Below are 49,058 nucleotides of genomic sequence, written 5' to 3'. Positions count from 1 at the left end.
CTACAAGATAAAATTACTGAGATGGTAAACCAACTAACTCCTGAACTTATAAAATCTATCACCAGTTATCAATTATACACTAAAACATTTTTTGAGTATTTTTAAATCAGAAATGGTATTATTGGATAGTTCCGTCCAAAATTCTATATATATTGAAGATTGTGAAGTCTGTTGCCGACCCATTGAAGTTCAAATAAGCTTTGATAACGAACAAAATTTAGAAAGTTTTTCAGCTGCGGATATTGAGCAATAATTAATTATCGCTCTTATACGTTTTTAAATAGTTGCCCCTAACAATTTTAGCGGTATTGTGTTCACCTGCATGATGCCATCCAGGAGGCATAAATATATACAACAACTTATTTTTTAGCCCCGGTGCTTTATAAACATCTTTCCACAACGCAATAATTTCACCGAAGTAAACATCAAAGAAGTTTCCCGAGTCCATCTGCCTTGTAATCCCATATTCTATATCTATATTTTTGTCTTCATTTTGGAAAGTGCCAAAAACTTTATCCCATATATTCAATAAATTACAGAAATTGGTATCCATATACAATGGATTCCTGGCATGATGTACTCTATGATGCGAGGGCGTTAATATAATCTTATTTAAAAAACCAAGTCTTCCGTCCTTTAATAAATTTTCACCAACATGAATAAAAGCTCCATAAGTACCATCAACAAACATTATTAAAAATAAAAGTTCTGGTTGTATTCCTAATAAAATGCAAATAGTTGTCCGAATAGTATCTGCATAAGGAGCTTCTAAGAAAAAGTGAGCGTGTGTAACAGAAAGGTTCATATTTTCAGGAGCGTGATGCGTTGAATGCAAACACCAAAAAAGCCGAATCTTATGCCCCAGATAATGATAAATAAAATGGGCGAATTCCCAAATAATATAACTATACACAAACCAATACCAAGTCAATTTGGTCTGAAAAGGAGCATATTTTTGAAAAAGACCAATACATAAAGTTACCATTGCAATGGCAATAAACCTACCCACAAAACGATTGAAGATGTAAATTAAAAAATTGACCTTATATACTTTAGTATGAGGTTTTTTATAAATAAGACTCAAGATTAACTCTAAAATAAGCAGTAAAGGTATTATTGGGTAAATTAGGGAAACAATTCCGTCATAGGTTTTAAAAGCACTATAATCTCCAGTTTGCAAAATGTCCCAAGCTTGGCTGATACCTAAAAAGCCAATAATCTCTTCATATACTATTTGAAGAACTTCCATAAATCATTTTTTTTTTTGAAAGTTATAAATCTAGTAAAAATTTATTTTTCATCCAATAATTCTAAAACCACCAAATACGCACAATGATCTGAAGCAATAGTATCTTGTATTATTTTGGTTTCTAACACTCTCCATCTGCTTTTTGGATAAAACATCACATAATCTATCTTTTTGGTTGGATTATCTGAAGGATAAGTATATTCCATATTATTTTTATCATAAGAGACTGTCCAAATTTCTTCGAGAATATTTATGGGGGTACTATTGGGTTCAGCGTTTAAATCTCCTGCCAAAATAGTTGGATGTTTATTCTTAGAAAACACTTTGTTTATTTTTTTAGCTTGCACTACCCTATCCTTTTCATCATTTAAATGATCTAAATGAGTTCCTATAAAAGAAATAGTATCTTTTAAATTTATAGTTGTTGTAACTTCCAACGCTGCTCTAGGTTCGTGGTCATCGTAATAAGGTAACGCTACATTTCTAGAACTTAAAAAAGAAGTTTTTGATAAAACACCCTCACCATATTCACCCCCGTCATACTCCATGGCTTTTCCAAATATTGGATTTAGTTTTGTTCGCCAACCCAATTCCGTTACCAAATCATATTTTTTTGCCCTGTTGGATTTTATTATCCACTTCTTGCAATGCCACAAAATCAGGATTTGCATCTTTAATAACCTTGGCAATTACCTCTAAATTAAAATCACCTTTGGTGGTTGCCCCATGTAGAATATTAAAGGTTAGTACACGCACTATTTTGGTGCTATCTATTTTGGTCTGGGACCAACTTAATGTAATTGTAAATAAAGCAATTAATAAGATTTTTAATTTCAGTTTCATGATTAATTTTTAGAGTGCCTGATTTATATCCTCAATAATATCTTTTACATCTTCAATACCCACAGAAAAACGCAATAAATTATCAGAAACACCTATAGCTTTTCGTTGTTCCACAGTTAATAAAGAGTGCGATGTTAACGATGGTAATAATATGGTGGACTCCACCCCTGCCAAACTCATGCTAGGTTTAATCAACTTCAGTTTATTTTGAAAAGAAACCGCATCGTAATTTGATTTTAATTCAAAAGACAGCATCCCACCAAAACCGTGCATTTGTTTTTTTGCAATATCATGATTTGGATGACTCTTTAGCCCAGGGTAAAATACTTTTTCAATGGCTTTATGGTTATCTAAATATTCAGCAATAGCTTGGGCATTTGCGTTATGTCTATCGACGCGAACCCCTAATGTTTTAATACTTCTTTCTAATAGATAAGCAATAAAATCGCTTAAATGTCCGCCCAAATTTTTGGCCTTATTCCAAATAATATCGATATTTTTTTGTGTTGTGGCCACTGCCCCAGCACTAATATCACTATGACCACCTAAATATTTTGTAGCGGAGTGTATAGAAATATCAATTCCTAATTCTAAAGGTGTTTGGTTAATGGGCGAAGCAAAAGTATTGTCAATCATGGTTAAAATACCATGCTTTTTTGCCAACGTTACCACAGCTTCAATATCCGTAATACTCAATAGTGGATTTGAAGGTGTTTCTATATAAATTACCTTGGTATTTGGTTTAATTTTATCTTCAAAATGGTTAGTTTCTATTCCATTGGTAAAAGAATATTCTATTCCCATTTTATCAAACTCTTCAACAATCAAATTAAATGTACCACCGTAAATCTCATTTTGCAATACCACATGATCTCCCTGTTTTGAAAACGAAAACAAAGTTGTGCTAATAGCCGCCATGCCCGAACCGAAAATCAATCCTGCTTCGGCATTTTCCAAGGCGGCAATTTTTTGGGCAACCGCTTGTTGGTTAGGCGTATTAAAATACCTGGGATATCGTTTTGAATCTACATCCATAAAAGGGTATGAAGTTGCCATATAAACAGGGGAAATTGCTCCGCCAAATTGAGTGTCCTTAACTCCACCTGTATGTGTGCAAATGGTATTTACGCCATGTTTTTTTGTTTTCATTTCCGTACATTTAAAGAAGTGTAATTTACAAAAGAAATTTTATAAAAAATGAGTTGAACTAATGTCGTTAAATTCTTTCATTTTTTCCATTGATGAAAAAACGAAACAATCCCGAGTACTCGGGACTAGTCTGTTCAAGGAAATTGCTTCGAAACATTCGCTCACGAAACTTCATGCTTAAAGCTATCGCTTTTGCAATTCCGTTTCTTCACTCTTTATTTCTTGCGAACAGACCTTCCTAACCAAAATTATTCTTACAAAAATTCAATATCACTTTACCTACAAGGAAATCCTGCGGTTTTTAAAACCTTGTAGGATACAGGAATCAAACAACCGTATTTTTCCATTTTCCTTTTTTAAATAGAATAATTCCAATTATTGCAATTAATGCTTCTGCTAAAACTATGGCCAAAAATACACCCATAGGTCCAAAATCTAAGGTAATTGCCATTAAGTACGCAAATGGTAATTGAAAAAGCCAAAAACAGACAAAATTGATATAGGTTGGTGTTGTGGTGTCTCCTGCACCATTAAAAGATTGAATCACCACCATACCATAGGCATAAAAAACATATCCGGCCGCAACTACCTGTAAACACAGAGCTCCATATTTTATAACTTCTGGTTCATCACTGAACCATCTTAAAATTTCGGGAGCAAATGCCAAATAAACAATGGATACGATTACCATTAAAATGGCATTGTATTTTCCTGTTTTCCATACGGATTTTTCAGCCCTATCTGGTTTTCTCGCTCCTAAATTTTGACCAACCAAAGTCGCCGCTGCATTGCTCATTCCCCATGACGGCATAAAAGTAAACATCATAACACGGATGGCTATCGTATATCCGGCAAGGACTTCGCTACCAAACTCGGATATGATTCGTACTAAAAATACCCAACTGGAAGTACCAATTAAAAATTGACCGATCCCACCCAATGAAACCCGCATAAGGTTTAACATTATGGCCCATCGCAAAACGATATCTTTAACCTTAATTTTGAGTTTTCCCCATCCATAAAATAGAATAAATAATTGAAATACAACTGCAGTACCTCTACCAATAGTAGTTGCAATGGCAGCCCCCTCTACTCCGTATGCAGGAACAGGTCCAAAACCAAATATGAAAATAGGATCGAGAATTATGTTTAATCCGTTGGACAAAACCAATGTCCACATGGCAATAGAAGCATTACCAGCACCTCTAAAAATGGCGTTAATCAGAAACAGTAACATGATGGTGATGTTACCACCCATTAAAATTTGGGTATAACCGTAACCCTCTTCAATTAAATCGGGCTCGGCACCCATTAATGCCAAAATTTCTTTAGGATAAACGATTCCAATAATTCCAATTATAATGGCCACGAGTATTCCAAGAATGATAACTTGGACGGCGGCTTGGTTTGCTCCAACCACATCCTTCTCACCTATCCTTCGTGCTACAATCGCCGTTGCGGCCATACTAAGACCAATGGCAACCGCATAGACCAATGTGATTACCGATTCCGTTAAACCGATGGTAGCTACCGCATTAACGCTTACCTGAGATACAAAGATAATATCGACCAAGGCAAAGATAGATTCCATGAGCATTTCAAGAATCATGGGGATAGAAAGCATAAAAATCGCTTTTCTAATACTGCCAGTAGTAAAATCGTGCTCTTTGCTAGAAAGAGATTCCTTAAAATAAAAAATAAGTTTTTTGAACGATGGTATTGTTGATAATGACATGACAATTTGTATAAATAGAAAATAACATGATTAGAAGAAGTCTAACCAATCTTTGGGGTCGATAAGCTTAAACCGACAAGTCCGAAAATGCTATTTATACAATCATAAGACTGCAAATGTGCAAAAAAAAATTTAATTATTTAAATATTGGAGTTTAAAATTTATGTTGAAAGTACTAGAACAGCCCGAATTTTAAATCCCTCCGTCTTCCGCTTTAGCGGAATCCACCTCCCTTTATCTAAAGGGAAGAACCAGTAAACAATATTATTTTTAAAATAGAAATAAAACACAAAAAGAAATAGTACTAACTCCTTTCTTCGAAAGGTAAAATAATTCCTTTTTCCAGATAATCTTTTAACCCTTTGAGTAACATTGCCCAACAAAATGAAGATACCCGATAATGTGAATTGCGTTCTGGCCATCCCGTATGAAAAAAATGAAGCAATACATTATCACTTTGTTCTTCCAAATCGAATCCAAAAGTGGTCGAGTCCCAATCTAAATCGGATTTTGTCATTTTTATGTGAAAACTTTGATTAGGAATTAAGCCACTTACTTTTCCGTACCAATCATATTCTGGGGTAAAATAGAAATTGTATTCACTTCCTAATATTGGTTTTCCTTCACATTTTAATGGCCACCAGTTGATTAAATGCTTAGGGTCGGAAACTGCTTCAAAAACTTTTTCAATTGGAGCATTAATGGTCAAGTCATGGTAAATACCAAAACTTTTGTTTGAGCCTTGATTTGTTATAGTTTTATTCATTATATCCCTAGTTAATAATAACCACCTCGCCCTTTGGGCATACTGAATCCAGTTCAGCACAGGCTCCCTCCTTGAAAAGGAGGGGAATTTTTTCCCTCATATAATTACCCTTTAATCCAATTTACAATTACATCATCCGTTGGTAATGTTTTTGGAGAAATTACCTTGACCACATGACCGTTTTCATCAATCAAATATTTCTGGAAATTCCATGCTACTTCTGAATCTTCCAATCCGTTTTTCTTTTTTTGCGTTAAAAATTGATAAACCGGGTGCATATCATCTCCCTTTACCGAAATTTTAGACATCATTGGGAAAGACACCCCATAGTTCTGTTGACAAAACTCAGCTATTTCAGTATTTGAACCTGGTTCTTGTTGTCCAAAATTATTGGCAGGGAAACCTACAACTACAAAATTATCATCTTTATAAGTATCGTATAATTTTTGTAGATGCTCATATTGAGGTGTCAACCCACATTTTGAAGCAGTATTTACAACCAGTATCTTCTTTCCTTTTAACGAAGAAAAATCAAAATCGTCTTCAGTTAAGGTTTTTACTTTAAATTGATAAATATCTTCCATAGTTTCTTGATTATGAACCATAGCAGTTTGATTTGTTATGGTATCATTTGCAGAATTATTTTCTTCTGTGTCCTTTTTTGTTTCTTTACAGCTTATGAGTATTAAAACTGATAACGCTATTATTACATTTTTTTTCATCATTTTTTATTTTAAGCCCCATTGTCCTTCGGACATTTCCCCTCGGGGAAAACTTATCGGAACACATTAATTATTTTTTGCCTTATCCCTCGATGAAGGTTTTTTGTAGTGTTTTTTAAATTTGATATAGGCTAAGATACTAATTACAACCGAGACTATCAACCAGCCCCATATTTCCATAGGAATAGGTGCTGCCTCACCAGCAGCATAAGAGTGTAATCCTGATAATAAATGATTCACCCCTAAAAAAGTCATTAATATACTAGCATAAGCAAAAATAGAAACCATATTGAAAGTAAATCGACTTCTTAAGCCTGGTATCAAACGCATATGTAGGACAAACGCATACACCATAATACTTACCAATGCCCAAGTTTCTTTAGGATCCCAACCCCAATATCGGCCCCAACTTTCATTCGCCCACATACCGCCTAAAAAGTTACCAATAGTTAACATGATTAAACCAATAGTTAAAGACATTTCATTGATTACGGTGATTTCTTTAATGGCCAAATCTAATTTAGGTTTGTTCTTTTTAGTTGTTACGGTAAATAATATTAATGCCAGTAAGCCCAGAACCATACCAATAGTGAGTGGACCATAACTCCCTACAATGATGGCAACATGAATCATTAACCAATAAGAATCCAATACTGGAACCAATGTACCAATAGTTGGATCCAGCCAATTCCAATGGGCAACCATCAAAATCATAAAAGTAACAAATGTAGTTGCCGCGACGGTCAAAGCCGATTTTTTACCGAATAACAGCCCAAAAAGCATGGTCGCCCAAGCTACATAAATCATAGCCTCATAACCATTGCTCCAAGGGGCATGTTCAGAAATATACCAACGAATACCTAACCCAATGGTATGGTAAATAAACAAGGCTGCAATTATAAAAATCCCTGCCTTTACCAATTTATCTATAAGACTTGAACTGTTAAAAATTTGAATAATCACTACAATAAATAAAAACAAAGATGCATACATATAATACATGAAGAGGCTTTTAAATATATCGTATTTATTATAAAAAAGTTCTAAAGCTATTTGTCTGTCGGTAGGCATAACTTCGCCACCAAACTTGTGTTGGTATTTATGGATGCTTTCTAAAAACTCATCAGCTTTAGAGTAATCACCTTCGGTTGTAGCTAACTTTAACCCGTTGGCATATAATGGAATAACATTAGCCACGTATAATGAGTCTGTTCCTTTAAAGCCTGCCAATTTATGCTCTACATAAGAGAACCATTTATTGTTTTCATCTCCTTGTAACGGGAAAAACTTGAAGATACTGCCTTTAATAATGGCTTGGTACAATAAAGTAACCCTTCCATCTATATTTAATATGCTTTCTTCGTATTTGTTTTTGATTTTCTTTTTGTAAGCCTTTTCAACTTCTTGGCTCAATTTGTATTCACCTTTATTAGTAAACATGTCCGATAACCGCAAATAGTCCTGATCTTCTGGCACTCCCAATAATTCGCGAACTTTAGTATTGGTAGATGTTACATAAATAAACGGAACGGACATCCAAATTCTAGGATTGGTAACCATTGAAACAGCTACCTGATTGGCATCCAACCCAATATAGTTGTCTTTTTTACTTACTTTTCGAAGCAATTCAGAGGTGAAAGTATTTACAGGTTTCATCCTACCGTTCTCATCTTGAATGACCAAACTACCAAAACTCTCAGCATGTGCTGCAGTTACTTTTTGAGCGGTTAAAATGGAGTCTATTTTTTCTTTGGAAAGTGTATGATTATTATGATCGCTTTGAGCAAAAGTAATACCACTGAAAAGCAATACCAATAAAGACAACGCCGCCTTTTTCTTTTTAATTTTATTCAACATTCTACGTAAATCCGCAAAACGTGTGGTTTTTGAAAATAAAATCATAATCAAACCCGTATATAATAAGGAGTAGCCTAAATAGGTAACAAAAGTACCAACGGAATCATGATTTACAGATAAATGCGTTTCTTCATACTCATCCGTAATCCTGTAACTGGATTGGAAAAATTTGAATCCTTTATGAATTAAAATATTATTCATAAAAATTCTGAAATCAAAATTATCACCATTGTCCATTACCGTAACTTCACTAGCATACGATTTTGGGCTGTTAGATCCTGGATATCTATCCAATTGAAAATCGTTTAGTTTTATGGAAAAAGGTAATTGCAATTGTTTCGCACCGTAAGAAAGTCTAAAGTTTAATCCATCCATTGAAAACATTTCTGGTGGAGTGGCGGCAAACTTATAACCGTATAAATCGACGATTTTTTTATCGTTTTCAGTTACTACCTCAATCGTTAACTTATCGGCAGGATGCTCTTCTTTATCATCAGAAGAAACCTCAACCAACCTGCCTTTTGTACCTTTTGTTGGAACAACAAATTGCAAATTTCCGATGTTATGTAATGCCCTTAAATTAAAAACCTGAACCGAATCTTTTACAATTTTGCCCTTGGCTTGCGTGGCCATGACCATAAAATCCCCTTCAAATGGAGATTGAATTCTTAAGGTATCATTTTCGGTAAAAATGTTTACAGCACCTTCTGTTCTGTTTTCAAAAGCAACTAAGGCATTATGGATATTGGCAACTTCTCCTTTTCTAATATAGTGATCGTGCCTTCCTCCACCACCCGACTCCACAAAGTGCAGAAATTCTTCTCCAGAAGCATCTTCTTCAAATTTTTCATAGGCATTTGGCAAATAACTTACATAATTTATGGTTACAGGTTTATCTCTAAAATCAGCGTTTATGGAAAAATCGTTGCCACCCCTTAAAAAATTGAAAAATTTTGAAACTAATGGTATAAAACGTGTTTCCGAACCAATCTCGGGGGCAAAATAATACAGCTTGTTTAATTCCCTAGCCTCTTTACCATCATCCACATGTATATTAAGCGTGGTTTTTTCAGACAGCATTAAATTAGTGGTTTCCCCTTCTTGGATTGGCATTATGGCCTCATAACTTATATATCTTGTAATTCCCGCTCCAATAATTATGACGATAAAAGCCAAGTGGAACATCAATACCGAGATTTTTTCTTTACGGATCAATCTATACCTAAAAATATTTCCAATAAAATTACCTACAAAAACGAGCATAATCAGCTCAAACCACCACGTATTGTAAACCAATGCTTTGGAGGCTTGTGTTCCGTAATCGTTTTCAATGAAAGTAGCAATGCCCATTGCAGCGGCAAAAACAATAAATAAAACAGCGGTAAGTCGGGTAGAGAAGAGAATATTGTATAATTTTTTCATACTGATCTTAGATACAAATAAAGTGGTGCAAAGGTACTTATTTTTGTGCTTAAATCATTACTTTTAACGTTTAAATGTAAAGGTAAAAACATCAAAATCACAAAATGATTTCAGTAATAGTTTTGGGAACAGGAAATGTAGCAAATCATTTAATTGATGCTTTTTTAAAAGCGGATAGCATTAATTTAATTCAGGTTTATGGCAGAAGCAAATCGGCACTAAGTAAATTTGAAAACAGTGTTGAGACCACATCAAAATTCAAGTCTTTAAAAGATGCTGAAGTTTATATAATTACTATTTCTGATGATGCTATTCCAGAATTTTCATCACATTTAAGTTTAAAAGATAAATTAGTGGTTCACACATCGGGAAGCGTTGCCATGGAAGCACTCAAAACTACTGGGAATAAAGGTGTGTTTTATCCTTTACAGACATTTTCTAAAGATAACCCAGTTAATTTTGCAGCAATTCCAATTTGTTTAGAAACAGAAAGAAAAGAAGATTATAAAATGTTGGAAAAATTAGCATCTTCAATTTCAGATAAAGTCTACAACATTGATTCAAACCAAAGAAAATATATTCATCTCGCCGCCGTTTTTACAAATAATTTTGTGAATTATATGTACAAAATCGGGAAAGATATTTGTTTAGAAAACGATATCCCTTTTGATATTTTACACCCATTAATATTGGAGTCGGCAAAAAAAATTGAAAACGCTGATCCTGTTTCCATACAAACTGGGCCGGCAAAAAGAAACGATAAAAAAACCATTGAAAAACATCTTAAATTGTTAAAAGGTCAAAAAAAGGAAATTTACAAACTATTAACCCAATCTATTAAAGAAACTTATGGAAAAAAGCTATAAAGAATTGATGCCAAACATAACCACCTTTATTTTTGATGTAGATGGTGTATTGACCGATGGAAAGGTGACAATATTCCCTGACGGTCAACTCATCAGGTCAATGAATATAAAAGATGGTTACGCTTTAAAAACAGCTGTTGAAAATGGCTATAACGTTTGTGTAATCTCTGGCGGTACAAATGAAGCGGTAAAATCACGGTTAAGAGGATTGGGTATTACTGACATCTATTTAGGAGCACATCATAAAGTAGAACAATTGGAAGAATATTTGGATATTTACAATATAAAACCCGAAAATGTATTATATATGGGTGATGATATTCCCGATTATCCAGTAATGAAAATGGTAGGTTTAGCGGCATGCCCTAAAGATGCAGTTCAGGAAATACAAAATATTTCGCTGTACGTTTCGCAAAAAAAAGGTGGAAATGGCTGTGTAAGAGATGTGATTGAACAAGTAATGAAAGTGCAGGATAAGTGGATGTAAAATGATTAACGATTAACAAATTATGATAATTGATTTTTGAATTTAAAAACAAAATTTAGTCATTAACGATTGTCCCCTTGAGGGGGGATTTAGGGGTGCCCACCACCAAGGAATAATTAAAAAATTCGAATTCTGAACACGAAAAAACTCTATACTCAAAATTCATAACTCTGAACTGGAAAAATGACCACCGAAGAAAAACTTTTAAAAATTCCAATAATTGGCTGGTTTGTTAAACTTTTTAAAAAGATTAAAGTACCAGGTTTAGAAGGTATGTCGTTATATAACATACTCGAAATGTATGCTTTAGGGATTCTAAGAGGAGCTTTAACCTCTAGAGCGGGTGGTATTGCCTTCAGTTTTTTTATGGCCCTGTTTCCTTTTGCCCTTTTTATTTTAACACTTATTCCGTTCATCACAATCGAAGGCTTTCAAGAGGGCTTTGTTAATTTTATCCATCAAGCATTGCCACCGCAAACTTATGATGCAGTCGATTCTGTCTTGGCCGATATTACCAATAATAAATATGGTGGATTGCTATCGTTTGGTTTTGTGTTTTCTATAATTTTAATGACCAATGGTATAAATGCACTTTTTGGCGGATTTGAATACAGCTACCACAAAATGGAAACACGATCTATGATTCGGCAATTTTTAGTTTCTATGGCTATTTCAATCGTATTGGCATTATTGTTGTTGCTTACAGTTGCAGTAATTATTTACTTTGAAATTGCCATTAGTAACTTTAAGGAAAAAGGATATGTTTCCGATGATTTGTTTTGGATAGATATGGGCAGATATATTATAGTATTGGCCATGATATTAATTACCGTTGCCTTATTTTATTTTTTTGGAACACGAGAAGGTCGAAAAATTTCGTTCTTTTCGCCCGGGGCAATATTAACCACATTATTGTTATTGCTCAACTTTAAGATTTTTGGTATCTATGTTCGTAAATTTGCCCAATATAACGAGCTTTATGGTGCCGTAGGAACGTTATTAGTACTGATGTTGTTTATTTGGTTAAATTCCATAATTCTTTTGTTGGGTTTTGAACTGAATGCGGCCATAATAGGATTGAAAAGAAATATACAATTGGAAAATAAAAATGAATAAGATTTTTTACATATTATTTTTAACATTGAGTTGTAGTTTTGGTATAAACGCACAAAACAAGAAGCCGATTGATTTGAATTGGCAAACCGATTTTGAAAAAGCCAAAGAACTTGCTACTTCTGAAACTAAACATATTCTTATCTATTTTACAGGATATGACAGAAGTGATTCTTGCCAAATGTTGAATGAGGATTTTTTTTACACGGAAAAATTTCAAAAAATAGCAAACCAACATTTGATTTTAGTCAGGGTTAACGAACCTATTCGGCAAAATGCTATTTCTGACGATCAGAAAAAGAAAAATAATGTACTTAGCAAAAAGTTTAATCAGAAAGTACACCCAACAGTTGTTTTATGCAGTGCCGATGGTGAACTTATCAGCATGATTGAAAGCTATAATTATTTACGTGATACCAGCAAACATTATGCTTTGTTGGAGAAGGTGATAAAGAAATAATTTAGAAAAAGTCGCAATTCATATGTAATCTTTATAAGACTCCTGCCGAGAATTTATCCTGAGCGAAGTCGAAGGGCAGGAATGACATACTTTAATTACTTTTTTATTTTGACAAATACTCTAGGGTCAAAATCAACAGTTTTAACAATAATAGTATCTCCGCTGATGTTCCCCTCATATTGCCTTTTCTCAGAAGTTAATGCGTTTCGCCATTTCTCAACATTTTCGCTTTGCTGTAGAGGCGTTATTGGCTTTGTATAAAAAATAGAATCGTTTACCGATAACTTAAAACTTATTTTGTCATCTGTCTTTTTGAAGTCGTTCATTTTTGCTTTAAAAAAACCTGGCAGATAACCTTCCCTACCCTCGTCAAAATCATCACTTGTTCCGAAGTATATAGTCTCATTGTCTTTGAATTCCATGTAATGATTTTCAACTAAATCACCAGAATTATGTTCATAGACATATTCGTAAACCCCGACTAAACTGGATTCTTGAATTTTTTCGACTTCAGAAACGGTAGGCTCCTCTTTATTAGAATCGGCACTTAATTCTTTCTTTTTTTGTGAACAGGAAAGTAACGGTAATATAAGAAGGGCAATTAGGAAGTTTTTCATGAGAGTGTATTTTGTGAGTAACCATAACGAATTGTCTTTATTTAATATTGCAATGGAAGTAATAGGTATGGTCTTAAAGAAATAAAGTTATAACCAAATTTCCAAAACCTAAAATATCTAAAACTCCATTACAATACCAATCCCTTGTTTGGAAGGCATAATTTTAAAGGAAATTTTGTTATCTAAACCCTCATTGTATTTAAGAATAGCTTTCTTTTTTTGGTGGTGAGATATTAATGAAAAAGTGATTACCCCTGCGAACGATCCAAGAACACCAATAGTAGGTACTATATTTTGCCTTTGATTATAAGAGTCAGAAATTGACCAAACGCCAAAACCAGCTTCAGCAGCTAAAGCTACCCATGATAAGGTTTTATAAGTTTTTGCATTGTTCCAATGTTTAATGGCTACATCATCTTTTTCTAGTAAAAGTTTAAGGTCTTTTTTACTAATCCTTTCATTATCTTGATAAAATTGATTATCCCAAAAGCCTGTAAACATTGTTATTTCTTGAGCTCTTGCAGAAAAGTTAAATAGAAAAAAGAAAATCGCAATTGCTAAAAAGCATTTATTTCTCATTTTAAAATTTTTGTTATTGATTATATCAAAGATAACGAATACAATAATACTTTTTGAGCTGAATTTGTTAAAAAACAGCTGAATTTTCATCATAAAAAAACCGCCCTAATCAATTAGGACGGTTTAAAAAATTATTATAAAATTTTACTTAGAATAAGTGTTCATGAGATTCCTGCTTTCGCAGGAATGACATACTTATTTTTTCTTAGCATCCATTTTATCTTTAAGATCAGCTAGTGCAGAAATGTCACCCAACGTAGATTTTTCTACATTATCTTCCATTTTCTTTTTCGTTGCTCTAACAGCTTTCTCTTCTTGTTCTCTAAATATAGAGGTATGAGATACAACCAATCTTCTATACTCCTTGTTGAACTCCAATACTTTAAAGTCAACTTTGTCTCCTTTAGCTATTTTAGAACCATCTTCTTTTTCCATATGGCGTTGCGGTACAAATGCCTCAACGTCATCATCTCCAAAAGAAACCAGGGCTCCCTTATCTGTAACTGAAGTTACTTCGCCTTCATGTACAGAATCTATTTGGAATTTTTCTTCATACGCATCCCAAGGGTTTTCAGTAGTTTGTTTGTGACCTAAATTCAATTTACGTCCTTCCACATCCAATTCTAAAACCTCAACTTCTAGCTTATCACCAACTTTAACAAAATCTGATGGGTGTTTCACTTTAGTTGTCCATGAAAGATCAGAGATATAGACCAATCCGTCAATACCTTCTTCCAGCTCAACAAATACTCCAAAATTAGTATAGTTTCTAACGGTACCTGTATGTTTAGAACCTACAGGATATTTAGAAGTTACATCTGTCCAAGGATCAGGATGTAATTGTTTCATGCCTAAAGACATTTTACGTTCTTCTCTATCCAACGTTAAAATAACGGCTTCAACTTCATCACCAACATTTACAAAATCCTGTGCGGATCTTAAATGCGTTGACCAAGACATTTCAGATACGTGTATCAATCCTTCTACACCTTGACTTACTTCAATAAACGCACCGTAATCAGCAATAATAGCAACTTTACCTTTTACTTTATCACCAATTTTAAGTTCGTTATCCAATGCTTCCCAAGGATGCTTCTGTAATTGTTTTAATCCTAATTGAATTCTAGATTTATTATCATCAAAATCAAGGATTACCACATTTATTTTTTCATCGAGCTCCAATACTTCGCTTGGATGATTGATTCTGCTCCAAGATAGATCAGTAATGTGAACCAATCCGTCAACACCACCTAAATCAACAAACACACCGTAAGAAGTAATATTTTTAACAATACCTTCTAATACTTGTCCTTTTTCTAATTGACCGATGATTTCTTTTTTCTGCTCTGCAAGATCCGCCTCGATCAATGCTTTGTGAGATACAACAACGTTTTTAAATTCGTGATTTACTTTAACCACTTTGAATTCCATTGTTTTATCAACATATTGATCGTAATCTCTAATTGGTTTAACGTCAATTTGAGAACCTGGTAAGAATGCTTCGATTCCGAAAACATCTACAATCATACCACCTTTAGTTCTGCATTTGATGTAACCGTTAACAACCTCTTGAGTTTCGTGAGCTTTATTAACACGCTCCCAAGCCTTGATTACTCTCGCTTTTTTATGTGACAGTACTAATTGTCCAGAACTATCTTCACGTTTATCAACCAATACCTCAACAGTATCTCCAACTGCTAAATTTGGGTTATATCTAAATTCGTTTAATGAAATTACACCTTCAGATTTTGAATTGATATCGATAATAGCTTCTCTATCTGTTAATCTAATAACTTCACCATCAATAACTTGACGTTCTTCAACAAAACCAACAGTTCCTTTTAACGCCTTATCAAACTCTTCTAACTTTGTTTCATCAACAGCTTCGATACCTTCTTCGTATTTATGCCAATCGAAATTATCTAAAAATGCTTGAGTGTTTTTTGGTTCAGGAGCAGCTTCTTTTGCTTCTTCAGTTTTGGCAACAACTTCTTCTTGTGCTTTCTTCGGAACTTCTTCCTTTACTTCATCAGCAACAACTTCCTTAACTTCTGCTTTTTCCTCTTTCTTTTCTTTTTTTACTTCTTTCTTTTCTGCTTTTGGAGCTTCTACTTCTTTTTCATCTTCTTTAGTATCCTCGGCATATACCACTTGTACACCTAATTCCTCAACTAAAATAGTATAAAAAATAGCTCTGTACTTATTTCTATTTGAAGAACCTATGGTATCAATTGCTTTTTGGATGGCTTCATCTAATTTAGGCGAATCTTCCAATCCTAATTTTTTGATTAAGAAATTTTTCTTTACGGTCTCTAATTCTTTTGAATCGGAACTTGACACTTTTTCAGCATCTGCTTTGTAAATTGTTGGTCCTAATCCTTTGGTTACACTTGCTAATAAATCGGTATCTAGTTTTAATCCTAATTTTTTAACCTCTTCAGTGTATTGATCAATTTTTTCTTGTAGTTTAGACATACGGTCTAATTAAATTTGTATTTTATTGATATTCAGATTTTTAACGATAATCTCAATAAAAGAGTTTATATTATTTTTTATGTTTTGTTCCTTTCTAAATCTGTACTCGTAAAAAGGAGTGCAAAAGTATTAATTTTTTATTAATCTAACAATAAGATAATCAAATAAATGCAATGATAAAATTTGTGTTTTATTTAAAATTTTCGCAAATGAATTAATTTATAAACTTTTTACGTCAATTTCTATGACAAATATCATTGTTTTTTTATGGTTTGATTCTTAAATTTATAGCAGATAACTTAAAATGAAATGTCATGAAAAATATACTCTTACCGACCGACTTTTCCGAGAATTCAAAAAATGCCATAAATTATGCACATGAATTATTTAAGAATATAGCTTGTACGTTTTACCTGTTAAATACTTACACCCCCGTTATTTATAATTACGACTACCAAATGAATACCGGAGGTTATATGGGTGATGTTGTGGATGTTGTCCGAAAAAATTCAAAACAAAATCTTGAAGAACTCCAAAAATCTTTAAAAGAAAAATACAATAATCCCAATCACAATTATGAATTGATATCATCTTTCAGTACGCTTACCGATGAAATCGAATCATGCGTGGAACAGCACGAAATAGATTTAATAATTATGGGTACAAAAGGAGCATCTGGGCTCACAGAGATTTTATTTGGGTCAAACACCATACATACCATAAAAAAAGTTAAATGCCCTGTATTGGCAATTCCCGATGGATTTTTCTTCGAGAAACCAAAAGATATTCTTTTTCCGACGGATTTTAAAATAGATTATACCGATTTACACTTAAATGTCTTAAAAACCATTGCGGATTTGTATAAATCTAAAGTTCATGTGTTGCATGTTTCTTCAAATAGGCCATTGAACGAAACCGAAAAACAGAACAAAAGTAAGCTAGATAAATTGTTACATACCGTAAACCACGAATTTAACAATGTTAAAGATCAAGAAATTCCACAAGCCATTAATGAATTTCAAAAATTGACTTATGTACATTTACTAATGATGATAAAAAACAAACATACATTTTTAGAAAATTTATTCTTTAAAAAAGTAATTCATCAAATAGGGTTTCATTTAACCATTCCGTTTTTAGTTGTACCATCAGAATTATAATTTTTTATATGATAAATATCATAGTATAGCGAAAAAAACACTATTACTTTTGAAGTTTAAAATAGCCATGCTTATGTCAAAATCAACATTAATTCAAAAGTATAATGTGCCAGGCCCAAGATATACAAGTTACCCTACGGTACCTTATTGGGATGAACGTAGTATTGATACGGATAAATGGATACGAACGATAAAGCATTCTTTTGAGCAAAGTAATTCGTCTAAAGGAATTAGTTTATATATCCATCTTCCTTTTTGCGAGAGCTTGTGTACTTTTTGTGCTTGCCATAAATACATAACCAAAAGACACGAGGTAGAGACTCCTTATATTGAAACTTTACTGAAAGAATGGGGATTGTATTTGCAACAATTCAATGAAAAACCTTTGCTAAGGGAATTGCACTTAGGTGGTGGTACACCTACATTTTTTGAAGCTGAAAATTTAGAGTATTTAATCAAAACTATTTTTAGCACGGTTGATTTGCACAGCGAATTTGAATTCAGTTTTGAAGGACATCCCAATAATACCACAAAAGAACATTTACAGACACTTTATAATTTAGGCTTTACAAGGGTTAGCTATGGCGTACAAGACTATGCCGAAAAAGTACAGAAAGCTATTAACAGGGTACAACCCTTTGACAATGTAAAAAAGGTTACCGAGTGGGCCAGGGAAATTGGTTACACCTCCATTAGCCATGATCTTATTTTTGGTTTACCGTTCCAAACTGTCAGTAATATTATTGACACCATAAAAAAAACAATGGAATTAAAGCCCGAGAGAATTTCGTTTTACAGTTATGCCCACGTACCGTGGATAAAAGGTGTTGGACAAAGGGGTTTTAAAGAATCTGATATCCCCAAGGGTAATGAGAAAATAAAATTATATGAAATGGGCAAACACATGTTGCTCAATTTTGGTTATGTAGAAACCGGGATGGATCATTTTGCTTTACCTTCTGATGCCCTTTGCAAAGCCTTTAATAACGCCAATATGCATAGAAATTTTATGGGGTACACCACAAATCCGACCCAGTTGATGATTGGATTAGGGATGTCTGCCATTAGCGATTCTTGGTTTGGTTTCGCACAGAACGAAAAATCACTAAAAGCCTATCAGGTGCAAATTGAAAAAGGACAAATTCCACTTTTAAAAGGTCATTTGTTAACCGAAGAAGATTTGATAATAAGACAACATATTTTAAATGTTATGTGCCACTTTAAAACTTCTTGGCAAAATGATAAATTAAAATTTACAGCGTTGCCAGAAACATTAGATAGATTAAAAGAACTTGAAAAAGATGGATTGGTATTAATAGCAGATAATGAACTTATAGTTCCAAAAAACGCAAGGGCATTTGTACGAAATATTTGTATGGCTTTTGATTTGAGAATGGTAAAGAACAAGCCCGATACACAGTTGTTCTCAATGACGGTTTAGTAAAATATTTGTTGTTAGATAACAAAAATCAAATGTGAAAAATCAAAAAACATGCGTTTTCCCTTTTTTAAGTTCTTTGGTATAATCTGCTATGGTCTTTTCAGTTAATTCTTCTGTTAATCTATTCCTTAAAGGGGCTATCAAATGATGTATTGGACAAGGATTTTTATTACCACAAACAGGCAATCCCAAAGAACATTCTTGAAACTTATCCAATCCGTCAATGGCATCGACTACGGATATTAAAGTATTTAGCTTGTTCTTATCTGTTAGATAAAATCCACCTGCCCTACCCTTTTTTGACGAAATGATATTGCGTTTGGTAAGTTCTTGCAAAGTTTTTGCCAAAAAAGGAGCTGGTATATTTATGTGTTCTGCAATTGATTTTGGACTAACCTTTTTTTCTTCATTAGAATATAACGATAAATATAGAACAGCTCTGATTGCGTAAGTACTGGATTTTGATAGCATTTTCCTGAAAAATTTATAGACCACAAATAAAAAAGATAAAAAAGTCTTTTTATATGACAAATATCATGTTTTTTTCAATATGTCGGTCATAAATTTGTCCAAAATTAAAAAACCAAAAATTATGAAGTCAAAAATTATAATGTCAATTTTATTGATAGCGGTATTTTTATCTTGCAAAAAAGATCCACAAACTAATAATGAATCAACAAGCACAACTACTGAACAATCTTCTACAGAAGCAACAGAAAATCAAGGTCAAGCCTCTGTCAGTGATGATGTATCGGCTAAAAATGCTCTACAAGTAGCAAAATCTTTACCAGATTTTTCAACGTTGGTAACAGCCATAGAAGCCGCAGATGTTGAAAATGCTGTAGTAAACGTTGGGCCATTAACCATTTTTGCCCCAACCAACGAAGCTTTTAACAAATTGCCAGAAGGTACAGTTGAAACTTTAGTAAAACCTGAAAACAAGGATAAATTGGCATTTATTTTAACAAATCACGTAGCACCGGCAAACTATCCAGACACTCAACTAGAGAAAGAAGCTAAAAAAGGACGAAAGCTATATATGGCTTCTGGAGAATACTTAGAAGTAGTTAAAAAAGAAGACGGTCTTTATGTAGGTGGAACTAAAATCTTAAAAACAGTACAAGTAAGTAACGGTTGGATTCACGTAGTTGGAGATGTAATTGTGCCAACTGAAAAATAATAGGAAGTGTTTGGTAGCGATAAGCAGTTTTAAAAAATAATCAATAATTAAATAAAAACTAAAATAATGAAAAAAGTAATTTTAAGTGTATTTGTATTATCACTTACAATATTAGTGAGTTGTGGTGATAAATCTAAAAAGGACAATCCCAAAAAAGAAACAGTAAAAGAGGAGGTTGTCAAAGAAGAGGTTGCTGAAGTTGACCCAATGAAAAATAAAGGGATTGGTCCAATTAAAAGTGTAACCCTAGATGCCGAAGTAAACCAAGAATTGGCTACTAAAGGTAAAGAAATTTATGAGCAAATGTGTTCTGCATGCCATAAAACCGATAAGAAATTTATCGGGCCAGCCCCTAAGGACATTTTAGACAGGCGTACCCCTGAATGGGTTATGAACATGATTTTGAACCCTGATGAGATGGTGAAAAAAGACCCCATTGCTAAAGAACTTTTAGCAGAGTATTTATCGCCAATGTCCAATCAAAATTTAACTGAAGAACAAGCTAGGGCTATCTTAGAATATTTTAGAACTTTATAATAAATCAAACTTTAAATTAATATAAAATGAAAACAACTTTTAAATTCATAATGTTATTCTTATCAACTGCTTTTTTCTTAGCTAGTTGTGGTAATAACAATGGCAAATCGTCTGGCAACGACGGTGCTTTAAGAAGCAGCAATGCAGAAAAAGTATATGTTGCACCAGGTGAACATGACGAGTATTACGCATTTATTTCTGGTGGTTATAGCGGTAACCTTACAGTTTATGGTTTGCCCTCGGGAAGAATGTTTAAAGAAATTCCCGTGTTTTCTCAGTTTCCAACCAGCGGTTATGGATACTCAGAAGAAACTAAACCTATGTTAAATACCTCTTTTGGATTTGTACCTTGGGATGATTCTCACCACCCAGATATTTCTCAAACCAATGGAGAATTAGACGGACGTTGGGTTTTTATCAACGGTAACAACACACCTCGTATTGCGAGAATCAGTCTTAAAACTTTTGAGACAGAAGAAATTATAGAAGTGCCTAATAGTGCGGGTAACCATAGTTCTTCATTTATTACGGAAAATACGGAATATGTAGTTGCCGGTACACGTTTTTCAGTACCCGTACCTCAAAAAGACATGCCTATTAGCGAATATAAAGGAAACTTTAAAGGGGCTTTAACTTTTATGAATGTTGACCAAGAAACAGGTAGAATGGGAATTAAATTCCAATTATTAATGCCCGGCTTTAATTATGATTTATCACACCCCGGTAGAGACAAATCTCATGGATGGTTCTTCTTTACCACTTATAATACTGAAGAAGCAAATTCATTATTAGAAGTAAATGCTTCACAAAATGATAAAGATTTTATAGCAGCCATCAATTGGAAAAAAATTGAAGAATATGTAAATAATGGCGGTGGTACTAAAATGCCAGCTAATTATGCACATAATGTTTATGATGACCATACACATACCGCTACCTCTACAATGGTAAAAGAAGTATTAACTGTAAACCCTGCAGATGTACCTGGTGCCGTTTATTTACTACCAACACCAAAATCACCTCATGGTTGTGATGTTGATCCAACTGGTGAGTACATTATAGGTAATGGTAAATTATCAGCCGATTTAACAATACACTCGTTTACTAAAATGCTAGATGCCATTGAAAACAAAAAATTTGATGGTGATGCTTATGGAATTCCAATTTTAAATTACGAAGATGTTTTGGCAGGGGCAGTAAAGTCTGGTGGTTTAGGCCCATTACATACTGAATTTGATGATAAAGGTAATGCTTATACAACTTTCTTTATCTCTTCTGAGGTAGTAAAATGGAATGTGGAATCACGTGAAGTTATTGATAGAAAACCAACGTATTATTCTGTAGGTCACTTAATGATTCCAGGTGGTAACTCTCGTAAACCCTTTGGCAAATATGTTGTAGCCATGAACAAAATTACGAAAGACCGTTATTTACCTACTGGACCTGAGTTAGAACACTCGGCTCAATTATATGACATTAGCGGTGAAAAAATGGAATTGCTACTAGACTTCCCTACGCATGGCGAACCTCATTATGCCGCAGGTATTCGAGCAGATATTATTAAAGATAAATCTCAAAAAATATATAGATTGGACGAGAATAAACACCCTTATGCGGTTACCAATCAAGCAGATGCCAAAGTTACGCGTAATGGAAATGAAGTACATATCAGTATGTCTTTGATTAGAAGTCACTTTACACCTGATAATATTGAAGGCATAAAAGTGGGTGATAAAGTGTATTTCCACATCACAAACTTAGAACAAGATTTTGATGTACCTCATGGGTTTGCGATGATTGGACAAAATACATCAGAGTTACTGATAATGCCGGGACAAACTAAAACTTCCGTATGGGAACCAAAACAAGTAGGGGTTTGGCCTTTCTATTGTACAGATTTCTGTTCTGCATTGCATCAAGAAATGCAGGGGTATATTAGAGTATCACCAAAAAATTCTAACATAGAATTATCTTGGACTTTGGATGGTGAGTAGTTGATTATTTTAGTTTGAAAAGGCTGTATTGAAAATTTCAATCCTTTAGTTTCGTACAGCCTTTTTGTTTTACTTCAACCTGAATTATTGTAATTAATTCCAACCTCATAAAAAGAGAAAAAATTAGAAAAGAATGAAAAAAGCGGGTATTATTATGATTATCGGCTCTTTATTACTATTGGGTCTGTTCAAATTCCCATTGTGGAATATTATGTTAGGTGCTCCGCAATATCCCGAGCCATTAGGTTTAGATATTTATATAAACGGCATACAAGGTGCCTCTGAATTTGATTTACAAAATATTGATGGTTTAAACCATTATATTGGTATGAAAACCATTCCCAAACCTGAAGACATGTGGGAGTTTTCAGTTTTCCCTAAAGTGATTGGAGGTATGGTTGCCTTAGGTGTGTTAATTGGTATTTTAGGTTTTTTAGGTAAAGTCTCTTATAAATGGTTTATCGGTTGGTTTATCTTAATGTCCATTTTAGGCATTCTTGGAATGTATGATTTTAATTTGTGGCTAGTAGATTACGGAAGTAATTTAGATCCAAATGCCATTATGAAAATGGTAGATGAAGATGGAAACCCTATGAAATACAACCCGCCACTAATTGGGCATAAAAAATTATTGAATTTTGATGCCTTTTCATATCCGCATACTGGTGCTTGGATGATGTTTGCAGGTATGATGCTTAATATTGTTGCCTTTTTTGTTGGAAAAAAAGAAAGTGAGGGTTAAAACGGTGGTATCAGTTCGATCTCTTACGCTAAAGCCTCAGCGACAGCGTAGTGCCACGCCTTAGCGTGGTGTATCGAGAACTGTTTTAACTGTGAATTAATTAAAATCCCATTAAATAATGAAAAATTTATATTTAATACTTTCATTAGCTTTGCTGTTGGTTTCATGTTCTATTGAACCTTCAAAAATTGAATATGGTAAAGATGCTTGTCATTATTGTACAATGACTATTGTAGAAAAAAAACATGCCGCTCAAATTGTAACCAAAAAAGGAAAACCTTTTAAGTACGACGCCATTGAGTGTATGTTAAACGATTTGAAAGAAAGGGAAAGCAATGAAATTGGTTTATTTTTGGTTACAGATTATCTAACGCCTACAACTTTATTTGATGCCAAAACAGCTACCTATTTAATCAGCCCGACAATACAAAGTCCAATGGGTGCAAATTTATCAGCTTTTGCAACAAAAGATCAGGCCCAAAAATTTGTAAAATCTGAAGCCGATAAAACATTTAATTGGCAAGAGATTCAGCAAGAAAATTTTAAATAATAAACTAACTCAAATTAGGTAAAAGCTGTCTTGAGAATTAATTTCAAGATAGCTTTTAAAATAAAAAGACATGAATAAAAATATTATAAAAGAAAAAGAAATAAAAGGCTTACAAGTATCCAAAATATTTTCTTCAGACAGTACGGAAACATTATTAATAACACTTGAAAAAGACAAGTTATTCCCTACCCATACTTCCCCAAGAACTACTTTATTGGTAGTCTTAGAAGGTAAAATCGATTTCCATATTGAAAATAAAACCATTACTTTAGCGGAGCATCAAACGTATTCGTTTGAAAAAGATATAGCACATCATGTAACCGCTCATGAAGATTCTAAATTTTTGATTATTAGATAATAAAATGTTCAGAATTCTACTTTTATTCATATGCTGTTTTGCATTTAAGGGTTTTGGTCAAGCCATTGAAGTATGTGCTTCTTGTGAAGTTAAAACCTTAACAGATGCGATTGCCAAATCAAAACCTCATGGAAAAGTTATAGTTCAAAAAGGCACTTATTTAGAAAGCGATATTACCATTGACAAACCGCTACAAATCATTGGGAAGGATAATCCTATTATTGATGGTGAAAAGAAAAGTTATGTGCTTATTGTTAAATCCGATAGTGTTACCGTTTCAGGGTTAACCATTAAAAACCCGGGGCAAAGTTATACCAAAGATTATGCTGCCATTTTAATTTCCGAGAGCAACAACTTTACATTTGTAAACAATACGTTGGAAAATGTGTTTTTTGGGTTTTTACTCGAAAAATCACATCATGGAATCGTTAGTAATAACAAAGTTTCAAGTAATGCCGTTGATCAATCCTCTTCTGGAAATGGCATACATTTATGGAATTGCTCAAATATTACGATTGATAACAATGAAGTTTTCGATTTACGAGATGGAATTTATCTGGAATTTGTCAAAGAAAGTAAGGTTCTAAACAATGATAGTCATAATAATATGCGATACGGACTGCATTTTATGTTTTCAAATGAAAATGAGTATCACAACAATACTTTCACAAATAATGGTGCTGGTGTTGCGGTAATGTTTTCCAAATTCATAAAAATGACTGGAAATACCTTTACAAAGAATTGGGGTACAGCCTCTTACGGACTATTATTAAAAGAAATTTATGATGCTGAAATTGAAAACAATACTTTTGAAGAAAATACTATTGGCATTAATGTAGAAGGCTCGACTAGAATTAATTACTCAAAAAATAATTTCATCAGTAATGGTTGGTCAGTAAAAATTGCGGGAGCTTGTTATACCAATATTTTTAAAGGAAATAATTTTTTAAACAATTCTTTTGATATTTCATACAACAGCAAAATAAACGATAATAAATTTGACAACAATTATTGGAGTTCTTATACAGGATATGATTTAGACAAAAACGGAATTGGAGATATACCCTACCGACCTGTAAAGTTGTTTTCATACATTGTAAACAAGAACCCTGAAACCATAATACTAATGAGAAGTTTATTTGTAGATATTATCAATTTCTCAGAGAAAGTTTCGCCTGTTTTTACTCCAGATGAATTGGTGGACAGTAACCCATTAATGAAGGTCGTTAAATGATAGTAATAAAAAATTTATATAAAAAATTCGGAAAAGTTGAAGTGCTAAAAGACTTGGACTTATTTATCAATTCCGATACAACCAAAGGTGCTATTTTTGCTGTCTTAGGACCAAACGGCTCAGGAAAAACTACTTTAATTAAAAGTATTTTGGGCATTGTAATTCCCAATAAAGGGCAAATAGAAATTGATGGTAAAAGTGTCTTAAAAAAGCATAATTACAGAAATAACATCAATTACTTGCCTCAAATAGCCAATTTTCCGAGTAATTTAAGCGTAAAGGAATTGATTAAAATGGTTAAAAATTTACGTCCCAAAACTGCTAGCGATCAAAATTTAATTGGCCTGTTTGGTTTAGAACCGTTTTTAGACAAAAAATTGGGTAACTTATCTGGTGGTACCAAGCAAAAAGTAAATATTCTGCTGACCTTTATGTTTGATAGCGATCTCATCATTTTGGACGAGCCCACGACGGGTTTGGATCCCATTTCTTTATTGAATCTTAAAAAAATAATTTTAGCAGAAAAACAAAAAGGTAAAACCATTTTAATTACTTCGCACATAATGGGCTTTGTAGAAGAAATGGCTGATGAAATTGTGTTTTTATTAGATGGAAAAATCTATTTTAAAGGCACATTGGCCGCAATTAAAGAGCAAACCAACCAAACGGATTTAGAACACGCCATAGCGGCAATTTTAACTCATACCCATTCAACATTAAATTGATATAAAAAATGTTTAAAATATTAAAATATAGTTTTTACGATTTAATGCGTAGCAGCTGGAGCTATGTATATTTTTTATTTTATTTAGCTCTAGGTTTTGTATTGCTATTTTTAAACAATGACGTGTCAAAAGCTGTAATTACCTTAATGAATGTTATTGTAGTGTTAACGCCTTTAATCGGTACAATTTTCGGTGTAATGTATTATTATAATTCACGAGAATTTACGGAATTGCTCTTGGCACAACCTTTAAAAAGATCTACTATTTTTATTGGTCAATATTTGGGTGTTGCTATCTCATTGTCTTTAAGTTTGGTCATTGGTCTTGGCATTCCTTTTTTGGCGTATGGTCTCTTGCAATCTAATGCTATTTTTAATTTTGCTTCCCTCCTACTTGTAGGAGCATTTTTGACCTTTATCTTTGTGGCATTGGCTTTTAATATTGCCCTTTCTAACGAAAATAAAATCAAGGGCTTTGGTTATGCTATTCTTGTTTGGCTTTTCTTAGCGGTAATTTATGACGGCTTATTTCTGATTTCGTTAGTAATGCTACAAGAATATCCATTAGATAAATTCTCATTGGTAGCAACTATGTTTAATCCGATAGATTTATCTCGAATTTTAATCCTTTTAAAACTAGATATTTCTGCCCTTCTTGGTTATACCGGAGCCGTTTTCCAAAAATTCTTCGGTACCAGCATAGGCATGGTTATTTCCTTTTTTGTACTTTCGCTATGGGTTGTTTTTCCCGTTTTAAGGATAATTTTCAAATCAAAAAGAAAGGATTTTTAATGAAGTTTTTTAGAATTTTTATTATTATTACTGCACTACTTATTTCTACAATAAACTGCACTAAAAAAACAGTTCAAATTCCCGTGTTAGATGTTACGGGAATCCAAGATACTATTTATGACAATTCTCAAATATGGATCTTCTTAGAAGTTAAAGACGGTGACACCATTGCCACTTTAAACCGCAAAAACAGTATTGCCACCACAAGTTGGATTTATAATATTGATAAAAACCTGCCCATGCGGTTGGTAATTCCTCATTTACAAAAATTAATAGAGAAACGAGAAAAACCTACAATGCACCCTAAAGGTGAAGATGACTTAAATTATTTTAGTTATGTAGATTCTGGGTCAAATTTACTATCTATGGTAAAATTCGATGTGATTTATTTTGAAAAAAATAAATTGTTGAATAAAGATAAATTTTTAAATGACAGCTTAAACAAGCACTTATTTTTAACGTACAAAAAAGATAAATTGACAGTTAATGATTCTTTGATACCTTTACGAAAATTAAACAATTACCTAAACAAAGAATCGTCAAAAAAGAAACTAAACGTGCATTTGAATTTTGATACAACCATTAACTATCAGAATTATATGGAGTTGAAAGCTCGGTTGCAAAATATTAATAATATTGAGTTGGATACGATTGAATACATTTATTAGAAATTAATTACCTTTATAACCATAACCGATATAAACGTATTACGTTTAGCATACCTATTTAAGTATATAAACACAATACGTTTATACAATTGTTGTGTGCAATTTGAAAAATGGAACAAACGAATAAAATTTTAGAGAAAATATTAGAACTGCTTGCCAAGAACGAAGCGAGAATTTCTACCAATGAATTCAGTTCTGAAGGAGATAAATTAATTGAAAAAGCAGAAAGAGAAGGAGAAGAAGCAAGTAAAAAAATCCAATCTACTTTCGACAGAATTCACGATAAATTATTTACTGTTAATGGAATTTTAGTTGCTTCATTTTTCGGACTTGGAAAATTCCCAACTGACAATCCAATTGTAAGTCTTTGGTTAGTACTTCTTCCGATTTTTGTTTTGTGCTATTTAATTTATCTGGAACAGCAACAAATGGAAATATATCGACACGCATCACAACGAATGAATTGGAGCTTTGACAAAGATGTCGCGAAATATGGAAAAATGATTAGCCGACAGAATTTAAAATCCTTGTTTGCTATTATTGTAACGTTTGGACTATTTATTTATCTAGCAATTAAGGTTATAACTTATTAAAATTTGAAAAAAACTTTTCTTTTTTTAACACTCTTAGCTTCTTTGGGTTCTTGCCAATTGAATTGGTATGGAGATATAAATTTAGGCTCTGACTTTTACTATATGGTTGAACCAGCTTTTAATAGTGTTGTTATTCCAGTAAATCCAAATGAACCTTATAAATCGAGTATTAGCATTATAAAAGATATTGAAAGTATCGGATTTAACAAAAACTATATTCTTGCGACTTCAAAAAGCGGAGACGAGATAAAGTATTGGCGGATTGACAAAAAATCGGAATCAAAAGAGTTGGGTTATAAGGATAACTCAATCATGGAATTATCAAATGTTTCGGAAATAAAATCAGCGGAATTTGACAAAATTAGAGAGGACGAAAACATCAAGCTAAAAACCAAAACTGAATATAGAAAGGAACTGAATTATGAATAAAAAACTGCACACAACACGGTGTATAAAACATAGCTAAAAAGTGCTAAATTCAACGGTTTGTACTTGTTTGCGAAGACCGCCAAATTTTTAAATTTGGCTTTTAAAATAGAAAAAGTAAAAACAAAACATAAAAATTCGGCTCTGTGTTTATCCGAAAAGTTAGCGTCTTTTTACACGCTACGTTTCATACACAAACCGTTGCCACACATTTAAAAATAACCGATGAAAAACAAAAAACTATGGATGGTCAGAGCAGGAGAATCTGCTTATTTAATTGATGATTTTTTAGAAAAGAGTATAATTGCAATCGGTTGGAATGCAATCGGAAAATTATCTAAAACGAACGAATTAAATCAAATAAAGGATAAATTAAGAAAGTCATATCCAAATTCTAAACCGAGCCAAATTAATAATTTTGCTGGACAGATTTATAGATTTCGTGTCGAATTTGATAAGGGTCAAAATGTTATTACCTATAACCCAACTAAGCGAATTTATCATTTGGGAGAAATAACCTCTGATTACAAATATTCAGAGACGAAAATGGAATTTTTTCATTTTAGAGAAGTCAAGTGGATAAAAGAAATAAACAGAGATAGCTTATCAACAAAAACCAAAAATACACTAGGCTCAACACTAACGATATTCAATATTGCAAATAGTGCTAAAGATGAAATTTTAGGCAATAAAGTAAAATCTGCAAAAACTTCTGAAATTCAGACTAAAGATGATGAGGATGAAACTCTTGATACAATTAAAGAGGAAATAGAAGAAAAGGCTCACGAGTTTATTAAAGACAAACTACAACAACTTGATTGGGAGGAAATGCAAGAATTAGTTGCTGGAATATTAAGAGGAATGGGATATAAAACTACTGTCAGTCCTCGCGGAGCAGATAGAGGAAAAGATATTATGGCTTCACCTGATGGTCTTGGTCTTGAAAATCCAAAAATTAAAGTAGAAGTAAAACATAGAACCGGCTCAATGGGTTCATCCGACGTTAGAAATTTTATAGGAGGTCTAAGACCAAATGATAAAGGGCTTTATGTTTCATCTGGTGGATTTACCAAAGAAGCTAAATATGAAGCTGAAAGGGCGAATGTTCCATTAACACTGATTGATAACGACCGACTTGTGAATTTGATTATACAACATTACGACCAATTTGACCCAGAAACGAGAGCATTAATGCCATTGAAGAAAATCTATTGGCCAATATAAAACGTGTGGCAACAACGTATAAAGCCAATGGCTAAGTTGGTTAAAGCGATTAAATTTCTCACAAAAAAGACTATCTTAGATAAACCGAATACACTAGTAATGGGGAACGTTTTTGCTTCCGAGTCGCACGCAGACAAACTGCTGCCAACATTTGTGTCCACAAATTTTGTTGAGCAAAAACGAGCCAAAAACCGCCACTAGCTTTATACAAGACCATTGGAATTAATTAAAACAAACCTATGAACAAAGCCATTAATCTTCAAAAAAACCTAATGATTTTCGGAATACCATTATTAATAATCGGATTAATGGTGTTCATTACGAAATCAAATATATTTAGCACAAATCCTACTGCTTTATCTATTGGAATTACATTTGATTTATTGTTAACCGTACCACTCGTATATTTTCTATTAATTAGAAAAACAAGTATCCCAAAAACAACAGTAATACCATTTTTAATTGTTGGTATTATTATTTGTTCGCTGATACTTCCAACTAAAAATCAATATTATCTAAATCTTTTTAAGACTTGGGTACTTCCAATCGTAGAACTATCAATTGTATTGTTTGTTATATTCAACGTTCGGAAAGGAATAAAACGATATAAACTAAACAAAACAGAATCGTTTGATTTTTTCACAACTTTAAAAAGTACTTGCTATGAAATACTTCCAAAAGGAGCAGTTATTCCTGTTGTAACCGAAATTGCAGTTTTCTACTACGGATTTGTTCATTGGAAAAAAAGAAAATTGAAAGACAATGAATTTACTTATCACAAAGACAGCGGAACAGTTGCTCTATTAATTGCAATTATATTTATAGTAGCAATAGAAACTATTCCACTTCATATCTTATTAGCGAAATGGAATACTACTGTTGCTTGGATTTTGACTTTTTTGAGTATTTATTCTGGTATTCAAATTTTCGGATTTGTAAAGTCAATGTTTAAAAGACCAATATCAATTGAAAACGACAAACTGTTCCTTCGATATGGTATTATGAAAGAAACTACTATTGATTTAGTAAACATTGACAGCATTGAAATTTCATCAAAAGATATAGAGTTGAACACAGAAACTCGGAAACTATCATTTTTGGGAGAATTGGAAAGCCATAATGTTGTTATCAGATTAAAGAAAGAAAACACATTAATTGGACTATATGGAATTAAACGAACATATAAAAATTTAGCATTACACGTTGACAATAAAATTGAATTTAAGAATCGAATAAATAACGTCTTACAACAATTGCTATAAGTAATTGCTTGCCTGCCTGTCGGCAGACAGGTTCTCGCCTACTTACGAATCCCGATAGCTATCGGGACTCGCGGATTTTCTACCTACCTGCCGGCAGGCTGGTTCGGTTTTTATTTACTAACTTTAGTGCTTAATCCACGCAACTAACCATACACGAAGACGTTGTGCTTCATTATCAGAAACCGCTAACCAATGATAAAATTCTTTAGAAAAATTAGACAGAACTTACTTTTAGAAGGAAAAACTGGAAAGTATTTTAAATATGCTATTGGAGAAATTGTACTTGTTGTTATTGGTATTCTTATCGCTCTTTCTATTAATAATTGGAATCAGAAACAGATAGAGAAGAAACAAATTCGTAATATTTATATTCGAATTGTACAGGATTTTAATAATACAGCTTTAGAAATTCAGAGTGATATTAAAAATATGGATATTATATATCCATTAATGCAAAATATTCTTAATGGTGACGTTGAACGCGATTCTCTTTTATCAAGTAACGATTATTTCCGTAAATACCACTTTACATTAGGATCCCCAGACATACAAATAAATGAGACGGGAATACGGTTACTTGAATCAAAAATTGAGCTTGATTATGAACTAAATACGGAGCTCACTGAAGCCCTATCAATGTTATATTCTGAAAAACTGTTTGAACTTGAAGTAGATGCGGAATTTGTTGGTGATAATTTAGAAAGATTAACTAATCATATTGTAGAAGAAGGAGTTTTAGTTGATTATTTAGTAAAAAATAATCGAACAAAATATGTCAATATGATTTTTGAAGATGTCACATATAAAAATTACTTTCACATTTTCTCATTGTCATATGAAATCTACAAGAATTCACTAATGGAATTTAAAGCTGATGGAGAAGTCTTGATTGATAGGATTAAAACAGAATATAATTTGGAATAAAACATATTTGGGTATTTGAAAACAAATTAAATAACGAAAGCACAACACCATATATAATTTATTGCTTTGGTAAATGCTTATTTGGAAAATTCCTTCGAAATTTTCTCTGGCAAGTTTTTGTTTACTAAATTAGTTGCTTAACCACGCAACTAACCATATATACAAACACGTTATGGGCAAGCAAGAAATCAGAATACTATAAATAGAATTTAAAAATGAAAATTGGAAAGTTAATAGCTAATCCGAAAAAACTCTTTTTGATAGATGGACTTGGAGCAATTCTATCAGCTTTTTTGTTAGGTGTAGTTTTGGTTAAGTGGAAAATATATTTTGGATTTCCTACTTCAACATTATATTTTCTGGCTTCATTTCCAATAATTTTTGCTCTTTATGATTTCTACTGTTACCTAAAAGGCAATGATGTGCAAGGCCAGTTCCTTAAAGGAATCGGAGTAATGAACTTATTTTATTGTTGCATATCGATTGGATTTGCATTCAATCATTACCGAACAATTACAAATTTAGGGTGGACATATATTTTAATCGAAGTGTTGATTGTCGCAAGTCTTGCAATACTTGAACTAAAAGTAGGCAAAAAAGTAATTTAAACAACTAAAAATGATAAAAATCGACCCAATAATAGCAGTAAAAGATGTGGTAAAAAGTTCAAAATGGTATCAATCTGTTTTTCGTTTGAGAAGTATACACGGTGGAAATGAATTTGACATTTTAGCAGATAAAAATGGTGATGTTCTTCTTTGTCTTCACAAATGGGGAGAACACGACCACCCGACAATGCAATCTTCAAATATGCAAGGTGGAAACGGAATGATTCTCTACTTCCGAACCGACAATATAGAACAGATAAGGGAAAACCTGCGAACAATAAATAACGAAGTTGAGCAAGAAATAGAACTAAGCCCTAACTCACGAAGAAAGGAATTTTCGTTTCGAGACCTTGACGGATATTACATAACAATCGCTGAATATCACGAATATGAAGCATAAAGCCAGCCCATAACAATGTACATAAAAAATAGGCGAGATAGTAGTAAATTCAAGAATTGCAGCTCGTTTCAAACTTCACTGCATCCTGAAAGTGAAGTGCTTCGTAATCGCCAACTTTTCATATACTAACCGTTACTAACAAGCTGAAATTGAATGAGGAAAAACTAAATTGAAATAAGTAAAAATTATTCCAATAATAAATCACTAGAATTTAAGTTTATATCTATATAACTAATTTAGTTAGTATGAAAACCAATTTGCTTTACAGTCTACTCACCATTATCATTGTTTTTCAATCTTCTATTTCTCAAACTATGGAATCAGGCCATGAAAAATGGGAATTTGTTTTAGAAGACACAGGAGATGTATTACAAATTGCATTACCATTTGCAGCAGGAATAACTACAATAATTAAAAAAGATTGGCAGGGGACAAAACAATTTGCTTTATCTTACGGAACAGGTTTTATTATTACACACTCTCTAAAAAAAATAATACGAAAAGAAAGACCTGAAGGTCGAAATCTTTATGATGCCTTTCCTTCTGGTCATACAACTTCAGCTTTTTCAGGTGCTTCTTTTATACAACGTCGTTATGGCTGGAAATATGGTAAATGGGCTCATGTTCTTGCGGCTTTAGTTGGGGTTAGTCGCATGGAAGGTCCAGATGGTTGGCATGACATTTGGGATGTTTTGGCAGGTGCTGCTGTAGGAATTGGAACCACTTACATCTTTACAAAACCATATGAAAAAAATCAAATACAAATTGGGTTTAATGCTGATAATGGTAATTACATAATTGGTTTTAAATATCAATTCTAATGATGCGAATATTCAATCATAAATTCAAGTAAGAAAATATTTTGATAAAGAAAAAAGCCAGTTGGTAACAAAGTACTGTGGTAAAAAACAAGTAAAAATCGATTAATTTTTCACTAAAGTACTTTTGTAAGAATCATCATATATTAATCCACTTTTTGCAACAGCAAAGGCTTGTTTTAATAGTTTGTTACATACTGTAATCAATGCCAGTTTTTTTATCTTCCCTTTGGCAGAAATTACTCCGACCACTAAAAAAAATCACTCACAAACCTCAACATTGTTTGTTACTTGCAACTTAGCATCAGAAGGTGAAACATAGGGAATTCCCAAACCTAAACCTCGTAAAATAAATAACAGACCAATAATTACCACAAAAACGGGAATTACTTTTTGGATTTTAGTTCTAAGTGCTCCTTTTAAAAAATTTCCTCCTAACACAGCGGCACTCATCATAGGCACAGTGCCTAATCCGAAAAGAAACATATAGATTGCTCCTTCTAATGCACCTGAAGCGGCAATGGAACCGACCAATGCCATATAAACCAATCCGCAGGGCAAGAAACCGTTAAAAAAACCGATGGAGAAAAATGTGCTATTGGTTCGTTTTTTTAAATAGTACCCTAATTTAGATTTTACGTAAGATATCCCTTTATAAATAGGTTTTGAAAAATTATATCTATTAAAAATATGTACAGGAATCAGCACCATAACAATCATCAACACGCCAATAAGAATGGATAATCGTTGCTGAAAACCTGCTAAATACAAACCTCTGCCTACCAAACCGAAAATCAACCCTATAAATGAATAGGTTAACAACCTACCAAAATGATATAACAAGGTTTGAAATGCCATTTTAGGTTTGCTCTTCCTGTCAACAGGCAAAGCAAAAGCAATAGGTCCGCACATGCCAATACAGTGAAAGCTACCTAATAATCCTAATATGAAAGCAGTATAGAGAATAGACTTGAGATTTTAGATGTTAGACATTAGATTTTGGTTTCGGATTAAAGATTTTTTTGGTTTGGGTCATTCCGAGGTACGAGGAATCTGTTCAAATGACAAGGTTCAGTTCATGAGATTCCTCGTACCTCGGAATGACAGTTATAATCTATAAATATTAATAGAATATGTTCTTTTTAAACAAATACTCTTCATCACCGTACTTCCAATCAATTTTAATATTCCACCTGCCATTGATTAGTCTTTCATTTTTGATAATCATTTCATTATTTGTGAGAGCTATTTCTTGTTTAAAGTCAATTCTTTTATCAGAGGGTCGTTGAAAATAGATTGTTCCTTTAATTTTATCTTGCTCCATTATATTAGGAAAAGTTACTTGCATTCCATTATCTACCCTTTTTACTGTCACATTTTTTGTAAGCTTACTGGCATTGTTCAACTTATCTATTTCTTGTTGATAATAGAGTTCATCTTTATAGTAATCTTCTGACACTAAATGATGCTGTAATGTATCAACTGCAATGCTTCTATAAACAAATTGCAATATAAATATCATAAATAGACCCATTACAATAACCATTGTCCATCCCCAATTTATTTTTATTTTCATAATTTTTAATTTATTTTCATCGGACCAGTAAAATTAGTGGATGTTTTTTCCACCAACTCGCCGTTGGAATAAATTCCAATTTTTAATTTTTCCTTTGACGATTCCAAATCTTTTTTATCAATATCAATAAATAGCGTACCTTCCGTTAAATCACCTTTTGGCACATGGCTTGTGCCACCTACAATCCTAATATCGCCGGCATGGGAAATCAATTTGATTTCAACATTATCGAGGTCTTTAACCGTTTTATTTATCAATTTAAATGTATAAACATTACTAACCGATGTCTCGGTTGTGGTAAAAGTTTGTCCCGGTAGCCTTAATATGGTTGCCTCAATATCCGACCTTAAAAACAACAAGGTAACCAATACCCCTACCAAGATAGTTAAAACTGCTGAATACGCTTTAATTCTGGCATTAAACTTAAACTTTTCTCCTTTGGTAATATTATCCTCAGAAGCATAACGAATTAATCCTGGTTCAAAACCGACTTTATCCATAATTTCATCACAGGCATCAATGCACGCAGTACAATTTACACATTCCAACTGTGTTCCGTTCCTGATATCAATACCTGTCGGACAAACCACCACACATTGATTGCAATCTATACAATCACCATGACCCAATTCTTCCCTATCTTCATCTTTTCTGAATTTTTTTCTTCCATTTTCGTTTTCTCCTCTTTTATGGTCATAAGCTACCACAATTGATTTTCTATCTAATAGCACCCCTTGCAACCTTCCGTAAGGGCAAACAATAATACACACCTGCTCTCTAAACCAAGCAAAGACAAAAAAGAAAACCAAGGTAAAGACCAATAATTTTACCAGCGTACCAATATGGTCCAATGGATTGCCGGTTATATATCCTAAAAGTACATCGCTACCAATAAAATAGGCTAAAAATACATTGGCAATTAGAAAAGAAATCAAGAAAAATATTGCCCATTTTATAGCCTTTTTACGTATTTTTTCGGCATTCCATGGTTGTTTGTTCAGTCTGATTTGCTTACCTCGGTCGCCTTCTATCCAATATTCCACTTTACGGAAAACCATTTCCATAAAGATGGTTTGCGGACAGACCCAACCACAAAATATTCTACCAAAAATTACCGTAAACAAAATAATAAAAACGATGCCAACAAGCATTGATAACACTAATAAATAAAAGTCTTGTGGCCAAAAAGGTTGTCCAAATATATTGTACTTCCCTTCCATTATATTGAACAGCAAAAACTGGTTTCCGTTTATTTTGATAAATGGGGAAATAACAAGCACGGCTAACAAAAACCAACTTACATACGTTCTGTAATTGGTGTATTTACCCGAAGGTTTTTTAGGAAAAATAAAGTTGCGTTTACCCTCTTTGGTAATAGTGCCTATAGAGTCCCTAAAATTTTCTTGCTCTTGTTCTGCCATTAAATTCAATACAAAAAATTATAAGATCCCGCTAAAATAGCGGGATTAGTTCAACTAGCTGTTTTTTATAATCTCGTTTAACGAGATTAAAAAACAGAGTTTCCACTAAAAAATACTTCTACCTACACTACAAAGTTAGTTTTAATAAACGAACACAAACGAAACATTTATTACATAACCTAAGGAATAAATAGAAGTATTAAAGACGAATCAAAACGTCTGAAAAAAACTATTTGAGTTAGTAGTTTTTAATTACCGTCTTCTTTCCATACCTCACCTTCGGGAGCTTTAGGAGCGGCTGGTGTTGTGCCTTTCATAGACAAAATATAACTAGCCAATTGTTGTCGCTCTTCTAAACTAATTGTTGACTCCCAAGCTATCATACCTTTACCTGGTCTTCCGCCTTTGGCTATGGTGTTCATAATACCTTGAAAATCACCATCTAAAATCCAATATTCATCGGTTAAATTAGGCCCGATACTACCACCAAGATCCGCTAAATGACAAGCCGTACATGTCTTTGCGGTAAATAGCTCTTTCCCTTTTTGAATACTAGCGGCATCTGTCAATGCTTTTAAATTGGCGGCATCATACAATTCAGGGTTATCTTTTTTATATTGTTCAATAGCTGTATTTGCTTCCGCTACCGCTCTTTCGTATTCTGCATCTTGATCGTACTTGTCGGTAAATAAAACCATGATATAGTAAAATATACCAACAGCAATGGTAATGTAAAAACCTGCTACCCACCATGGTGGCAATACGTTGTCCAGTTCCCTAATGCCATCATAATCATGATCGGTCATAATGTCCTCTTCATTTTCAATTGGCCTAGCTTTGGTTAACTTTTGCGATAGTTTACTCCAAAATGATTGTTCGTTCTTACTCATGATTGTTGATATTTTCGTCCTCTTCTAAAGGCAAATTACTTATATTTTCAATACTCTTTTTTGGAATTCTCATAACATGAACCAACATTGTTACAAATACCGCAAAAAACAATATTAATGATATGATGGGGTATATTTCCACATCGTTCATAGTGTCTAAATGGTGTTTTATATATTTTAGCATCTTACTTAATTTTGAGCGGTTTCACCTTTTTTAATATCCGTTCCCAATCGTTGTAAATAGGCAATTAAGGCAATAATCTCTTTCTCTTGCATGTTGCTATCTCCATAATTTTTTACATATTCAGGATCCTGTCTTAAATTCTTTTCAATGGCTTCAGCTTGATTCCTCAATAAAAACAACCCTTTATCGACCTCAGATTGGGTATAAGGCACCCCTAATTTAACCATAGCCTCCATTTTACCCTGGGTGTTTGAAGTATTCAAATTGTCGGTATATAACCAAGGATAACGTGGCATAATTGAACCTGGTGATGTTGATGTAGGGTCTAACATATGGTTGAAGTGCCAATTGTCATTATACTTATTTCCAATTCTATGTACGTCAGGACCCGTTCGTTTAGATCCCCAAAGGAAAGGAAAATCATATACAAACTCCCCTGCTTTGGAATACTCACCATAACGTTCCACTTCTGAACGGAAGGGTCTGATCATCTGAGAGTGACAGTTATTACAACCTTCGCGGATATAAATATCCCTACCCTCAAGTTCCAAAGGTGTATAAGGTTTTACACTTGTTATTTTAGGAATATTGGAATCTACCGTTAATAACGGAACAATTTCTACCGCCCCACCAATTACAATAGCAACCGTGGTTAAAATCGTAAATAGTATCGTTCTTCTTTCTAACCAAGAATGCCATCCTTCACCTTGGGTTCTTCTTGCGGTTATTTGTTTTAATGGTACGGCTTCTGCCAATTCATCTTTGACTTTAGAACCTGCTTTTGCAGTCTTATATACATTATAGGCTAATAAAATAAAACCAATTAAATATAAAGTACCTCCAAACGCACGCATGGCATACATCGGTAAAATTTGCGTAACGGTCTCTAAAAAGTTACCGTAAACCAATGTGCCATCGGCATTAAATTGTTTCCACATTGAAGCTTGTGTAAACCCAGCGACATATAATGGAATGGCATAAAATAAAATCCCCAAGGTACCAATCCAAAAATGGGCATTTGCCAACTTTTTAGAATACAATTCGGTTTTCCATAATTTGGTAGCCAACCAATATATAATACCTGCTGCCATAAAACCGTTCCATGCCAAGGTACCAATATGTACGTGAGCCACAATCCAATCTGTGTAATGCCCAATGGCATTTAAGTTTTTAAAGGACAACATTGGTCCTTCAAAAGTTGCCATACCATAACCTGTAATAGCCACTACAAAGAACTTCAACACAGGACTCTCCCTAACTTTATCCCAAGCACCGCGTAAGGTTAACAATCCGTTTATCATACCACCCCACGAAGGGAAAATAAGCATTACTGAAAATACGGTACCTAAATTTTGAGCCCATTCCGGCAAAGCGGTATATAATAAATGGTGGGGTCCTGCCCAGATATAAATAAAAATCAACGACCAAAAGTGAATGATAGAAAGTCTGTAAGAATATACGGGTCTGTTTGCGGCTTTAGGTACAAAATAATACATTAGACCCAAAATAGGTGTGGTTAAAAAGAATGCCACAGCGTTATGTCCGTACCACCATTGTACTAAAGCATCTTGTACACCCGCGTAAACAGAATAACTTTTAAATGAAGAAACTGGAAGTTCAATATTATTAAAGATATGAAGTACGGCAATGGTTACAAAAGTTGCGATATAAAACCAGATAGCCACATAAATATGACGTTGACGTCTTTTAAGAATAGTACCAATCATATTGATACCCATAACTACCCAAATTAATGTAATAGCAATATCAATTGGCCACTCTAACTCGGCATATTCCTTTGATGATGTTAATCCCAATGGCAAAGTAATTGCGGCAGCGACAATAATCAATTGCCAGCCCCAAAAATGTATTTTACTTAAAGTATCGCTAAACATTCTGGCTTTTAGCAATCGTTGAAGGGAATAATACATCCCCATAAAAAAACTATTGCCCACAAATGCAAAAATAACCGCATTAGTGTGCAAGGGTCTTAGACGACCAAAACTTAACCAAGAGATGTCTCCCAAATAATTAGGAAAGTTAAACAAAAATGCGACCATAAGACCGACCGTCATCCCCACAATGCCCCAAACTACGGTAGCAATAAGGAACATTCTTACAATTTTGTTATCGTAATAAAATTGTTCTTTTTCCATTGTTGACTATTGATTTTGATTAATTGATTTTTTAGTTTCTGGAGTTTCATCTACAAATTCATCTTCAAAAAGCATCCGTACGGATGGCGTGTACATATCGTCGTACTGACCCGACTTTACGGATTTAATAAAAAGCATAAAGAAAACTACAGCAATTACGATACTTACGCCAATCATTATAAAGATGATATCCATAGATAAAAAATAAGCACAAAGAAAGCTAAATTTGAAAACTTAAAACATGATAAATATCATATTTTGAATAAAAAGTAAAGTTATAAAATTATCTCCTTTTTGCCAATAAATTTGTGCCTAGTGTGACAAATATTACAATGGTAATTGAACTTAAGGGCATTAAAATGGCGGCCACTATGGGCGATAAATTCCCTGTAATGGCAAAGAGCATCCCAATAATATTATAAAGTATTGAAATTACAAAGCTAATTTTTACAACCTTTAACGTTTGTTGGGATAACTTTAAAAACTTAGGCAAAGATTTAAATTCGGTAGCATCAACAATCCCATCAGAAGCAGGAGAGAACACATTTATATTTTCGGAAACCACTAAGCCAACATTACTTTGCACCAAAGCACCAGCGTCGTTTAATCCATCGCCTATCATTAATACATTTTTACCTCGATCTTGCAACTCTTTGATATAGTTTAATTTATCCACAGGCTTTTTATTGAAAATCAACATTGCATTTTTCGGCAGCATTGTTTTTAATTGCTCTTTTTCACCATCATTATCGCCGGACAATATTCCCAATTCGTAATTATCTTTTAATTCATTGAAAATAGCATCTAGTCCATTTCTGTATGAATTTTCAAAAATATATTTTCCTTTTACGACTCCGTTTATGCTGACAAAAGATTGTGTTTGCAACTTATTCTCGGTTTCAATATTTACAAATTGTGCCGAACCTATTTTAATTAAAAAACCGTTTACCTTACCCTCTAACCCTTTTCCTAATACTTCGTTAAAATTAGAAACTTCTAGAATTCTATCTTCGTTAATTTCGTCATATAACATTCTACTTAAAGGGTGGTTAGAAAACCGTAAAACACTTTTCAGGGCAATATTTTCATCGACTGCAAGTGGCGTTCCGCTATAAGAAATTTTAGCTTTGCTATTTGTGATCGTTCCGGTTTTATCAAAAATAATGATATCTATTTTAGATAAATTTTCAATAACATCTACATTTTTAAGATACAATTTTCGTCGTCCGAAAATGCGTAGCATATTCCCCAACGCAAAGGGTGCGGATAATGCCAAAGCACAAGGACAGGCCACAATTAATACAGCCGTAACCACATTGGCAACCATTTTCACATCGATAAAATACCAATACAACCCAGCTAAAAAAGCAATAATCAAAACAATAATGGTAAAACGTTTACTGATGGAATCCGTAAGGTTTTTTATACCACTTATTTTTGTATTACCAAACACATCATTACTCCACAGTTGCGTTAAATAACTTTGAGATACCGTTTGCAGAATTTCCATTTCAATAGCCCCTGAAATTTGTTTACCCCCGGCAAAGAGTTTATCGCCCGAATTTTTGGTTACTGGCAAAGATTCGCCAGTTACAAAACTATAGTCAATTTGTGCATTCCCTGAGATTAAAATTCCATCTACAGGGATCAGTTCTTTATCTCTAATTAATAATCTGTCTCCTTTTTTGACATCGTAAATAGCAACGTTTTTCTCTAATCTATCTTTGAAAATTTTTGTAACAGCTACGGGGAAGTACGATTTATAATCACGCTCAAAAGATAGAAAACTATAGGTTTGCTGTTGAAATATTTTACCGAGCAATAGAAAAAAAACAAATCCCGAAAGACTGTCAAAATAACCTTGACCTACATCAAAAAATATTTCGTAAGAACTTCTCAAAAACAGTACAACGATACCTAGCACAATAGGCACATCTATATTTAATATTTTGTGTTTTAACCCTTTATAGGCTGAAATAAAATATTCGTTGACGGAATAAAATACTACCGGTAAAATCATGATAAAAATAATCAATCGGAACATTGGTTTAAAACGTTCTAACCAATATTCATCCGATTGAAAATACTCTGGAAAAGACAATAACATAATATTACCAAATGCAAAACCAGCAACACCCAATTTATAGATTAAGGAACGGTCAATTTTACGTTTGCTTACGGTAGCATCTTCAAGACTAATCAACGGTTCATAACCAATGGAACTCAACAACTCGACCACTTGTTTTAATGAAATTGTGTCGCTGTTAAAAGTAATTCTCACTTCCTTTTTTGGAAAATTAACCTGTGAAGTACTAATCGATGAACTGAGCTTATTGAGATTTTCTAAAACCCAAATACAAGAACTGCAATGTATATGTGGTATATAAAAAGTAATAACACTTGTATCCCCATCTTTAAAATCGTATAATTTTTCGATAATTTGCTCATCATCCAAGTAATTATATTTCCCATTAATTTCTTCGGGAATTTTACCAGGAGCATTTTCTAGATCGTAATAAGGGGTTAAATCGTTTTCATTAAAAATTTCAAATACAGTTTTACAACCGTTGCAGCAAAAGTTCTTAGCATCATACACTACTGGTTTAGAGCCACAATCGGCATCACAATGAAAACAATTTTCTTTTGTCATTTTATTTAATAATACTCCGGCTTATGAGCCGGGTTTCCTATTTATCCCTACTTCCGCGTGTCACCGTAGCTTTACCGCGTTCGCTAAAAGCTTTAGCGGTTGCGAAGCGGAGGCACTCGGAGAGGTAATAACTGCTATTTTCAGCAGTTCTGGGTGAGGATTATCAACTTACAAATATCTTATGCAAACTTAAGTAAGTCTATGATAAATGTCATAAAATTTCGATATATTTGTTTTTATCTTAAAGATGCTTAAATGAGCAAATGCCAACAATGTATTATCCGTGAATTTAGCACTCTCAGGTCTTTATCTGCTGACGAGCTAAAAACAATGTCAGAAGAAAAGGATATCTTAACTTTTAAAAAAGGTGATGTTATTTTTGAGGAAGGCAATACACTAAACGGTGTATATTGTGTTAAACATGGTATCTGCAAACTTTCTAAGCTAAACGCCAACGGAAAAGAACAAATAGTTAGGTTTATAAAAGGTGGCGATATGCTGGGCTATCGTTCTGTATTAAGTGAAGAGCCTGTAACTCTTACTGTTACGGCACTAAAGGATATGGAGGCCTGCTATATTCCCAAAAAAGAAATATTGGATGCCATTAAAGAAAATCCTAAATTCTCTTTAGACATGATGCGTACCGTTTGTCACGACTTGCGTGATGCAAATATATTACTTTCCAATATGGCTCAAAAAAACGTTAAGGAGAGGTTGGCTGATACGTTAATTTTCCTAAAAGAAACCTTTGGCGAAGATAAAGATGGCTATTTGGATATTGTCCTCACTAGAGAAGAAATTTCTAGTGTTATTGGTACCGCAACTGAATCTGCTATTAGATTATTATCGGAATTTAAAAAGAAAGGATTTATTGCTTTAGATGGCAAAAAGGTTAAAGTTTTAGATGAAGTTGGGCTGTTGAAGTTATCGCAGGGGTTTTGATTTAGTCGGTAGTCGAAAATTTCAAACACCAAATTCAAAATATAAAACAAATTTTCTATAACATTTGTAGTTCGTATCAACTGGTGAAATTCATATTTCAAATTCCAAAAAAAACTATAAAATTCCGTCATTTTATAGTCTTGTCATTCAGAGCGTAGCATAAGAAAGCTAAAACCTTAGCAAAATTCAACGCGAAGCGAAGAATCTTTAACTGTTTTAAATTGGAAAATGAAACCAGAAACTAACCACTACCCTCTAACTACTCATTTTCCATCTTTTAATTATCTCCTCCACATGATTAATCGATTTTTTAGTCCAATCCAAACGTTTTTCATCTTTTTCCTGATTCGATAACTGCCAATCCATCTCAGAGGTTCTTAATCTTTGCGATAATGATTGTAAAATAATGGCCACAGCAACCGATATGTTTAAACTTTCTGTAAAACCGTACATAGGTATTTTTAAATAACCATCTGCTTCATCTAATATGTAATCTGAGACACCTTCTTTTTCCACTCCGAAAACAAATGCCGATTTTTTAGAAATATCAAAATCCTGTAATAAACAGTCCCGATAACCATCCGGATCGTTATGTGGCGTAGTGGCAATAATTTGATAACCATTTTTTCTCAACTTGTTTATGCAGTTTTCCGTATTGTTTTCTTGTTTATTGTATTCATGAAAGTCTATCCATTTTTGAGCTCCTTTTGCAACTTGATTTGAAATATAACTGTTGTATTTGTTTTCAATGATATGTATGTCTTGAATTCCGAAAATATCGCAACTACGTACAACAGCACTTGTATTATGTTTTTGATAAATGTCTTCTAAAACTACCGTAAAATGTCGGGTTCTGTCCTTTAATATTTTCTCAAACAATGCTTTTCTGTTGTCGGTAATCAAATCCTGTAAATAGGACAACAATTGTTTATCAACCATTATTTTTTGTTCTTATAAATAAATTCTAAATTTAAGGCAAATTTTGATGAATCTGTTATGGGCAAGAAAAAAATCGTAGTATTAACAGGTGCAGGAATGAGTGCCGAAAGCGGAATTAATACTTTTAGGGATGCCGATGGATTGTGGGAAGGACACGATGTTATGGAGGTGGCATCGCCCGAGGGGTTTAGAAAAAATCCTGAATTGGTGCTCGATTTTTACAATCAACGTCGCCGTCAATTGTTACAGGTAAAACCAAATGCAGCACATAAGGCTTTAGCCGATTTAGAACAACAATATGAGGTAACCATTATAACTCAAAATGTAGATGACCTACACGAGCGGGCAGGAAGTTCAGAAGTTATACATCTACATGGAGAATTATTAAAAGCAAGAAGCGTAGAAAATGATGCCATGATTTATGATTGCAACGAGGATATTTTTATGGGCAATTTGTGTCCAAAAGGAACACAATTAAGACCACATATCGTCTGGTTTGGCGAAGCGGTACCCATGCTAGAACAGGCCGCTGAAATTACTATGACAGCTGATAATTTAATAATTATAGGCACTTCTATGCAAGTCTATCCAGCAGCAAGTTTAATTAATTATGCGAAATCGGGAATCCCCATATATTTTATTGATCCAAATCCGGCTGTTAATGAAAGTGATTTTGATAATTTAACTATTATTGCTGAAAAAGCTACTGTGGGCGTTAAAAAACTAGTAGAGAACTATTTATAAATTGAACTGATTTAAGAACTCTAAAGTTGTTGAGTTACTGAGTTACTAGGTTATTAAGGTTAAAGGAACAATAACTAAATAACCCAGTAACCTAATAACTATTTATTAAAAAAATGAACCAAGCTACCTTCATATCTATATTAGAAAATGATAAAGATCGATTAAAACATCGCGATCAACTTGTTATTACTACCCTAATGAACCCGAAATATGTTGAGATTCTCTTAACAAATATGGAAGCTGTCGAAGATGAGAATTCGAATTTTTCAGCCCGAATATTGGAATTGTCATGTAAGTCAAAATTGGGAATCATTATCCCCTATTTGGACAAATTCTGCCAATTGTTACCAATAGTAAAACAAGTTGCAGTAATTAGAGCCTGTGCAAAGATCTGTGAATTATTGATATTAGGATATTTTAATAAAAATAATATTGGATATTCAAGTGTTTTGCAAGATCATCACCTTGAAAAAATTATTGAAGCAGGATTTGATTGGATGATAACCGACCAAAAAACCGCAGTAAAAGCATACACCATGCAAACTTTATATCTGCTGGGTACAAAATACGAATGGATTCATCCTGAACTGGTGTTAAATATCGAAAAAGACATCCCTACGGCAACTATTGGGTATGTTAATAGAGGTAGAAAGGTAATTAAAGCGATAGAAACAAAAACAAAGCTGAAGCTTTAAGTTTATGGGTTGAGCAGTTTATTAGTTTATCGTTAAAATAGCACTGCAACTAAACTCATAAACCTTTTTATATACTACCTAAATTTTTATTTTCCTATTAATTTAAAAAGCCCCTCGTACAATTTACCATCTGCAATCACACTCCCTTTTTGTATCAAATCAAAGATTTCGGAATTTCTATCACTTTCATATTTTTTTGATCCCTTATAGAAGGTTATTGAGCCATCTTTGGTATTATCTATGAACCATCTATAATCATCATCATTAAAAAAACTAAATTCGGTTTTATTTATTTGAACTACAATTCTAGAAATCTCCTTCTCTTCGCACTTGAATAAATTGATGCTTTTTTCTGAGAAATGTTCTAGATAATTGGTTCTGTTCAAAACATCGTCCCAAACCACATCGCTAAACAGATTTAATTCCTGTTCGGCAACCTCAGGTTTATCTGCCTTTATAGCATTCCATTCCTTTACATCAATTTGCTGACTTGCTAAAAATTGTGCAAATTCTTTATGTAAGGCTTCAAACTGTTCTTTTGTTAATTGTTTGTATTTCATCTACCAAAATTAGTTTATGTAGTTTTTTTACCTCTTCTTTGGAGTGATCGAAATTGCTTTTGGGCAATTTCGGGTGAGGTCTAAAAAAAACCGTTCAAAACCAAATTAGGTTGAACGGTTTTTACTATAAATTGAGTTTGTATTATTTACCTTCAGCAACTACGTCAAAAGGAAAATCTACAACCACCTCTCTATGTAATCGAATTTTAGCATTATAAGTACCTAATCTCTTTACTAAGCCTCCAAGTACATTGATGTATTTTCTATCGATTTCTACTCCTGCTTTATTAATAGCATCGGCAACATCAGCATTACTTACAGAACCAAAAAGTTTATCACCGGTACCTACTTTAGCAGGTATTTTAATTTCCAATTCTTGTAACTTTTTAGCAGAAGCTTCAGCCTCTTTTATAACACTAGCTTCTTTATAAGCTCTTTGCTTTAATGTCTCAGCCAATACTTTCTTTGCAGAAGGTGTAGCCAGCATTGCATATCCTTGTGGGATTAAAAAATTACGACCATAACCATTCTTTACAGTTACCACATCATCTGTAAATCCTAAATTAGCTACGTCTTGTTTTAATATAAGTTCCATAATAGTCTTAATTTAGATTATTTTAACATATCGGCTACATAAGGCAGTAATGCCAAATGACGTGCTCTTTTTATTGCTTGAGATACTTTACGTTGGTATTTTAATGAAGTACCTGTTAAACGACGTGGTAAGATTTTACCTTGTTCATTTACCAAATACAATAAAAAATCTGCATCTTTATAATCTATATATTTAATACCGTTTTTCTTAAAACGACAGTATTTTACTTTCTGTTTAGTATCAATATCCAACGGAGTTAGATATCTGATTTCGGCTTTATTACCGCCTTTTGCTTGTTGTTCTATTGTTGATGACATAACTTAGTTTTTAGTTGCTTTATTACGTTCTTTTCTTTTTACAGCCCACTCAGCAGCATGTTTATCTAACTTAACAGTTAAATAACGCATAATGCTATCGTCTCTTCTAAGCTCTAATTCAAAAGGGTTAATAACCTCACCTGCAACTTTGTACTCAAATAAATGATAAAATCCGGTCTTTTTCTTTTGGATTGGGTAAGCTAATTTTTTTAAGCCCCAATCTTCTTTGTGGATCATTTCGGCACCTTTAGAAACCAAGTAGTCGTCAAACTTCTTTACTGTTTCCTTTACCTGAACATCAGATAAAACGGGATTCAAAATGAAAACAGTTTCGTAATGATTCATAATTAATTGTTTTGTGTTTATTTTTAAGCGTGCAAATATACGGTTTTTGATTAGAAATTAAAGATTTATAATTAAAAAATGTTTTAAATAAAAATGGCTTTAAAGAACTTTCTATTTCCTGCCATAATTCAGCCCCAATTTTTTTTGGTATATTTGTTTTCGCCACAAACCAACTAGCCATAATTACTTTTTGAAAAAAACAAACCATTTTTATGTATTAGCATTAGCTATGTTTTTTATAACCGCAACGGTAGTTCATTCACAAGAGCCCGACAAACCTAAATTAAAAGTGGATTTGGGCGGAGCTCTTCATTTTAACTATAACAACTCAAGTTGGAAACCCAATCAGCAAAAACGTGGTGGCGACTTTGGGTTTGAAGTATTCCGCATTAACGCAGATGTAACTTACGGTAAAATGGAACTCCATCTGGACCAACGATTTTATTCCGAAGCCTTTGGTGGTGCATTCTTAAAATATGGATGGTTTCAATACAATCTGAACAAAAAAAGTCACTTAAAGTTAGGATTGATTCCCTCCTATTTTGGTCCACAACAATTCAATTCTCACAGCTGGTTTTTTCAACTTCCTTTTTATTTGGGCTTTGAAGATGACCATGATATGGGCTTAAGTTATGATTATGAAGATGATAAATTTCAAGTGGATGTAGGCTTTTATAAAAATGCCGAAGCATTGACTTTTGGAGATAACAATCCTATTTCACCCAACCGATATTCTTATGATTTTTCGGGTAAAAACAGAGAAGTAAATCAATTTAACATTCGTTTTAATTATAAGTTTGGTACAAAAGCTAAACATAAGATAGGTAGCTCCGTCCGATATGGTGGTATATGGAATATTGATACTAAGGAAATTGGCCACCATGCAGCACTCGGCCTGCATTATCAACTGGATTATAAACGTTGGAATTTTCAATCACAATTAATCACTTATACCATTTCTCTTGTTAATTTACTCAATTATTTGTAAATTGCCTTATGGCAAAACAAATAGACTTACACATTAAAGAGAGTGAATCAGAACTAAAGGCTCTTATGAATGCTCAAAGCA

The 49,058-nt window shown here is 33.2% G+C and carries 54 protein-coding genes and 2 pseudogenes; 29 read left to right on the top strand and 27 right to left on the bottom strand.

What is annotated here, in order from left to right; translation table 11 throughout:
• Window positions 1-91: 91 nt before the first annotated feature.
• Entirely contained in the window at window positions 92-253 is a 162-nt protein-coding gene (locus UMM65_RS15775) for a zinc ribbon domain-containing protein (RefSeq protein WP_321977917.1), read from the top strand.
• Here UMM65_RS15775 and UMM65_RS15770 read toward each other — a convergent pair whose 3' ends face one another.
• The 8 genes from UMM65_RS15770 to UMM65_RS15735 form a co-directional block, all read right to left on the bottom strand.
• Window positions 254-1,249, bottom strand: coding sequence for a sterol desaturase family protein (locus tag UMM65_RS15770; RefSeq protein ID WP_321977916.1), 996 nt, complete (start codon window positions 1,247-1,249; stop codon window positions 254-256).
• A gap of 41 nt (window positions 1,250-1,290) precedes the next feature.
• Entirely contained in the window at window positions 1,291-1,851 is a 561-nt protein-coding gene (locus tag UMM65_RS15765; protein WP_321977915.1) for an endonuclease/exonuclease/phosphatase family protein, read from the bottom strand.
• A 1-nt stretch (window position 1,852) separates the two neighbouring features.
• Window positions 1,853-2,092: an endonuclease/exonuclease/phosphatase family protein gene (locus UMM65_RS15760; RefSeq protein ID WP_321977914.1), complete on the bottom strand. Its 240-nt coding sequence runs from the start codon at window positions 2,090-2,092 to the stop codon at window positions 1,853-1,855.
• A gap of 9 nt (window positions 2,093-2,101) precedes the next feature.
• Entirely contained in the window at window positions 2,102-3,241 is a 1,140-nt protein-coding gene (locus UMM65_RS15755; protein WP_321977913.1) for a trans-sulfuration enzyme family protein, read from the bottom strand.
• 325 nt (window positions 3,242-3,566) lie between these two features.
• The gene (locus UMM65_RS15750; protein WP_321977912.1) at window positions 3,567-4,976 is read right to left on the bottom strand and encodes an MATE family efflux transporter; all 1,410 of its coding nucleotides are present in this window, start codon (window positions 4,974-4,976) and stop codon (window positions 3,567-3,569) included.
• A 304-nt stretch (window positions 4,977-5,280) separates the two neighbouring features.
• Window positions 5,281-5,742: an SRPBCC family protein gene (locus UMM65_RS15745; RefSeq protein WP_321977911.1), complete on the bottom strand. Its 462-nt coding sequence runs from the start codon at window positions 5,740-5,742 to the stop codon at window positions 5,281-5,283.
• A 104-nt stretch (window positions 5,743-5,846) separates the two neighbouring features.
• Window positions 5,847-6,464, bottom strand: coding sequence for a glutathione peroxidase (locus UMM65_RS15740; RefSeq protein WP_321977920.1), 618 nt, complete (start codon window positions 6,462-6,464; stop codon window positions 5,847-5,849).
• A 66-nt stretch (window positions 6,465-6,530) separates the two neighbouring features.
• A complete protein-coding gene (locus UMM65_RS15735; protein ID WP_321977910.1) occupies window positions 6,531-9,743 on the bottom strand; it encodes a cytochrome c biogenesis protein CcsA in 3,213 nt (1,070 codons plus the stop codon).
• A 104-nt stretch (window positions 9,744-9,847) separates the two neighbouring features.
• Between UMM65_RS15735 and UMM65_RS15730 the strand changes: the two genes are divergently transcribed.
• The 4 genes from UMM65_RS15730 to UMM65_RS15715 all read left to right on the top strand — a co-directional run bounded on the left by UMM65_RS15730 (window position 9,848) and on the right by UMM65_RS15715 (window position 12,669).
• A complete protein-coding gene (locus UMM65_RS15730; protein WP_321977909.1) occupies window positions 9,848-10,609 on the top strand; it encodes a Rossmann-like and DUF2520 domain-containing protein in 762 nt (253 codons plus the stop codon).
• Entirely contained in the window at window positions 10,593-11,096 is a 504-nt protein-coding gene (locus UMM65_RS15725; RefSeq protein ID WP_321977908.1) for a KdsC family phosphatase, read from the top strand. The genes UMM65_RS15730 and UMM65_RS15725 overlap by 17 nt, the downstream gene beginning before the upstream one ends.
• Before the next feature lie 183 nt (window positions 11,097-11,279).
• Entirely contained in the window at window positions 11,280-12,212 is a 933-nt protein-coding gene (locus UMM65_RS15720; RefSeq protein WP_321977907.1) for a YihY/virulence factor BrkB family protein, read from the top strand.
• Window positions 12,205-12,669 (top strand): thioredoxin family protein, encoded by a 465-nt coding sequence (locus UMM65_RS15715; RefSeq protein WP_321977906.1) that lies wholly within the window; start codon window positions 12,205-12,207, stop codon window positions 12,667-12,669. Before UMM65_RS15720 ends, UMM65_RS15715 begins: the two co-directional genes overlap by 8 nt.
• 95 nt (window positions 12,670-12,764) lie before the next feature.
• Here UMM65_RS15715 and UMM65_RS15710 read toward each other — a convergent pair whose 3' ends face one another.
• The 4 genes and pseudogenes from UMM65_RS15710 to UMM65_RS15695 all read right to left on the bottom strand — a co-directional run.
• Entirely contained in the window at window positions 12,765-13,286 is a 522-nt protein-coding gene (locus tag UMM65_RS15710) for a hypothetical protein (protein WP_321977905.1), read from the bottom strand.
• Between the two features lie 117 nt (window positions 13,287-13,403).
• Window positions 13,404-13,865 (bottom strand): hypothetical protein, encoded by a 462-nt coding sequence (locus tag UMM65_RS15705; protein ID WP_321977904.1) that lies wholly within the window; start codon window positions 13,863-13,865, stop codon window positions 13,404-13,406.
• Window positions 13,866-14,060: 195 nt separating this feature from the next.
• Entirely contained in the window at window positions 14,061-16,016 is a 1,956-nt protein-coding gene (rpsA, locus tag UMM65_RS15700; protein ID WP_321977919.1) for a 30S ribosomal protein S1, read from the bottom strand.
• 18 nt (window positions 16,017-16,034) lie between these two features.
• Window positions 16,035-16,340, bottom strand: a pseudogene (locus tag UMM65_RS15695) (DUF2853 family protein); the annotation flags it as partial.
• A gap of 314 nt (window positions 16,341-16,654) precedes the next feature.
• Between UMM65_RS15695 and UMM65_RS15690 the strand changes: the two are divergent.
• Both UMM65_RS15690 and hemN read left to right on the top strand, forming a co-directional pair.
• Complete coding sequence (locus UMM65_RS15690) at window positions 16,655-17,500, top strand: universal stress protein (protein ID WP_321977903.1); 846 nt, start codon at window positions 16,655-16,657, stop codon at window positions 17,498-17,500.
• Between the two features lie 73 nt (window positions 17,501-17,573).
• A complete protein-coding gene (hemN, locus tag UMM65_RS15685) occupies window positions 17,574-18,941 on the top strand; it encodes an oxygen-independent coproporphyrinogen III oxidase (protein ID WP_321977902.1) in 1,368 nt (455 codons plus the stop codon).
• Between the two features lie 42 nt (window positions 18,942-18,983).
• On the opposite strand, the gene UMM65_RS15680 is transcribed toward hemN, so the two are convergent.
• Entirely contained in the window at window positions 18,984-19,412 is a 429-nt protein-coding gene (locus tag UMM65_RS15680; RefSeq protein ID WP_321977901.1) for an RrF2 family transcriptional regulator, read from the bottom strand.
• A 121-nt stretch (window positions 19,413-19,533) separates the two neighbouring features.
• On the opposite strand from UMM65_RS15680, the gene UMM65_RS15675 reads away from it, so the two are divergent.
• The 18 genes from UMM65_RS15675 to UMM65_RS15590 all read left to right on the top strand — a co-directional run bounded on the left by UMM65_RS15675 (window position 19,534) and on the right by UMM65_RS15590 (window position 33,978).
• Window positions 19,534-20,121 (top strand): fasciclin domain-containing protein, encoded by a 588-nt coding sequence (locus UMM65_RS15675; protein ID WP_321977900.1) that lies wholly within the window; start codon window positions 19,534-19,536, stop codon window positions 20,119-20,121.
• Between the two features lie 66 nt (window positions 20,122-20,187).
• On the top strand, window positions 20,188-20,658 hold the full coding sequence (locus UMM65_RS15670) for a c-type cytochrome (protein ID WP_321977899.1): 471 nt from the start codon (window positions 20,188-20,190) through the stop codon (window positions 20,656-20,658).
• Between the two features lie 26 nt (window positions 20,659-20,684).
• The gene (nosZ, locus tag UMM65_RS15665) at window positions 20,685-22,652 is read left to right on the top strand and encodes a Sec-dependent nitrous-oxide reductase (protein ID WP_321977897.1); all 1,968 of its coding nucleotides are present in this window, start codon (window positions 20,685-20,687) and stop codon (window positions 22,650-22,652) included.
• A gap of 133 nt (window positions 22,653-22,785) precedes the next feature.
• Entirely contained in the window at window positions 22,786-23,394 is a 609-nt protein-coding gene (locus UMM65_RS15660) for a hypothetical protein (RefSeq protein WP_321977896.1), read from the top strand.
• Window positions 23,395-23,512: 118 nt separating this feature from the next.
• Window positions 23,513-23,944, top strand: a complete 432-nt coding sequence (locus UMM65_RS15655; protein WP_321977895.1) for a nitrous oxide reductase accessory protein NosL — start codon at window positions 23,513-23,515, stop codon at window positions 23,942-23,944.
• Window positions 23,945-24,014: 70 nt separating this feature from the next.
• The gene (locus UMM65_RS15650) at window positions 24,015-24,302 is read left to right on the top strand and encodes a cupin domain-containing protein (RefSeq protein WP_321977893.1); all 288 of its coding nucleotides are present in this window, start codon (window positions 24,015-24,017) and stop codon (window positions 24,300-24,302) included.
• Window positions 24,303-24,306: 4 nt separating this feature from the next.
• Window positions 24,307-25,536 carry a nitrous oxide reductase family maturation protein NosD gene (locus UMM65_RS15645; RefSeq protein ID WP_321977892.1) on the top strand — a complete coding sequence of 410 codons (1,230 nt, stop codon included), beginning with the start codon at window positions 24,307-24,309 and terminating at the stop codon, window positions 25,534-25,536.
• The gene (locus UMM65_RS15640) at window positions 25,533-26,261 is read left to right on the top strand and encodes an ABC transporter ATP-binding protein (RefSeq protein ID WP_321977890.1); all 729 of its coding nucleotides are present in this window, start codon (window positions 25,533-25,535) and stop codon (window positions 26,259-26,261) included. Before UMM65_RS15645 ends, UMM65_RS15640 begins: the two co-directional genes overlap by 4 nt.
• A gap of 8 nt (window positions 26,262-26,269) precedes the next feature.
• Complete coding sequence (locus tag UMM65_RS15635) at window positions 26,270-27,052, top strand: ABC transporter permease (RefSeq protein WP_321977889.1); 783 nt, start codon at window positions 26,270-26,272, stop codon at window positions 27,050-27,052.
• A complete protein-coding gene (locus tag UMM65_RS15630; RefSeq protein ID WP_321977888.1) occupies window positions 27,052-27,720 on the top strand; it encodes a hypothetical protein in 669 nt (222 codons plus the stop codon). The genes UMM65_RS15635 and UMM65_RS15630 overlap by 1 nt, the downstream gene beginning before the upstream one ends.
• A 110-nt stretch (window positions 27,721-27,830) precedes the next feature.
• A complete protein-coding gene (locus UMM65_RS15625) occupies window positions 27,831-28,313 on the top strand; it encodes a hypothetical protein (RefSeq protein ID WP_321977887.1) in 483 nt (160 codons plus the stop codon).
• Window positions 28,314-28,316: 3 nt separating this feature from the next.
• The gene (locus tag UMM65_RS15620) at window positions 28,317-28,742 is read left to right on the top strand and encodes a hypothetical protein (RefSeq protein WP_321977886.1); all 426 of its coding nucleotides are present in this window, start codon (window positions 28,317-28,319) and stop codon (window positions 28,740-28,742) included.
• Window positions 28,743-28,964: 222 nt separating this feature from the next.
• Window positions 28,965-29,963, top strand: a complete 999-nt coding sequence (locus UMM65_RS15615; protein ID WP_321977885.1) for a restriction endonuclease — start codon at window positions 28,965-28,967, stop codon at window positions 29,961-29,963.
• Window positions 29,964-30,202: 239 nt separating this feature from the next.
• The gene (locus UMM65_RS15610) at window positions 30,203-31,225 is read left to right on the top strand and encodes a hypothetical protein (protein ID WP_321977884.1); all 1,023 of its coding nucleotides are present in this window, start codon (window positions 30,203-30,205) and stop codon (window positions 31,223-31,225) included.
• Between the two features lie 192 nt (window positions 31,226-31,417).
• Window positions 31,418-32,149, top strand: coding sequence for a DUF6090 family protein (locus tag UMM65_RS15605; protein ID WP_321977882.1), 732 nt, complete (start codon window positions 31,418-31,420; stop codon window positions 32,147-32,149).
• A 215-nt stretch (window positions 32,150-32,364) separates the two neighbouring features.
• A complete protein-coding gene (locus UMM65_RS15600; RefSeq protein ID WP_321977881.1) occupies window positions 32,365-32,757 on the top strand; it encodes a hypothetical protein in 393 nt (130 codons plus the stop codon).
• Between the two features lie 10 nt (window positions 32,758-32,767).
• Window positions 32,768-33,157, top strand: coding sequence for a VOC family protein (locus tag UMM65_RS15595; RefSeq protein WP_321977879.1), 390 nt, complete (start codon window positions 32,768-32,770; stop codon window positions 33,155-33,157).
• A 314-nt stretch (window positions 33,158-33,471) separates the two neighbouring features.
• Entirely contained in the window at window positions 33,472-33,978 is a 507-nt protein-coding gene (locus UMM65_RS15590) for a phosphatase PAP2 family protein (RefSeq protein WP_321977877.1), read from the top strand.
• A gap of 102 nt (window positions 33,979-34,080) precedes the next feature.
• Here UMM65_RS15590 and UMM65_RS15585 read toward each other — a convergent pair.
• The 9 genes and pseudogenes from UMM65_RS15585 to UMM65_RS15545 all read right to left on the bottom strand — a co-directional run.
• Window positions 34,081-34,215, bottom strand: a pseudogene (locus tag UMM65_RS15585) (IS110 family transposase); the annotation flags it as partial.
• 21 nt (window positions 34,216-34,236) lie between these two features.
• Complete coding sequence (locus UMM65_RS15580; protein ID WP_321977918.1) at window positions 34,237-34,941, bottom strand: sulfite exporter TauE/SafE family protein; 705 nt, start codon at window positions 34,939-34,941, stop codon at window positions 34,237-34,239.
• A gap of 157 nt (window positions 34,942-35,098) precedes the next feature.
• A complete protein-coding gene (locus tag UMM65_RS15575) occupies window positions 35,099-35,551 on the bottom strand; it encodes a FixH family protein (protein WP_321977875.1) in 453 nt (150 codons plus the stop codon).
• Window positions 35,552-35,556: 5 nt separating this feature from the next.
• The gene (ccoG, locus tag UMM65_RS15570; RefSeq protein ID WP_321977873.1) at window positions 35,557-36,972 is read right to left on the bottom strand and encodes a cytochrome c oxidase accessory protein CcoG; all 1,416 of its coding nucleotides are present in this window, start codon (window positions 36,970-36,972) and stop codon (window positions 35,557-35,559) included.
• Between the two features lie 248 nt (window positions 36,973-37,220).
• Window positions 37,221-37,862, bottom strand: coding sequence for a cbb3-type cytochrome c oxidase N-terminal domain-containing protein (locus UMM65_RS15565; RefSeq protein ID WP_321977872.1), 642 nt, complete (start codon window positions 37,860-37,862; stop codon window positions 37,221-37,223).
• The gene (locus UMM65_RS15560) at window positions 37,855-38,046 is read right to left on the bottom strand and encodes a CcoQ/FixQ family Cbb3-type cytochrome c oxidase assembly chaperone (RefSeq protein WP_321977871.1); all 192 of its coding nucleotides are present in this window, start codon (window positions 38,044-38,046) and stop codon (window positions 37,855-37,857) included. Before UMM65_RS15560 ends, UMM65_RS15565 begins: the two co-directional genes overlap by 8 nt.
• Before the next feature lie 5 nt (window positions 38,047-38,051).
• On the bottom strand, window positions 38,052-40,202 hold the full coding sequence (gene ccoN, locus UMM65_RS15555) for a cytochrome-c oxidase, cbb3-type subunit I (RefSeq protein WP_321977869.1): 2,151 nt from the start codon (window positions 40,200-40,202) through the stop codon (window positions 38,052-38,054).
• Between the two features lie 6 nt (window positions 40,203-40,208).
• The gene (gene ccoS, locus UMM65_RS15550; protein ID WP_321977867.1) at window positions 40,209-40,397 is read right to left on the bottom strand and encodes a cbb3-type cytochrome oxidase assembly protein CcoS; all 189 of its coding nucleotides are present in this window, start codon (window positions 40,395-40,397) and stop codon (window positions 40,209-40,211) included.
• Window positions 40,398-40,485: 88 nt separating this feature from the next.
• Window positions 40,486-42,852 carry a heavy metal translocating P-type ATPase gene (locus tag UMM65_RS15545; protein ID WP_321977866.1) on the bottom strand — a complete coding sequence of 789 codons (2,367 nt, stop codon included), beginning with the start codon at window positions 42,850-42,852 and terminating at the stop codon, window positions 40,486-40,488.
• A gap of 255 nt (window positions 42,853-43,107) precedes the next feature.
• On the opposite strand from UMM65_RS15545, the gene UMM65_RS15540 reads away from it, so the two are divergent.
• The gene (locus UMM65_RS15540) at window positions 43,108-43,794 is read left to right on the top strand and encodes a Crp/Fnr family transcriptional regulator (protein ID WP_321977865.1); all 687 of its coding nucleotides are present in this window, start codon (window positions 43,108-43,110) and stop codon (window positions 43,792-43,794) included.
• Between the two features lie 255 nt (window positions 43,795-44,049).
• On the opposite strand, the gene UMM65_RS15535 is transcribed toward UMM65_RS15540, so the two are convergent.
• On the bottom strand, window positions 44,050-44,733 hold the full coding sequence (locus UMM65_RS15535; protein ID WP_321977864.1) for a TrmH family RNA methyltransferase: 684 nt from the start codon (window positions 44,731-44,733) through the stop codon (window positions 44,050-44,052).
• A 57-nt stretch (window positions 44,734-44,790) separates the two neighbouring features.
• Here UMM65_RS15535 and UMM65_RS15530 point away from each other — a divergent pair, with 57 nt between their 5' ends.
• Window positions 44,791-45,477, top strand: coding sequence for an SIR2 family NAD-dependent protein deacylase (locus UMM65_RS15530; protein WP_321977862.1), 687 nt, complete (start codon window positions 44,791-44,793; stop codon window positions 45,475-45,477).
• Between the two features lie 113 nt (window positions 45,478-45,590).
• Window positions 45,591-46,172: an adenylosuccinate lyase gene (locus tag UMM65_RS15525; protein WP_321977861.1), complete on the top strand. Its 582-nt coding sequence runs from the start codon at window positions 45,591-45,593 to the stop codon at window positions 46,170-46,172.
• An 86-nt stretch (window positions 46,173-46,258) separates the two neighbouring features.
• On the opposite strand, the gene UMM65_RS15520 is transcribed toward UMM65_RS15525, so the two are convergent.
• From UMM65_RS15520 to rpsF, 4 genes are all read right to left on the bottom strand, one after another.
• Window positions 46,259-46,732: a DUF6495 family protein gene (locus UMM65_RS15520; RefSeq protein ID WP_321977859.1), complete on the bottom strand. Its 474-nt coding sequence runs from the start codon at window positions 46,730-46,732 to the stop codon at window positions 46,259-46,261.
• A 142-nt stretch (window positions 46,733-46,874) separates the two neighbouring features.
• Window positions 46,875-47,327, bottom strand: coding sequence for a 50S ribosomal protein L9 (gene rplI / locus UMM65_RS15515; protein ID WP_321977857.1), 453 nt, complete (start codon window positions 47,325-47,327; stop codon window positions 46,875-46,877).
• Between the two features lie 17 nt (window positions 47,328-47,344).
• Window positions 47,345-47,644 carry a 30S ribosomal protein S18 gene (rpsR, locus tag UMM65_RS15510; protein ID WP_321977855.1) on the bottom strand — a complete coding sequence of 100 codons (300 nt, stop codon included), beginning with the start codon at window positions 47,642-47,644 and terminating at the stop codon, window positions 47,345-47,347.
• Window positions 47,645-47,647: 3 nt separating this feature from the next.
• Window positions 47,648-47,989, bottom strand: coding sequence for a 30S ribosomal protein S6 (gene rpsF / locus UMM65_RS15505; protein ID WP_321977854.1), 342 nt, complete (start codon window positions 47,987-47,989; stop codon window positions 47,648-47,650).
• Window positions 47,990-48,179: 190 nt separating this feature from the next.
• Here rpsF and UMM65_RS15500 point away from each other — a divergent pair, with 190 nt between their 5' ends.
• Window positions 48,180-48,977, top strand: coding sequence for a hypothetical protein (locus tag UMM65_RS15500; protein WP_321977852.1), 798 nt, complete (start codon window positions 48,180-48,182; stop codon window positions 48,975-48,977).
• Window positions 48,978-49,058: the final 81 nt, after the last annotated feature.

Source organism: Aureibaculum koreense, from assembly GCF_034296135.1.
In the GTDB taxonomy this organism is placed as follows: Bacteria; Bacteroidota; Bacteroidia; order Flavobacteriales; family Flavobacteriaceae; genus Aureibaculum.
This window is presented reverse-complemented; position numbering and strand designations above follow the sequence as displayed.

Excerpts from the sequence above, each read along its gene's own strand:
- rplI (WP_321977857.1), bottom strand. The coding sequence starts at position 47,327 with ATGGAACTTATATTAAAACAAGACGTAGCTAATTTAGGATTTACAGAT.
- UMM65_RS15690 (WP_321977903.1), top strand. The coding sequence starts at position 16,655 with ATGAAAAATATACTCTTACCGACCGACTTTTCCGAGAATTCAAAAAAT.
- UMM65_RS15650 (WP_321977893.1), top strand. The coding sequence starts at position 24,015 with ATGAATAAAAATATTATAAAAGAAAAAGAAATAAAAGGCTTACAAGTA.
- UMM65_RS15755 (WP_321977913.1), bottom strand. The coding sequence starts at position 3,241 with ATGAAAACAAAAAAACATGGCGTAAATACCATTTGCACACATACAGGT.
- UMM65_RS15675 (WP_321977900.1), top strand. The coding sequence starts at position 19,534 with ATGAAGTCAAAAATTATAATGTCAATTTTATTGATAGCGGTATTTTTA.
- UMM65_RS15535 (WP_321977864.1), bottom strand. The coding sequence starts at position 44,733 with ATGGTTGATAAACAATTGTTGTCCTATTTACAGGATTTGATTACCGAC.
- UMM65_RS15745 (WP_321977911.1), bottom strand. The coding sequence starts at position 5,742 with ATGAATAAAACTATAACAAATCAAGGCTCAAACAAAAGTTTTGGTATT.
- UMM65_RS15680 (WP_321977901.1), bottom strand. The coding sequence starts at position 19,412 with ATGCTATCAAAATCCAGTACTTACGCAATCAGAGCTGTTCTATATTTA.
- ccoN (WP_321977869.1), bottom strand. The coding sequence starts at position 40,202 with ATGGAAAAAGAACAATTTTATTACGATAACAAAATTGTAAGAATGTTC.
- nosZ (WP_321977897.1), top strand. The coding sequence starts at position 20,685 with ATGAAAACAACTTTTAAATTCATAATGTTATTCTTATCAACTGCTTTT.
- UMM65_RS15590 (WP_321977877.1), top strand. The coding sequence starts at position 33,472 with ATGGAATCAGGCCATGAAAAATGGGAATTTGTTTTAGAAGACACAGGA.
- UMM65_RS15735 (WP_321977910.1), bottom strand. The coding sequence starts at position 9,743 with ATGAAAAAATTATACAATATTCTCTTCTCTACCCGACTTACCGCTGTT.
- UMM65_RS15575 (WP_321977875.1), bottom strand. The coding sequence starts at position 35,551 with ATGAAAATAAAAATAAATTGGGGATGGACAATGGTTATTGTAATGGGT.
- UMM65_RS15645 (WP_321977892.1), top strand. The coding sequence starts at position 24,307 with ATGTTCAGAATTCTACTTTTATTCATATGCTGTTTTGCATTTAAGGGT.
- UMM65_RS15600 (WP_321977881.1), top strand. The coding sequence starts at position 32,365 with ATGAAAATTGGAAAGTTAATAGCTAATCCGAAAAAACTCTTTTTGATA.
- UMM65_RS15660 (WP_321977896.1), top strand. The coding sequence starts at position 22,786 with ATGAAAAAAGCGGGTATTATTATGATTATCGGCTCTTTATTACTATTG.
- UMM65_RS15605 (WP_321977882.1), top strand. The coding sequence starts at position 31,418 with ATGATAAAATTCTTTAGAAAAATTAGACAGAACTTACTTTTAGAAGGA.
- rpsF (WP_321977854.1), bottom strand. The coding sequence starts at position 47,989 with ATGAATCATTACGAAACTGTTTTCATTTTGAATCCCGTTTTATCTGAT.
- UMM65_RS15655 (WP_321977895.1), top strand. The coding sequence starts at position 23,513 with ATGAAAAATTTATATTTAATACTTTCATTAGCTTTGCTGTTGGTTTCA.
- UMM65_RS15540 (WP_321977865.1), top strand. The coding sequence starts at position 43,108 with ATGAGCAAATGCCAACAATGTATTATCCGTGAATTTAGCACTCTCAGG.
- UMM65_RS15725 (WP_321977908.1), top strand. The coding sequence starts at position 10,593 with ATGGAAAAAAGCTATAAAGAATTGATGCCAAACATAACCACCTTTATT.
- UMM65_RS15715 (WP_321977906.1), top strand. The coding sequence starts at position 12,205 with ATGAATAAGATTTTTTACATATTATTTTTAACATTGAGTTGTAGTTTT.
- UMM65_RS15770 (WP_321977916.1), bottom strand. The coding sequence starts at position 1,249 with ATGGAAGTTCTTCAAATAGTATATGAAGAGATTATTGGCTTTTTAGGT.
- ccoS (WP_321977867.1), bottom strand. The coding sequence starts at position 40,397 with ATGGATATCATCTTTATAATGATTGGCGTAAGTATCGTAATTGCTGTA.
- UMM65_RS15545 (WP_321977866.1), bottom strand. The coding sequence starts at position 42,852 with ATGACAAAAGAAAATTGTTTTCATTGTGATGCCGATTGTGGCTCTAAA.
- UMM65_RS15520 (WP_321977859.1), bottom strand. The coding sequence starts at position 46,732 with ATGAAATACAAACAATTAACAAAAGAACAGTTTGAAGCCTTACATAAA.
- UMM65_RS15720 (WP_321977907.1), top strand. The coding sequence starts at position 11,280 with ATGACCACCGAAGAAAAACTTTTAAAAATTCCAATAATTGGCTGGTTT.
- UMM65_RS15525 (WP_321977861.1), top strand. The coding sequence starts at position 45,591 with ATGAACCAAGCTACCTTCATATCTATATTAGAAAATGATAAAGATCGA.
- UMM65_RS15740 (WP_321977920.1), bottom strand. The coding sequence starts at position 6,464 with ATGAAAAAAAATGTAATAATAGCGTTATCAGTTTTAATACTCATAAGC.
- ccoG (WP_321977873.1), bottom strand. The coding sequence starts at position 36,972 with ATGGCAGAACAAGAGCAAGAAAATTTTAGGGACTCTATAGGCACTATT.
- UMM65_RS15670 (WP_321977899.1), top strand. The coding sequence starts at position 20,188 with ATGAAAAAAGTAATTTTAAGTGTATTTGTATTATCACTTACAATATTA.
- UMM65_RS15615 (WP_321977885.1), top strand. The coding sequence starts at position 28,965 with ATGAAAAACAAAAAACTATGGATGGTCAGAGCAGGAGAATCTGCTTAT.
- UMM65_RS15530 (WP_321977862.1), top strand. The coding sequence starts at position 44,791 with ATGGGCAAGAAAAAAATCGTAGTATTAACAGGTGCAGGAATGAGTGCC.
- UMM65_RS15560 (WP_321977871.1), bottom strand. The coding sequence starts at position 38,046 with ATGCTAAAATATATAAAACACCATTTAGACACTATGAACGATGTGGAA.
- rpsR (WP_321977855.1), bottom strand. The coding sequence starts at position 47,644 with ATGTCATCAACAATAGAACAACAAGCAAAAGGCGGTAATAAAGCCGAA.
- UMM65_RS15635 (WP_321977889.1), top strand. The coding sequence starts at position 26,270 with ATGTTTAAAATATTAAAATATAGTTTTTACGATTTAATGCGTAGCAGC.
- UMM65_RS15710 (WP_321977905.1), bottom strand. The coding sequence starts at position 13,286 with ATGAAAAACTTCCTAATTGCCCTTCTTATATTACCGTTACTTTCCTGT.
- UMM65_RS15730 (WP_321977909.1), top strand. The coding sequence starts at position 9,848 with ATGATTTCAGTAATAGTTTTGGGAACAGGAAATGTAGCAAATCATTTA.
- UMM65_RS15595 (WP_321977879.1), top strand. The coding sequence starts at position 32,768 with ATGATAAAAATCGACCCAATAATAGCAGTAAAAGATGTGGTAAAAAGT.
- hemN (WP_321977902.1), top strand. The coding sequence starts at position 17,574 with ATGTCAAAATCAACATTAATTCAAAAGTATAATGTGCCAGGCCCAAGA.
- UMM65_RS15750 (WP_321977912.1), bottom strand. The coding sequence starts at position 4,976 with ATGTCATTATCAACAATACCATCGTTCAAAAAACTTATTTTTTATTTT.
- UMM65_RS15760 (WP_321977914.1), bottom strand. The coding sequence starts at position 2,092 with ATGAAACTGAAATTAAAAATCTTATTAATTGCTTTATTTACAATTACA.
- UMM65_RS15565 (WP_321977872.1), bottom strand. The coding sequence starts at position 37,862 with ATGAGTAAGAACGAACAATCATTTTGGAGTAAACTATCGCAAAAGTTA.
- UMM65_RS15705 (WP_321977904.1), bottom strand. The coding sequence starts at position 13,865 with ATGAGAAATAAATGCTTTTTAGCAATTGCGATTTTCTTTTTTCTATTT.
- UMM65_RS15610 (WP_321977884.1), top strand. The coding sequence starts at position 30,203 with ATGAACAAAGCCATTAATCTTCAAAAAAACCTAATGATTTTCGGAATA.
- UMM65_RS15640 (WP_321977890.1), top strand. The coding sequence starts at position 25,533 with ATGATAGTAATAAAAAATTTATATAAAAAATTCGGAAAAGTTGAAGTG.
- UMM65_RS15630 (WP_321977888.1), top strand. The coding sequence starts at position 27,052 with ATGAAGTTTTTTAGAATTTTTATTATTATTACTGCACTACTTATTTCT.
- UMM65_RS15625 (WP_321977887.1), top strand. The coding sequence starts at position 27,831 with ATGGAACAAACGAATAAAATTTTAGAGAAAATATTAGAACTGCTTGCC.